A 56,809-nucleotide genomic window follows, 5' to 3' on the forward strand; every position below is an offset into this window, starting at 1 on the left:
ATCGACAAATCCCAAACAAGACAGTCGAGACGTCGGTCAGTCCGTGAGTCAGACCCGTCGGAGAAGCCACGTCACATCCTCACTGTCAGTCCTCGCCGAGGTAGGCCTTGCGGACGGACTCGTCGTGCAGGAGGTCCGCGCCGGTGCCGGAGAGGACGATCCGGCCGACCTCCATGACGTGGCCCTGGTCGGCGAGGGAGAGTGCCGCCTGGGCGTTCTGTTCGACGAGCAGGATGGTGGTGCCCTGGGCCTTGAGTTCGGCGATGGTCTCCATGATCTTCTGCATCATGATCGGGGAGAGGCCCATGGAGGGTTCGTCGAGCATCAGGAGCTTGGGCCGGCACATGAGGGCCCTGCCCATGGCGAGCATCTGCTGTTCGCCGCCCGAGAGGGTTCCGGCGGCCTGTTTGCGGCGTTCCCCGAGGATGGGGAAGAGGTCGTAGGCGCGCTGGATGTCCTTTTCGATGCCCGCCTTGTCGTTGCGGAGGTAGGCGCCGAGCTGGAGGTTCTCGGTGATCGACAGCCGGGGGAAGATGTGGCGTCCCTCGGGGGAGTGGGCGAGGCCCAGGGAGACGATCTTGTGGGCGGGGATGTTGCCGATGGGCTGTCCGTCGAAGACGATGCTGCCGCCGGCCGGTTTGAGCAGCCCGGAGAGGGTGCGCAGGGTGGTGGTCTTGCCGGCGCCGTTGGTGCCGATGAGGGTGACGATCTGGCCGGCTTCGACCGTGAAGGAGATGCCCTTGACGGCTTCGATCTTGCCGTAGGCGACGCGGAGGTCCTGGACCTCCAGCAGTGTGGTCATCGGGCGTCCTCCTCGGTGCCGTCGGCGCCGGTGGTGCTGGTCGTGCTGGTGGTGCCGGTGGTGTCCGCCGTGGTGGTGGTGTCGGCCGTGGCGGTGTCGGTTGTCCTGTGGGCCTCGGCGGCCTCGACCTCGGCGACTTCTTCGGCGCCGGGGGCGCCTTCGAAGGGGGTGCCGAGGTAGGCGGCGACGACGCGTTCGTCGCTCTGGACGACGTCGGCGGTGCCCTCGACGAGTTTCTGGCCCTGGACGAGGACGGCGACGCGGTCGCAGAGGTTGAAGATGAACCGCATGTCGTGCTCGATGACGAGGACGGCGATGCCCTGGTCCCGGATGGCGAAGATGAGTTCTTCGGTGACGCGGGTTTCCTGCGGGTTCATGCCGGCGGTGGGCTCGTCGAGGAGCAGGAGGCCGGGCTCGCTGGCCAGTGCGCGGGCGATCTCCAGTTTGCGCTGGTCTCCGTAGGGGAGGTTGCGCGCGAGGTGGTCGGCCTTGTCCGCCAGGCCGATGAACTCCAGGAGTTCCATGGCGCGTTCGCGGCTGGCGTTCTCGGCCTTGGTGAAGCCGGGGAGGCGCAGGAGGGCGGACCAGAGTCCTTCCTTGGTCCGGGTGTGGCGTCCGACGAGGACGTTTTCCAGGACGGTCATGTTGGCGAAGAGCCGGATGTTCTGGAAGGTGCGGGCGATGCCGGCCTGGGTGACGAGGTGGGGTTTGGGCGGCAGGACGGTGCCTTTGTAGCTGACCTTGCCCTCGGTGGGGACGTAGAGGCCGGTGAGGCAGTTGAAGAAGGTGGTCTTGCCTGCGCCGTTGGGGCCGATGAGGCCGACGATCTCGCCGGTGTTGACGGTGAGGTCGACTTCGCGTACGGCGGTGAGGCCGCCGAAGCGCATGGTGACGCCGCTGGCGTCGAGGACGGTGGTGGCGTTGTTCGTGGTGGGGGTCTTCGTGGTGGTCATGGTGGTCACGCCCCCGCCTTGGCGATGCCGGCGCCGGTTGTGTCGGACTGTCGCGGTTCCGGTACGTCGGGCTGGTCGGTCTCGTGGAATTCGAGCTGCTTCCTGCGGTCGGCTACCAGGCCCTCGGGGCGCAGGCGCATCAGGAGGATGAGTGCGACGCCGAAGAGGAAGAGCTGGTAGTCCTGCATGAATTGCAGCTTGGCCGGGATGAGGTAGAGGAGTGCGGCGCCGACGAGGGGTCCGCTGAGGGTTCCCATGCCGCCGAGGATGACGGCGGCGAGGAGGAAGGCGGAGTTGGGGGGTACGGAGCCGGCGAACTGGTACTGCTCGGGTGTCACGGTGTAGTTGACGTGTGCCTGGACGGTTCCGGCGAGTCCGGCGAGGGTCGCGCCGAGGGCGAAGGCGAGCAGTTTGAGGCGGAAGGAGTTGATGCCCATGGCGGTGGCGGCGGTCTCGTCCTCGCGGATGGCGACCCAGGCGCGGCCGATGCGGGATTCTCCGGAGCGGCGGAAGACGAGGACGACGACGGCGGTGAAGAGGAGCATGAGCAGGTAGTAGTTGGCGGACCTGCCGAGGCTGAAGCCGAGGATGTCGTGCTTGGTTCCGAAGTCGAATCCGAAGAAGTTGAGGTCGGGGATGCTGGGGATGCCCTGGGAGCCGTTGGTGAGGTCGGGTCCGCTGTTGCCGTTGAGGTTGTTCACGGTGAGGCGGAAGATCTCGCCGAAGCCCAGGGTGACGATGGCGAGGTAGTCGCCGCGCAGCCGTAGTGTCGGTGCGCCGATGAGGACGCCGAAGACGAGTGAGGCGGCGGCGCCGGTGAGTACGGCGGCCCAGAAGGGGAATTCGACGCCGATGGCCGACATGGTGGAGCCGGAGACCAGGGCGGCGGCGTAGGCGCCGACGCCGAGGAAGGCGACGTATCCGAGGTCGAGGAGGCCGGCGAGGCCGACGACGACGTTGAGGCCGAGTGCGACGGTGCCGAAGATGAGGATGTTGGCGCCGATGAGCGCGTATTCCTCTTTCTGCTGGGTGAAGGGGAAGCAGACGGCGGCGACGAGGGCGGCGGTGAGGGTGATGTTGCGGTGCTTCGCGGTCAGCGCGGTGAGGCGGGAGACGAGTCCGGCGCGGTGGAGTGCGGTGAAGGCGAAGCCGGTGGTGATGAGGAAGCCGATGAAGAGTTCGGTGTAGTCGGTGTCGATGCCGTAGCTGAAGACGTGGAGGCCGATGCCGAACGCGATGACGATGATGAGGATTTCGGCCCAGTCGGGGAGGGCTTTGGCCCGGGGTGCGGACGGGGCGCGGAGGCTGTGGCGGAAGCGTTCCCAGGCGGTGGTGGTGCCGGCGGGGGTGGGTGTCTGGTCGGTGGGGAGGCCGAGGGCGGCGATGGCGGCGATGAGTGCGCCGATGCCGCTGACCCAGGCGCCGGGTTCCAGGTTGATGATGCCGCCGAGGGCGTAGGAGATGGCGCCGAGGGCGTAGCCGGTGGTGCCGAGGGTGCCGAGGGCGAGGAGGCGGACGGGGCTGTTGGTGCCGGCGGGGGTGAGCCAGCCGAGGCCGCGGATGCCGTATCCGGAGAGTGTGAGGAGGAGGGTGAGTGCGGCGCTGATGAGGGTGAGGATCTGGAGGCCGCCGGGGTAGCCGGTGACGGTGAGGTCGCCGGGGAATTCCTTGGTCCAGGTCCAGGCGAGGAAGGTTCCGGCGAGTGTGAGTGCGGCGCCTGTGAGGGTGGCGATGCGGGCTGCTGCCGGGGGGATGGGGAGGAGGGGTGCGGTGTGGGGTGTGGTGGTGTGGTTGGTGGTCATCCGTATCACGCCCGATCCGCGACGCGTTCGCCGAGCAGGCCCTGGGGGCGGAGCAGCAGGACGATGATGAGCAGGACGAAGGCCCATACGTCCTTCCAGGCGCCGCCGCCGAAGAGTTCCATGCCGGGGACGTTGCTCATGTAGCCGGTGGCGAGGGATTCGGCGATGCCGAGGACGACGCCGCCGAGCATGGCGCCGTAGATGTTGCCGATGCCGCCGAGTACGGCTGCGGTGAAGGCTTTGAGGCCCATGATGAAGCCCATTTTGAAGCCGATCTGGCCGTTCTTGAGCCCGTAGGCGACGGCGGCGACGGCGGCGAACGCGGCACCGATGGCGAAGGCCATGACGATGATGCGGTCGGTGTTGATGCCCATGAGCTTGGCGGTGTCGGGGTCCTGGCTGGTGGCTTGCATGCCGCGGCCGGAGCGGGTCTTGGAGACGAAGAGGCCGAGGGCGATCATGCAGATGGGGGCGGTGATGAGGACGAAGAGGTCACCGCGTTGGATGTGGGCGCCGAGGATGTCGAAGGCTTCGCCCTTGAACTGGGGGAAGGAGCGGTCCTTCTTGGCGTCGGGGTACCACTTCCAGATGGCTTGCTGGAGTGCGAGGGAGAGTCCGATCGCGGTGATGAGCGGGGCGAGTCGGGGGGCGCCTCGCAGGGGTCGGTAGGCGAAGCGTTCGGCGGCTGTGCCGACGGCGACGGAGCATATGACGCCGCCGATGATCATGAGTGGGATGATCGCGAGGAGGGAGACGCCGGCCGGCATCCAGAGGTACACGGTGAGAGCTCCGAAGCCTCCGATCATGAAGATCTCGCCGTGGGCGAAGTTGATGAGCTGGATGATTCCGTAGACCATCGTGTAGCCGATCGCGATGAGTCCGTACATCGCGCCGAGGATGAGTCCATTGGCCAGCTGTTGCGGCAGTTCGTTCACCGCAGGGCCTCCGTGGAGTGGTTCGGATATGGCACCGCGCGGGGCGCTGGTGGCGCTCCCGCGCGGTCTGGGTCACTTCGATTTGCCCGGGAGGGCGGCGGTGGTCAGGGCTTGTAGACCTCGCTGATCTTGGAGACCCACTTGCCGCCGTCGACCTGGTAGGCGGTCATCATGGTGTTGGTGGTGTCGCCGTACTCGTCGAAGGAGACGGGGCCGGTGACGCCGTCGAACTTGACCTTGGCCATGGCTTCGAGGACCTTGGCGCGGAGGTCGTCGGGGGCCTTGCCGTTGTTGTCGGCGACGGCGATCTTGACGGCCTCGATGATGGACCAGGTGGCGTCGTAGGTGCCGCCGCCGTAGGCCTCGTAGGCGTCCTTGTATCCGGCGGTCTTGTAGTCGGCGATGAACTTCTTGGCGGAGTCGAGTTCTTCGACGGGCTTGCCGACGGAGGTGGCGATGTCGCCCTGGGCCTTCTTGTTGAGCTTGATGAAGTCGGCGCTGTACATGCCGTCGCCGCCCATGAGGGGGATCTGGACGCTGTCCTTGAGCTGCTGGCTCAGGGGGGCGCCCGCGGGGTATTCGCCGCCGTAGTAGACGGCCTTGGCGCCGGACTTCTTGACCTTGGTGACGACGGCGTTGAAGTCGCGGTCGTCGGGGTTGACGTGGTCGGTGCCGACGATCTTGCCGCCGAGGGAGGTGAAGGTGTTCTTGAAGGAGGCGGCGAGGCCGGCGCCGTAGGGCTTCTGGTCGTCGATGAGGTAGACCTGGTTGATCTTCGCGTTGTTGTAGAGGTACTTCGCGGCGAAGGCGCCCTGGATCTGGTCCGTGGTGGCGGTGCGGAAGTAGGTCTTGTAGGGGCGCTTCTTGTCGCCGGTCTTCCAGTTCTCGCCCTGGGTGAGTTCGGTGCCGGTGTTGGCGGGGGAGACCTGGGTGAGGCCGGCGTCGTTGAGGGGCTTCTGCATCGACTGGGAGACGCCGGAGTTGAGCGGGCCGACGACGCCGACGACGGTGTCGTCGTCGATGAACTTCTGGGCGTTCTGCTGGCCGACGGAGGGCTGGGCCTGGTCGTCGAGGGGCTTGACCTCGAACTTGATGCCGGGGACGGTCTTTTCCTTGTTGGCCGTCTGGGCGGCGAGGTCGGCGGAGTTCTTGATGCCGAGGCCGAGGGCGGAGAGGTCGCCGGTGATGGGCGCGTCGACGCCGATGACGACGGTCTTGGTGCCGCCGTCGCCGCCGCCGTTGTTGCTGTCGTCGCGCGACCCGCAGGCGGTGAGTGTCAGTGCTCCTGTGGTGAGCACTGCGGTGAGGATGAGCGAAGAACGGTGTCGCACGAAAGGTCCTTTCCCTGGCGCGGCCTCCTCTGCTTGAGGTGCCGTGTCGTTCGCCGGGCCGTACGGGTGGTACAGGGCCGTGCTGGTTGACGCGCCCGGCGGCGCGGTGACTGGCCGTGACTCTAGGCGCAGGTGTGGTGGTGGGGGATGGGTCCGCCGCAGGATGTGACTTTCTTGTTATGCCCTTGAGCAAGGCTTGAGGTGGCTGTGCGGACATGTACGTCTTTTTACTGGTCGGCGAAAGTGACCGCATGGTGAGAACTCGCAGCTCTGCTAAGGGGCTTGAGCAGATCTTGGTGCTGTCGTCCGGTGTGGGCGAGGGGCGCGGGTGCCGGGTGCGGTGAGGTGCGGTGGTGTTCGCGGGGCCGGATACGGGCGTGTTGTCCGTGGCCTGCACGTATCGCCCGATGATTACTCGGAGTGACATCGGGCGTGGTGTGGTTGACGCGGTGTCGCGTGTGCGGTCGGCGCGGTCGGGTGTGGTGGGGGTGCCGATTGGGGCGTTCAACGCGCCGTGAGGTCAGTGGTGTTGACCATGGTGGACGCTCAACTTGGCTTTGTCGTACTGGAGTTGTGCGGGAAATGAGAATGCCCGGCCGGATCTCGGTCCGGCCGGGCGGCGGTGCGGGCGCGTGGCGCGCGGTGGTGGTGCGTGGTGTGCGGTGGGTCGCGTGTTGGGTTGTGTTTCGGTCAGGGGCGCGGGTGGCTTCGGGGCCGGGTGGCAGTGGGGTTTCGGTCAGGCGGCGTCGGGGCGCGGTGCGTCGCGGAGCAGGCACGTGAGGCGGGCGGTGCAGACCCGCTTGTCGTGCTCGTCGGTGATCACGATCTCGTAGGTGGCGGTGGAGCGGCCGCGGTGGACGGGGGTGGCGACGCCCGTGACGAGTCCGCTGCGCACGCCCCGGTGGTGGGTGCAGTTGAGGTCCACGCCGACGGCGATCTTCGTGGCGCCGCCGTGGAGCATGGAGCCGACCGAGCCGAGGGTCTCGGCGAGGACTGCGGAGGCGCCGCCGTGGAGCAGTCCGTACGGCTGGGTGTTGCCCTCGACGGGCATGGTGCCGACGACGCGGTCGGCGGATGCCTCGACGATCGTGACGCCCATGCGTTCGCCGAGGTGGCCGGCGGAGAAGAGGGCGGGGAGGTCGATGCCGAGTTCGGCGTACTCGTCGATGATCTCCTGGGGGAACGTGGGGGTGGTGTGCTCGCCCATGCTGTCCGGCTCCGATCGTCTGCGATGCCTGGTGGCTTCGGTCTGTCTGCGTCGTTCATATCAGACGACTGAGCGGGCGCTTAGGCCGTGTGACGTACGGAACGGCCCGGTGCGGGAGCCGGGCCGTCCCGGCTCGTGCGCGGCCCGTGCCGTCGGGCCGGGCGCCGTCTGTCGGGAGGTCCGGCCCGTCGAGAGGGGCGCTCCCGGTGCGGCCGGCCCGGGAGCGCCGCGACGGGGCCGGGCCTCGTTCCCGGCGGTCCTCGGCCGCCTTCTGTTGTCCCCGGAAGCGGCCGGTCATGCCCAAAGGCGCCCGGTCGCTCTCGGGCGCCCCCTGGTCATCCCCGAGCGTCGCCGGTCATCCCCGGATGTTCTCGAAGCGCACGACGACGGACTTGCTGGCGGGGGTGTTGCTGGTGTCGGCCGTGGAGTCGAGGGGGACCAGCACATTGGTCTCCGGGTAGTAGGCGGCGGCGCAGCCGCGGGCGGTCGGGTAGTGCACGACGCGGAAGCCGGGGGCACGTCGTTCCACGCCGTCCTTCCATTCGCCGACGAGGTCGGTGTACGCGCCGTCGGCCAGGCCGAGGTCGCGGGCGTCGTCGGGGTTGACGAGGACGACGCGGCGGCCTCCCTCGATGCCGCGGTAGCGGTCGTCGAGGCCGTAGATGGTGGTGTTGTACTGGTCGTGCGAGCGCAGGGTCTGCAGCAGCAGCCGGCCGTCGGGGAGTTCGGGGTGTTCGACGGGGGCTGCGGTGAAGTTGGCGCGGCCGGTCGCGGTGGGGAAGCGGCGTTCGTCGCGGGGGGCGTGGGGGAGGGTGAAGCCGCCGGGGTGCTCGATGCGGGCGTTGAAGTCCTCGAAGCCGGGGACCACGCGGGAGATGCGGTCGCGGATGGTCGCGTAGTCCTTCTCGAACTCCTCCCAGGGGGTGGCCGATCCGGTTCCGAGGACGGCGCGGGCGAGGCGGGCGATGATGGCGGGTTCGGAGAGCAGGTGCGGGCTCGCGGGGGTGAGGTTGCCGCGGGAGGCGTGGACCATGCTCATGGAGTCCTCGACCGTGACGAACTGCCTGCCGCTCGCCTGGACGTCCTTGTCGGTGCGGCCGAGGGTGGGCAGGATCAGGGCCCGGGTGCCGGTCACCGCGTGGGAGCGGTTGAGCTTGGTGGAGACGTGGACGGTGAGGCGGGCCCGTCGCATCGCGGCCTCGGTGACCTCGGTGTCGGGGGTGGCGGCGACGAAGTTCCCGCCCATGGCGAAGAAGACCTTGGCGTCGCCGTCGCGCAGGGCCCGGATGGAGCGGACGACGTCGTGGCCGTGGTGGCGCGGCGAGGTGATCGAGAATTCCTTGTCGAGGGCGTCGAGGAACGCGGCCGGGGGCCTTTCGAAGATGCCCATGGTGCGGTCGCCCTGGACGTTGGAGTGTCCGCGCACGGGGCAGACTCCTGCGCCGGGGCGGCCTATGTTGCCGCGCAGGAGGAGGAAGTTGACGATCTCGCGGATGGTCGGCACGGAGTGCTTGTGCTGGGTGAGGCCCATGGCCCAGCACACGATGGTGCGTTTCGAGGCGAGGACCATGGCGAGGGCTTCTTCGATGGCGGCGCGGTCGAGGCCGGTGGCGGCGAGGGTGCGGTCCCAGTCGGCCTCGCGGGCGGCCGCGGCGAATTCCTCGTAGCCGTGGGTGTGTTCCCGGACGAAGGCTTCGTCGACGGCGCCGTCGGCCTGCAGGACGAGCTTGTTGAGAAGGCGGAAGAGGGCCTGGTCGCCGCCGATGCGGATCTGCAGGAAGAGGTCGGTGAGCGGGGTTCCCCTGAGCATGCCGTGCGGCGTCTGCGGGTTCTTGAACCGTTCCAGTCCGGCCTCGGGCAGCGGGTTCACCGAGATGATCCTGGCCCCGGCGGACTTGGCCTTCTCCAGGGCGGAGAGCATCCGGGGGTGGTTGGTGCCGGGATTCTGTCCGGCGATGATGATCAGGTCGGCGCGGTGGAGGTCCTCCAGGGAGACGCTGCCCTTGCCGATGCCGATGGTCTCCGTGAGTGCCGAGCCGGAGGACTCGTGGCACATGTTGGAGCAGTCGGGGAGGTTGTTGGTGCCGAATTCGCGGGCGAACAGCTGGAGGAGGAACGCGGCCTCGTTGCTGGTGCGGCCCGAGGTGTAGAAGACGGCCTCGTCGGGGGAGGCGAGGGCGCGCAGTTCCTCGGCGATGATGCCGAAGGCGCGTTCCCAGGTCACCGGCTCGTAGTGGTCCGCGCCCTCGGGGAGGTACATCGGGTGGGTGATCCGTCCCTGTTGGCCGAGCCAGTAACCGCTGCGGGCGGCGAGGACGGGCAGGGGGTGCGCGGCGAAGAACTCGGGGGTGACGCGGCGCAGCGTCGCTTCCTCGGCGACGGCCTTGGCGCCGTTCTCGCAGAATTCCGCGGTGTGCCGGTGGTCGCCCTCGGGCCAGGCGCAGCCGGGGCAGTCGAAGCCGTTCTTCTGGTTGACCTTGAGGAGGGTCTGTGCGGTGCGCCGGATGCCCATCTGCTGCCGGGCGACGGCGAGGCTGTGGGCGACGGCGGGCAGGCCGGCGGCGGTGTGCCGGGCGGGTCCGACCCGGGGCGCGTCCTGGACCGGGTCACCGGTGGGGGGCTTCGTGGCCATGGTGCGCTTCCTTTCGGGCCGGGTGCGGACCGTGTCGTTCCGTGCGCGTCGCGTGTGTGCCGCGCGGGGGGCCGTGCTCCCCGGCTTCTCCCTTTTGCTCGTCCCTCGATCCTGTCACGCGGGCAGGGCGGGCGGGACGGTCGTGCGTCGTCGAATGCGGCGAGCGATGGCCGGTCGGGCATTGTCGGTGGTCCGTGGCAGGATCGGGGGCGTGGCTGAGACGGCATCGAAGAAGACGGCAGACAACCGACCGCGCCTGCTCCTGATGGACGGGCACTCCCTGGCGTACCGGGCGTTCTTTGCGCTGCCCGCGGAGAATTTCACGACGGGGTCGGGGCAGACGACGAACGCGGTGTACGGCTTCGCGTCGATGCTGGCGAACACGCTGCGTGATGAGGCGCCGACGCATTTCGCGGTGGCGTTCGACGTTTCCCGCAAGACGTGGCGCGCGGAGGAGTTCCCGGAGTACAAGGCGAATCGTTCGAAGACCCCGGACGAGTTCAAGGGGCAGGTCGAGCTGATCGGTGAGCTGCTCGACGCGATGCGTGCGGACCGTTTCGCGGTCGAGGGCTTCGAGGCGGACGACGTCATCGCCACGCTGGCGACGCAGGCCGAGGCGGCCGGTTTCGAGGTGCTGATCGTCACCGGTGACCGGGACTCGTTCCAGCTGATCACGGACAACGTCACGGTGTTGTATCCGACGAAGGGTGTGTCGGAGCTGACGCGGTTCACCCCGGAGAAGGTCGAGGAGAAGTACGGGCTCTCGCCGCGGCAGTATCCGGACTTCGCGGCGCTGCGCGGTGACCCGTCGGACAATCTTCCGGGTATTCCGGGCGTCGGGGAGAAGACCGCCGCGAAGTGGATCAAGCAGTTCGGTTCGTTCGCCGAGCTGGTGGAGCGCGCGGAGGAGGTCAAGGGGAAGGCCGGGCAGAATTTCCGGGACCACCTGGACGCGGTGCGGATGAACCGCCGGCTGACGGAGATGGTCCGTGACGTGGAGCTGGCAAAGACCCCGCGGGACCTGGAGCGCGCGCCGTACGACCGCACGGCGGTGACGGGCGTGCTGGACGTCCTGGAGATCCGCAACCCGAGCCTGCGCGAGCGGCTGCTGGCCGTCGACCCGGGCGCGGCCGAGGCCGGGGCCCCGGTGCCCGCGGCGGGCGTCGAGCTGGACGGTGCGGTGCTGGGCGCGGGCGAGCTGGCGCCGTGGCTGGCGGAGCACGGCGGGGAGCCGCTGGGTGTCGCCACGGTCGACACCTGGGGGCTCGGCGCGGGCACGGTCACCGAGGTCGCGCTGGCGGCGGCGGGCGGCGCGGCGGCCTGGTTCGATCCCGCGGAGCTCGACGAGGGCGACGAGCGGGCGTTCGCCGCCTGGATCGCCGACGCGGCGCGGCCCAAGGTGATGCACAACGCGAAGAGCGCCATGCGGGTCTTCCCGGAGCACGGCTGGCGGGTCGAGGGCGTTACGATGGACACGGCGCTGGCCGCCTACCTGGTCAAGCCGGGCCGCCGTTCGTTCGCGCTCGACGCGCTGGCGGTGGAGTACCTGGGCCGGGAGCTGGCGCCCGCGGCGGCCCCCGACGGGCAGCTGGCCTTCGGCGCGGACGACCGGGCGGAGGCCGACGCCCTGATGGCGCAGGCCCGCGCGGTCCTGGATCTGGGCGAGGCGTTCACCGCCCGGCTGGCCGAGGTCGGCGCGGCGGAGCTGCTGCATGACATGGAGCTGCCGACGTCCGCCCTGCTGGCCCGCCTGGAGCGGCACGGCATCGCGGCGGACCGGGCTCATCTGGAGGGCATGGAGCAGCAGTTCGCCGGTGCGGTGCAGCAGGCGGTGAAGGAGGCGCACGCGGCGGTCGGCCGGGAGTTCAACCTCGGCTCGCCCAAGCAGCTCCAGGAGGTCCTCTTCGGTGAGCTGGGGCTGCCCAGGACGAAGAAGACGAAGACCGGGTACACGACGGACGCCGATGCCCTGGCCTGGCTGGCCGGGCAGACGGAGCACGAGCTGCCGGTGATCATGCTGCGCCACCGCGAGCAGGCGAAGCTGCGGGTCACGGTCGAGGGTCTGATCAAGACGATCGCGACGGACGGCCGTATCCACACGACGTTCAACCAGACAGTGGCGGCGACGGGGCGGCTCTCCTCCACCGACCCCAATCTGCAGAACATCCCGGTGCGTACGGACGAGGGCCGGGCCATCCGCCGGGGCTTCGTCGTCGGCGAGGGCTTCGAGTCGCTGATGACGGCCGACTACAGCCAGATCGAGCTGCGGGTGATGGCGCACCTCTCCGAGGACGCGGGCCTGATCGAGGCGTTCACCTCCGGCGAGGACCTGCACACGACGGTCGCCTCGCAGGTGTTCGGCGTCGACAAGTCGGCCGTCGACCCGGAGATGCGCCGCAAGATCAAGGCCATGAGCTACGGGCTGGCGTACGGGCTGTCCGCGTTCGGTCTCTCCCAGCAGCTGAACATCGAGGCGGGTGAGGCGCGCGGTCTGATGGACACCTACTTCGAGCGGTTCGGCGGGGTGCGCGACTATCTGCACCGTGTGGTGGAGGAGGCCAGGGCCACCGGATACACCGAGACGGTCTTCGGCCGCCGCCGCTATCTCCCGGATCTCAACAGCGACAACCGCCAGCGGCGCGAGATGGCCGAGCGCATGGCGCTCAACGCGCCGATCCAGGGCACGGCGGCGGACATCGTCAAGGTCGCCATGCTCAAGGTGGACCGGGCGCTTACCGAGGCGGAGCTGAAGTCGCGGATGCTGCTCCAGGTCCACGACGAGATCGTCCTGGAGATCGCGGCGGGGGAGCGCGCGCGGGTGGAGGAGATCGTGCGCCACGAGATGTCCACGGCCGTGCAGTTGCGCGCCCCGCTGGACGTGTCGGTGGGTGTGGGTACGGACTGGGAGTCGGCGGCCCACTGACCCGGGCGCGGTCACCGCGCCGACCCGTGGGCGTGGCCCGCGGGGCCGACGGCGTCGGACGGTACGCCTTGGGGCGCTCGGACGCCGGGGTTACGACCTCGTCCACGATTGTCAGCGGCGTCGCGGCGTCTGGGACTTCCGCCTCCGGCGTTGTCGTCAGTCCCCGACGCTCCTTCCCCGAGCTCTCAGCTGCTTTCGAGCAGGGGAGACCCCATCCGACTCCCTCCTCCGCCTTGGATTCGAAGGCTCCAGACGCCGCTCCTTCCTCCACTGCCAATCGTGGACGAGGTCGTTACGGGCCGTCCGAGGCCGCCGGGATGTGGTGCGGAGATGCCCCCGAGGGGAAGTCCGGGCGTCGGGTCAGTGCGGTGACGGGGCCCGTCCGGCCGCGGTGGGGGACGGGGGTGCGGGTGTGCGCGGTCGGCGCAGCCGCATCCATGCCCCGTACAGCACCAGGCCCGCCGCCAGTCCGGCCCCGGCGCCGAAGCAGGCCGTCGGGACGATGTCGAGCGGGTCGTGGACGCCGCCGAAGTACGCGTACCAGCGCGCGCACCGGTGGATGACGCCGAGCAGGACGCAGAGGCCCAGCAGGGTTCCCGCCGCCCGTCGTCCCCGGCGGCCCAGTACCGGTACGTCCGGCGGGACCGGTCGCGCCCCGGTCCGACGCAGGCCCGAGGCCGTGAACCACACGAGCACGGCCAGGGCCACCGCCGAACTGCCGTACTGCACCAGCTGGAACACGGGACGTCCGCCGAGGCTGCCGTCGAGCCCCGGGACCAGTCGCACGCCCCAGCGGTCGTGATGGGTGAAGGCGTCCCAGACGACATGGGTGGTGGCCCCGACGGCCGCCGACACCGCGAACCACGCACCGTCGCGGACCCGGTGCCTCTCCCGTCCGGCCGCGGGCCGGCCCCGCAGGAACGCGTGCACCCGTCCTTGCCAGGCGTCCGGCAGCAGCGCCACCAGCGGCTCGCGCAACAACAGCCACACCGCCACCGCCGCCGCCGTGATCAGCACATCGACCGTGAGCACGCCCCGTACCGAGTGGGTGACCTCCCCGAACTCCATGGCACCGGGAACCGCACTGTCCGCGAAGTACGTCAGATCGGGGGCGAACGAACCCGCGACGAGCGCCGAGGCGACGAGCGGGCCGCGGGCCGTGCCGCTGCGTCGCATGCCCGGCAGTACGGCCGCGGCGTGACTGAGTGTGAACGGCATGGCGGCAAGTATGCGGGAGCCGTCCTCACCGGCCGGACAGCCGCCGTACAACTTGTGGACCGGAACGTGAAAAACAGGTAAGAATCGGTCAGTAGATACTGTGTCAGTCGCATGAGTTGCCGTAGGGTCGCCCGAGAGTCTGTCGAGTGACCCCCGACCGGGCGGCCACGCCCTGGCGCGCACGCTTCCGGTGTTGCCGAAATGGCCTGGTAGCTCCGCTACGAGACCAACTCGGCGCCCTGGAACCGCACGCACCATACCGCGTCCGCTTCCCGGTCGAAGGTGATCCGACAGGCTCCGAGTCCCGGCGCCGGGGAGCGCGGGCAGCCGACGACGGGAGGGGTCACGGGTATGGCAGCGCAGTTCGGTCGCCGACTTCGCAAGGGGGCGACCACCACCGCCGTGGCCGCCGTCGCCGTGGCGGCGCTGTCCGCCTCGGGTGCTCCCGGCACACCACTGGCCGGTGCGAGCGGCGACGCGCGGTCCACGGGAGCGGCGCCGCAGCCCGACGAGGGCGTGGCCACCGGGAATTCGCCGTACTACACGGAACTGCCGCCGCTGAACTCGCCCCACAAGCCGGGAACCACCATCGAGTCGCCCCTCACCGGCGGTTCGGAATCCGGCATACCGGCCTCGGTCCTGGCCGCGTACAAGAAGGCCGAACGGACCGTGGCCGACAGCGATGCCGCATGCCGGCTGCCGTGGCAACTGCTCGCCGCGATCGGCAAGGTGGAGTCCGGTCACGCCCGCGGCGGACGGGTCGACGCGGAGGGCACGACCTTCGCCCCGATCCTCGGCCCGGTGCTCGACGGCCGGGGCTTCGCCCTGATCAAGGACACCGACAACGGGGCGTACGACGGGGACGCGACGCACGACCGTGCCGTCGGCCCGATGCAGTTCATCCCGTCCACCTGGGCGACTTGGGGCCAGGACGGCAACGGCGACGGCCGCAAGGACCCCAACAACGTCTACGATGCCGCGCTCGCCGCAGCGCGCTATCTCTGCGCGGGCTCGCGAAACCTGTCCGTCGCCGCCGATCTCGACCGGGCGGTCCTGAGCTACAACCACTCGGACGTCTACCTCCGCACGGTCCGCTCCTGGTTCGACTACTACAAGCGCGGCACCCACGAGATTCCCGACGGCACCGGCACCCTTCCGCCCGCCCTCGGCAGCGGCACGGGCTCGGACTCCGGAGCCGGTTCGGGCTCCGGCACCACCGGCTCCTCCCCCACGCCGCCGGGGAAGACCAAGCCGAAGCCCGGTTCCGAGCCCAAGCCGAAGCCGCCCAAGCCGAAGCCCGGCGGCTCGACCGGTCCGACCCCGACCCCGACGCCGACTCCCACGCCCACCCCCACGCCGTCCCGGCCCCTCGCGCGGGTGGAGAACGCCGGGACCGGCCCCCTGACCGCCACCGCGGGCAGTGCGTTCACCGAGCGGATCAAGGTGCGGGCCAGGGACACCCTCGGCGGCGCGATGGCCGGGGTGTCCGTCACCTTCACCGTCACCGGCGACACGGACGCCGTCTTCGCCAACGGCAAGCCCGAGGTCACCGTCTCCACCGGGGCCGACGGTACGGCCACCGCCCCGGTGCTGAAGGCCGGCGAGCGCACCGGGGAGTTCAGGGTGCGTGCCGTCGCCACCGGCCGCGCGCTACCCGGCGTGGCTTACACCGCCACCGTCACCGCCCGGCAGGCCGACGAGATCACCAGGATCGGTGACAAGGCCCTGACCGCCGCGCCCGGCACGGCGTTCGCCGACCCCGTCGAGATCGAGGCCACCTACAAGAACGCGATCGCCGCGGGTGTCGCCGTGACCGCCACCCTGATCACCGACGGGGCCGAGCCCGGCGGGAACGAGCCGACCGAGAACGACAAGGGCCCGTACTTCAAGGACGAGGACGACAAGGTGGTCCGTTCGCTCACCGGCCTGAGGACGGGCGCGGACGGCAGGCTGGAGCTCCCCGGGCTCCACGCGGACGCCACCACGGGCACGTACAAGCTGCGCCTGACCGCCGAGGGCGGCGCCACGCTCGTCATCGACCTCGTGATCGAGGCCCCCGCGACCTGACGCCGTCTCCGCCCGGCCGGCACCCCGCGCCCCCGGCAGCCCCTCCGCCACCACCCGGCGGAGGGGCTGTTCCACGTGTTCCCCTCTCGCGTCCGTGTTGCTACGGTGCCCCAATCCTGACGACCTGTCAGTTCCGTTGCCGTCGGATCCGTGTTCACCGGGAGGACCGGCATGCGTGCCCTCGTCGCCGCCGCCATCGGACTTGCCGCGGCCCTCGCGCTCGTCCTCACCGTCTCCGCCATCGGGGCCCCGCCCGGAGAGACCTCGCCCGAACCATTGCTGACCACCGTCCCGGGACCCGAGAAGCAGTGACCTCCGGGGAACCGGGAACACCTGAAGCAGCCACGCGACAGGCAGCCGCGCGGCACGAAACGCACAGCGGAAGCAGCCACGAAAGCTGAGGGAGGGCACCACCATGCGCCGCCGAGCCAGCCTCGTACTCCTGGCCCTCGCCGTCTTCTTCGCCGCCATGGCGCCCCTGCTGCGCTGGTACGCCTTTCCGAGGCTGGCGAAGATCCCGCCCAGTCAGTACCAGGAGATGGTGCTGGAGGCGAAGCCCGCCACCCTCCTCGACTACAACGACGGCATGAAGGTCAAGCAGGTCCCGAAGGTCACCATCGTGCAGACCCTCAAGGGCAACGTGGAGGAGTCCGAGAGGATCGAACGCGACGCCGGACGCGACGTCGTCGTCTGGGACGCCCTCAGCTTCGTCGCCGGACCCGACGGCAAGATGGTCTCCGAGATCCCCGAGCGCTACATCTTCGACGCCCACAGCCAGGCACCCGTCCACGCCACCGGCGAAATGGTCGACGGCGACCCGGTCAGGCGCGAGGGCATCGAGTTCAAGTGGCCCTTCCTCACCGAGAAGCGCGACTACGAGTACTTCGACGCCCAGTCCCGTACCAGCTCGCCCATCCACTACAAGGGCACCCGCACCTTCCGAGGCATGGACGTCCACTACTTCGAGCAGACCGTCCCGTGGACGAAGGTCCCGATGCCGAAGAAGATGCCCATCAAGGGCGTCTCCCCGGAACAGATCGCGAAGACGGGCATGACCCGCTGGTACACCACCAAGCGGATGTTCTGGGTCGACCCGGTCACCGGAGCGCCCGTCAACGGCGAGGAGATCCACAAGGAGGAACTGCGCAACGCCAAGGCGATGGGCCTGCCGCAGGACACCGTCACCGTCTTCGCCGGACATGTGAAGATGCGCGAGGACTACATCGAGTCGACCGTCGCCCTGGTCACCTCGCAGCGCCTGCCGATCCTGCTGCTGACCTCGTTCCTGCCGTGGGGGTTCCTGGTTCTCGGCGCCGCGCTGCTCGCCCTCGCGCTGTGGCTGGAGGCACGCTCCCGGCGCCCGGAGGACGGGGGGCCCGCCGAACGGCGTCGCAAGGGGCCCGCCGAACGGCACGTCGACGCGACGACGCCCGCCCCGGACACGCCCCCTACTCCTGCCTGAGCCGGGCGTTGGTCAGCCGGGTCGCCGTCGCCGTCGCGGGGTCCTCCGGCCACGGGTGCTTCGGGTAACGGCCCCGCAGCTCCGCGCGCACCGCCCGGTAGCCGTCCCGCCAGAACGACTCCAGGTCCGCGGTGACCGCCGCGGGCCGCCCTGCGGGGGAGAGGAGATGGACCAGGACCGGCACCCCGGCCACCCTCGGCGTCCGGTCCAGGCCGAACAACTCCTGGAGCTTCACCGCGAGTACGGGCCGCTCCCCGCCGTACTCCACCCTGACCCGGGATCCGCTCGGCACCTCGATCCGCTCCGGCGCCAGCTCGTCCAGCCGGGCCGCCTCACCCGTCGCCCACGGCAGCAGCCGCCGCAGCGCCTGCCCCGCGTCGATCCGCCCCAGGTCGGAGCGGCGCCGGGCCCGCGACAGCTCGGGCTCCAGCCAGTCCCCGGCACGCGCCGCCAGCGCCTCGTCCGCCACATCGGGCCAGGGCGCCCCCACCGTCCGGTGCAGGAACGCGAGCCGCTCCCGCAACTGCCCGGCCTCCCGCGACCAGCGCAGCAACCCGAGCCCCTCGCGCCGCAGGCCCTCCACCAGCGCCTCTCGCACCACCGCGGGATCGGGCTCCGCCAACGGACGCACCGACAGCTCCACGGCGCCCAGCCGCTCCACCCGGCGGGCCACCACGTCGCCGTCCGCCCAGCGCACCTCCTCGCCCGCGTACCGCAGGTGTCCGGCGGCGGCCCGCGCCGTGGACTCGTCGATCACGGCGGCGAGCCGCACCCGCGCGGACGCCGCGTGCGCGGGCCGGTCGGCGACCGCGACCGCCAGCCACGGCGCACCCCGCAGCCCCGAACCCTCGCGGGTCTCCGCACCCGTGCCCGACACCATCAGGAACGCTCCCTCGCCGCGCGCCCGCGCCACCCGCTCGGGGAACGCCAGCGCGGCCACCAGGCCGACGGCGGCGTCGGTCAGGCCGGCCGGGGAGCCGCCCCCGGTCTCCCCGGCCGGCGCGGCCAGCCGCCGGACCTCCTGCCGCCAGCGCGCCGCGTACCCGTCCCCGCCCCGCCGGGCGGTCCGCAGTGCCGCCGCCAGATCATCCCCGTACTCCCGGGGCGGCTCCTCGCTCAGCAGCGCCACGACCTCGGCCGCCCGTCGCCCGCCGACCTCCGCGGCGCCGTCCAGCAGCGCCCGCGCCAGCCGTGGGTGCAGGCCCAGCCGCGACATCCGTACGCCCCGGTCGGTGACCCGCCCCCGGGCGTCCACGGCGCCGACCGCCGTCAGCACCTCGCGCGCCGCGCCCATCGCACCGGCGGGCGGCGGGTCGAGCAGCGCCAGCCGCGACGCCTCCGGATCGCCCCAGCAGGCCGCCTGCAACGCGAACGCCGTCAGATCGGCCACCGCGATCTCCGGGGACGGGAACCGCGCGAGCCGCCCGTTCTCCGCCTGCTCCCAGCAGCGGTACACCACCCCGGGCGCCTCACGCCCGGCCCGGCCCGCCCGCTGCCGCCCCGTGGCCCGCGAGGCGCGCACGGTCGTCAGGGCGCTCAGCCCCCGCGCGTGATCGGTACGGGGCTCCCTGGCCAGTCCCGAGTCGACCACGACCCGCACCCCGGGCACCGTCAGCGACGACTCCGCGACCGAGGTCGCCAGCACCACCCGCCGGCCGCCGGACGACCCGGCCAGCACCGCGTCCTGCACCGCCGCCGGGGCCCGCCCGTGCACCTGGAGCACCTCGGCGTCCACCCCGGCGAGCTGCCCCGCCACCCGTCCGAGCTCGCCCGCACCGGGCAGGAAGCACAGCACGTCGCCGTCCTGTTCGGCGAGCGCCCGGCGCACCGTCGCGGCGACGTGCGCCTGAAACGCCGGATCGACCCTCATGCCGTGCGGCGGCCGAACCGGCCCGGCGGGCGGCGCCCACACCACCTCCACCGGATGCGAGACGCCCCGCGCCTCCACCACCGGGGCATCGCCCAGCAGTCGTGCCCAGCCCGCCGCGTCCGTGGTCGCGGACGCGGCGACCAGCCGCAGATCGGGGCGGAGGGTCTCCCGCACGTCGAGGAGGAACGCGGCGACGGTGTCCGCGTCCAGGTGCCGCTCGTGGCACTCGTCGATGATCACCACGTCGACCCCGGTCAGCTCCTGGTCGCGCTGGAGCCGCTGGAGGAGCACCCCGGTGGTCACCACCTCCACCACAGTGTCGCGCCCCGCCGCCCGCTCGCCGCGGACCGTGAACCCGACCCGCCCGCCGACCCGCTCCCCGAGGAGCCAGGCCATCCGCCGCGCCGCCGCCCGCGCCGCGATCCGGCGCGGTTCGGCGACCACCACGCGGCGGGCCGGCCCGCCGCCGGTCAGCCCGGCCAGGACCAGCGGCACCAGGGTCGTCTTGCCGGTGCCGGGCGGTGCGCACAGCACCGCGGTGCCGTGGTCGTCGAGCGCCCGCTCGAGGGCAGGCACGGCGGTGCGAACGGGCAACTGTTCCAGGGCGTGGGCGCGGATCACGCCCCCAGTCTGGTACGAGGCCGCGCGGTGCCCGCAATCGGCCTCGTACGCGGCCGGTCGGCGGCCACGAACCGGGACCGGCCCCGGCTTCCGCGCGGGCGGGTCGGAGTCCGGGGCCGGCACGGGCGCCCCGTGGCAGGGCGGCGGCCGCGGTCGGATCCGGGACTCAGTCCCGTTCGCAGACGAAGATCGCCGTGCCCGGGATCAAGTGGCCGCGCAGCGGGGACCAGCCGCCCCACTCCTGCTGGTTCCAGGCGGGCCACTCCGGTTCGACGAGGTCGACCAGCCGGAACCCGCCGGCCACCACGTCCCGCACCCGGTCGCCCAGCGTCCGGTGGTGCTCGACGTACACCGCCTCGCCGCGCTCGTCCTGCTCGACGTAGGGCGTGCGGTCGAAGTAGGAGGCCGCGACCGACAGGCCCTCGGGCCCCGGCTCGTCCGGGAACGCCCAGCGGATCGGGTGCGTCACCGAGAACACCCAGCGTCCGCCGGGTCGCAGTACCCGGCGCACCTCGCGGAACACGCGCACGGGGTCGGCGACGAACGGCACCGCGCCGTACGCCGAGCACGCCAGGTCGAACGCGCCGTCGCGGAACGGCAGCACCCCGGCGTCGGCCTCCACGAGCGGCACCCCGCCGCCGATCCGCAGCGCGTGCTGCAGCTGCCGGTGCGACAGGTCCAGGGCGACCGGGCGGGCCCCCTGCGCGGCCAGCCAGCGCGAGCACTGCGCGGCGCCGGCGCCGATCTCCAGGACGTCGAGGCCCTTCAGCGACTCGGCCGGACCCAGCAGACCGGCCTCGGCCTCGTCGAGCCCCTCGGGACCCCAGACGAAGCGGTCGTCGCCGAGGAACGCGCCGTGGTCGCTCTGGTACTCGTCGGCGTTCCGGTCCCACCAGCCGCGACTGGCCCGGCTGCTCTCGGTCTCCGAGGCCGCGCGGCGGGTCGCCTCCGGCTCGGGCAGGTGCATCTCTTGGCTCATCGTGTCCGTCGTTGTAGTTTGCCTTCACCCCGTCGTACGCGATATGCGCCAGGGGCCGTCCGACCAGCGGGGCTCCGTACCGAAGGGAACGCGCCCCGCGGCCGACGCGGCCTCGTGGAACACGAAATCTGCCGGAATTGGGCTGATGCGTCGCGGGTGTGCGCCTTCGTGCATTGACCGTGCCCGGCTGCCCCCGTATGCTACAAGTTGCGCTGCGAGCCTGCGCGCCTCAGACCTAGCAGGTCGCGCTCGCATCTGTTGTATGTCCCCTCGGTTCACGAGGCGCCTCCCGTACGGCGGGTCCGGTGCTTCCCGGGCTGTCCGGCTTCTGCAGAGGCGATACGGGCTTCCGGCGTAGCAGTACCTACGACTCACTGTCCGTACCGGAGCCCTTTCCCACATGACGAGCAGCACCGAGACCACCGCCACCACCCCGCAGGTAGCGGTCAACGACATCGGTAACGAGGAAGCCTTCCTCGCCGCGATCGACGAGACGATCAAGTACTTCAACGACGGCGACATCGTCGACGGCGTCATCGTGAAGGTCGACCGGGACGAGGTCCTGCTCGACATCGGTTACAAGACCGAAGGCGTCATCCCCTCCCGCGAGCTCTCGATCAAGCACGACGTCGACCCCAACGAGGTCGTCAAGGTCGGCGACGAGATCGAGGCCCTGGTTCTCCAGAAGGAGGACAAGGAAGGTCGCCTCATCCTGTCCAAGAAGCGCGCTCAGTACGAGCGTGCCTGGGGCACGATCGAGAAGATCAAGGAAGAGGACGGGATCGTCACCGGTACCGTCATCGAGGTCGTCAAGGGTGGTCTCATCCTCGACATCGGCCTCCGCGGCTTCCTGCCGGCCTCCCTCGTCGAGATGCGCCGCGTCCGTGACCTCCAGCCCTACGTGGGCAAGGAGCTCGAGGCCAAGATCATCGAGCTGGACAAGAACCGCAACAACGTGGTCCTGTCCCGCCGTGCCTGGCTGGAGCAGACCCAGAGCGAGGTCCGCCAGACGTTCCTCACGACCCTGCAGAAGGGCCAGGTCCGCTCCGGCGTCGTCTCCTCGATCGTCAACTTCGGTGCGTTCGTGGACCTTGGCGGCGTCGACGGTCTCGTGCACGTCTCCGAGCTGTCCTGGAAGCACATCGACCACCCCTCCGAGGTCGTCGAGGTCGGCCAGGAGGTCACGGTCGAGGTCCTCGACGTCGACATGGACCGCGAGCGCGTCTCCCTGTCGCTCAAGGCGACGCAGGAGGACCCGTGGCAGCAGTTCGCCCGTACGCACCAGATCGGGCAGGTCGTTCCCGGTAAGGTCACCAAGCTCGTTCCGTTCGGTGCGTTCGTGCGCGTCGACGAGGGCATCGAGGGCCTGGTCCACATCTCCGAGCTGGCCGAGCGCCACGTGGAGATCCCGGAGCAGGTCGTCCAGGTCAACGACGAGATCTTCGTCAAGGTCATCGACATCGACCTGGAGCGCCGCCGCATCAGCCTCTCGCTGAAGCAGGCCAACGAGTCCTTCGGTGCCGACCCGGCGTCGGTCGAGTTCGACCCGACCCTGTACGGCATGGCCGCGTCCTACGACGACCAGGGCAACTACATCTACCCCGAGGGCTTCGACCCCGAGACCAACGACTGGCTCGAGGGCTACGAGGCTCAGCGCGAGGCGTGGGAGACGCAGTACGCCGAGGCGCAGCAGCGCTTCGAGCAGCACCAGGCCCAGGTCATCAAGTCCCGCGAGGCCGACGAGGCCGCCGCTGCCGAGGGCGCTGCCGCCCCGGCCGGTGGTGCCCCGGCCGCCTCCGGCGGCAGCGGTGGCTCGTACTCCTCGGAGTCGGCGGACAACTCCGGCGCCCTGGCGTCGGACGAGGCCCTGGCCGCTCTGCGCGAGAAGCTGGCGGGCGGCCAGAGCTGACGCTCCGCCCCCGGCCCCTCCGGTCGGTGAATGATCGGAGCAGCTGACGGTGAGGCCCGTTCCCTTCGGGGAACGGGCCTCATGCGTGTGCGTGGGGCGGCTTCGCGCGGGGCGGCTTCGCGCGCCCGCCGAGGGGGTGGTCCGCGTGGGTGGTTCCGTTCCGTGCGGGTGGCCTCGTTCCGCGCGGGGCGCTTCTACGGCGTGACGGTGATGTTGGTGAGCCCCTTGCCTCCGGTCACCGTGTTGCTGCTGTAGACGGTGGTCGGGCAGCTCGCGCCGTAGTTGGTGACGTTGATCGCGATCCGCTTGTCGCCCGTGGAGCCGGACAGGTCCGAGGCGTTGTCGCGGAACACGGTGCCGCAGCCCCAGCCCTTCTGCTGGGTGTGGGTCTCGTAACCGTTGTTCGTGGTACGCGAGCCCCGGTTGCCCTGGACCAGGACGTCGTTGCCCTTCACATCCACCCAGGAGTCGTCGTAGTTGGCGCCGGTCAGGCCGCTGCCGTCGAAGGTGTTGCCGATGACCCTCGCCCCGGTGGTGCCCTCCTTGATGTCGATGTTCTCGCCCCCGACTCCGGGACCGATCGTGTTGTTCAGGATCTGGACCCCGTCGCTCCGGTCGGAGAGATCCCCCGCCGTGCCGACGTACACCCCCTCGCCCATGCCGCTGCCGTCCTGCCCGGTGTCGTGGATCCGCGAGTTCTTGATGACGCCGTTCTTGCTGGACCTGCGGAAGTGGACGCCTTCCATGTCCAGATCGTGCACGGTCACGGAGTCGATCACGACGTCCGTGGCGGCGTCGGCCATGATGCCCTTCTGACCGCCGGTGACGGTGATGCCCCGGACGGTCCAGTAGGAGGCGCCGTTGAGATGCAGCCCGTAGCCGCCGCCGGCCGTGAGGACCGCCCTCGCGGAGCCGGTGAGGGTGATCCGGGCGGAGGCGGTGGCGAGGACCGTCGCCTTGAAGTTCCCCTTGTACGTGCCGTCGGCGAGGCGGATCGTGTCGCCGGGGGTGGCGGCGGCGAGGGCGGACTTGAGCTGGGCGGCGGTGCTCACGTCGACGACCTCGGCCGTGGTGGCCGTGTCCACGTCGGTGGTGGCCGCGGCCGCGGGGGTGAGGGAGGGGGCGCCGGTGGCGAGTGCGGAGGCCAGCAGGGCGGGGAGCAGGACGCGGGTGCGCATGGGGGGCCTTCCCGTCGGAGGAGTCCAGGGCGTGCTCGCCTCACGTCGCTCTCGGACATGAGCGCTTCATGTCGTTCGTACATGAACATGGGGTGGGTCCCTGAACTTTCGCTCAGTGACGGTAGGGATGTGGTGGGGGAGTGTCAAGGTATGGACCAGGGTTCGCGGCGGTGGCCGGTGCCGTGATGTGGTGTGAACTCGTCCGGCACACGGGCGAGTTCAGCGACGTGAACGCCAACGCCCTGGCTGGCGCCCCCTGATCGTGCCGCGGCGTGCGGGAGTCCTGGTGGAATCGCGAGGGGCCCGGCGGGCCGGCGGCGTGTGCCTTTCCGGTGGGGAGAGCGACGGCGCCCGGGACGCTCGCTCTCTCGCACGGGTTCTGGAGTGAACGGTCAGTGAACCGTCGCCCGAGGAGCCGCGGCCCGGGAATGCTCGTGTCCCGTCGGATGTTCTTGTCCAGGAACACGAGGAGGAGCGGTAACCGTGCCTGATCCGCAGAGTTTGTACGAATGGGAGCCGAAGGGGCTGGCCGTCGTCGACATGGCGCTCGCCCAGGAATCGGCCGGTCTGGTCATGCTCTACCACTTCGACGGGTACATCGACGCGGGTGAGACCGGCGAGCAGATCGTCGACGGCCTGCTCGAAACGCTGCCGCACCAGGTCGTCGCCCGCTTCGACCACGACCGGCTCGTCGACTACCGCGCGCGACGGCCGCTGCTGACCTTCCGGCGCGACCGGTGGGCGGGCTACGAGGCCCCGGTGCTGGAGGTCCGCGTCGTGCAGGACGCCACCGGTGCGCCGTTCCTGCTCCTCTCCGGGCCCGAGCCGGACGTGGAGTGGGAGCGCTTCGCCGCCGCCGTCGAGCAGATCGTCGAGCGCCTCGGTGTCCGCCTCGCGGTCACTTTCCACGGCATCCCGATGGGCGTCCCGCACACCCGCCCCGTCGGCATCACCCCGCACGGGAACCGCACGGACCTGATGCCCGGCCACCGCAGCCCGTTCGACGAGGCGCAGGTCCCTGGTTCGGCCGAAGCGCTGGTGGAGTACCGGCTGATGGAGGCCGGGCACGACGTCCTCGGCGTCGCGGCGCATGTGCCGCACTACGTCGCCCGCTCCGCCTACCCGGACGCGGCGCTCACCGCCCTGGAGTCGATCACGGCCGCGACCGGGCTGGTCCTGCCGTCCGTCGCCCATGCGCTGCGCACCGAGGCGCACCGCACCCAGACCGAGATCGAGCGGCAGATCGGCCAGGGGGACGAGGAACTCGTCTCGCTCGTCGAGGGCCTTGAGCACCAGTACGACGCGGTCGCGGGTGCCGAGACCCGGGGCAATCTGGTCGCCGAGCCGGTCGAGCTGCCGTCCGCCGACGAGATCGGCCGCGAATTCGAGCGTTTCCTCGCGGAGCGTGAAGGGGATGCCTGACCGTTCGTCCCGGGCCGCCTCCCTGGGGGCCCCGGTCGCGGCACTAGGCTGCCCGGCATGCTGAAAGTGGGCCTGACCGGTGGTATCGGTGCCGGCAAGAGTGAAGTGTCGCGGCTGCTCGTCGGCTACGGGGCGGTACTGATCGACGCGGACCGGATCGCGCGCGAGGTCGTCGAGCCGGGGACGCCCGGTCTCGCGGCCGTCGTCGACGCGTTCGGCACGGACGTGCTGACCGCCGAGGGTGCCCTGGACCGCCCGAAGCTCGGCTCGATCGTGTTCTCCGACGCCGACCGGCTCGCCACGCTCAACGCGATCGTCCACCCGCTGGTCGGCGCCCGTTCCGCCGAACTGGAACGGGCGGCGGGCCCCGACGCGATCGTCGTCCACGATGTCCCCCTCCTCACCGAGAACGGGCTCGCCCCGCTCTACGACGTGGTGGTCGTCGTGGACGCCGGTCCGCGAACCCAGCTCGACCGGCTCGTACGGCTGCGCGGCATGACCGGGGCCGAGGCCCGCGCCCGGATGTCCGCGCAGGCCACCCGGGAGCAGCGGCGTGCCGTGGCCGACCTGGTCATCGACAACGACGGCCCGCTGGAGGAGCTGGAGCCGCAGGTCCGCGCGGTGTGGGCGGAGCTGACCCGGCGGGCCGCGGCCAAGGGCTGAGGCGACCGCGGCCAACGGCCGGGACGGCCGCGGTCGTTGGGCCGGGACGAGCACCGAGGCGGCGGCCCGTGCCCGGCGTACGCCGTATCGGAACAGCGGGCCCCGGCCGGGAGTTGAGAACGGGGAGACGAAGGGAGGGCCTGATCGTGCCCGAGAGGACCCGGAGGCCGATTTGGTCGACTTCCGCGCCGCTGAGCACCTGCTGGCGGCTCGTGACCCCCGGGGCGCGGTCAAGCTCCTGGACTCGGTGATCGCGTGCCCGCGCGTTCTTCGCCGCAGCCCAACTGCGCGCGGCCGAGCTGGAATTCGAGCTCGTGCTGGAGCGTGAACCGGACAACGCCTTTGCGCACTTCGCGCTCGCCCGCACCTTCGAGCGGTCCGGCCGCTCCGAGCGGTCCGGCCGTCACTTCCGGCTGGCCGCAGCGCTGGATCCGAAGCCGGAGTAACTGGAGGCGGCCCGCTTCCGGACCGGGACCTGACGTTCCGGGAACGGCCGACCTTCCGGGGAGGACCGGCCTCCCGGCGCGGGCCGACGGCCCGGGAAGGGCACACGACGGGCGAGGGCGCCCGCCTGTCGTAGGGCCGCCGGGTCAGTGACCGTACCGTCCGCGTCCGCCGTGGTCGGGTTCGTACGGGGGGATGTCGCGGCCCGGCTGGTAGTGCGGGCCCTGGTGGATGTGGTGGATGATCACCACGATGTCCGCGAGGACCAGCAGGAACAGCAGGCCGCAGGCGGCGGCCCAGCCCGGGTGGCCGGCCAGCGTGAAGGCGGTCAGGCCGAAGACGGCCCAGGCCAGCCCCCATAGACTCAGGCACAGCCGCAGTCGCAGGGGACTACGGGCGGTCGTCGGTTCGTTACCGGTACGCATGGTGATCGCCTCTCCTACCAGGATGGACCCGCGACGGCGTTTTGGGGACATGTCGACACCGATCCGGGTCGGCAGCGAGTCGAGGGGATCATGCGTGAACGGCGCGTCATGGGAGGACCGCACAGGCCGCAGGGCGCGGGTGCGGGGCTGTCTGTTGGGCGGGGCGATAGGGGACGCCCTGGGGAATCCGGTGGAGTTCCTTTCGCTCGCCGGTATCCGGCGTGCGCATGGTGAGCACGGCGTGCGGGGGCTCCTCGCGGACGAGGAAGGCGTCGTCGGCCGGGTCACGGACGACACCCAGATGACCCTGTTCACGGCCGAGGGGCTGATCAGGGCCCACTCCCGGGCGGCGGCGAAGGGCATCGGCGGCGCCGAGACCGCGATCCTGCGGAACGCCTATCTGCGCTGGCTGGACACTCAGAATCACCCCGCCCCGCCGACTCGCGGCGGCGACGACCCGGTGCGGACCGGGCGGCTCAGGCTGGAGCCCTGGCTGTACGCGCGCCGGGCACCCGGCAACGCCTGCCTGACCGGTCTCGCCACCGGTCATGTGCCGGAGCCGGTGGCCCGGCTCGGCGGGCCGGGCCCCGTGAACACCGGGTCCAAGGGGTGCGGCACCGTGATGCGGTCGGCGCCGTTCGGCCTGGTGGGGGCGGATGCGGAGGAGGGTTTCCGGCTCGCCTACTGGTGCGCGCAGATCACCCACGGCCATCCGACCGGCGGGTACGCGGCCGGGGCGCTCGCGGCGATCGTCGCCCATCTCCTGGAGGGCGACTCGATGGCGGGCGCGGTGCTGCGGGCCATGGAACTGCTGGGCCGCCATCCGGGGCACGAGGAGACCACGGCGGCGTTGCGCGCTGCCGTGGACCTGGCCGCCGGGGGGCAGCCGACGGCCGAGAAGGTGGAGACCCTGGGTGCGGGCTGGATCGCGGAGGAGGCCCTGGCCATCGCCGTGTACTGCGCTCTGGTGCTGCCGGGCGCCGATCAGGTGGCGCAGGCGCTGCTGCTCTCGGTCAACCACTCCGGCGACAGCGACTCCACCGGGGCGGTCTGCGGCAATCTGCTCGGCGCCCGCCACGGCGACGTCCACCTTCCGCCGTCCTGGCTGGTGGCGACCGAGGGGCGCACGGTGATCGGCGGGCTGGCCGACGATCTGTGCCTGGAGTTCGAGCAATCGGTCGTGTGGCCCGCCGACCGCTATCCGATGTGCTGACGGAACCCGTCCGCCGTCCGCCGCACACACCGGCCGGGGAGCGGGGGTGTGCGGCGTTCGGCAACGGCCCTCCGCATGAGGGCCGGTGACGTCGGGTCGGCGGCCGGGGACCGGTGACCGCGGGGCGGTCGGTCGTGTCAGTCGGTCAGCAGCTTGGCGCGCAGCGCGGCCACCGTCGCGTCGTCGATCTTCAGCCCTTCCCGTACGTAGGTGTCGAAGTCGCCGTACAGGTGGTCCACCTCGGCGAAGGCCGCGCGCAGCCAACCGAGCTCGACGGCCTTCGGGTTGCCGGTGTACTGGTTGCTGGCGAGGAAGTCCGCCTCGACGGTGTCACGCGGGACACCGAGCACGGTGAGCAGGACGGCCGTGCCCCAGCCGGTGCGGTCCTTGCCCGCGCTGCAGTGGAAGACGGTCGCGCCGGAGCCGTTCGTGGCGACGGCGGTGAGCAGATCGCGGAACGCGTAGTCGGCGCCCACGAAGTCGACCATGAACGGGTAGCCGATGGACTGGCCGAGGTCGGACGAGCCGGAGAGCAGCCCGGCCGCGATGGCCTTGGCCAGGGTCGTCAGGGCCGAGTCGTGGAAGCGGAGGCCGTGGCTGAGCGACGCGACGTCCGCGACCTGGTACTTCACGCCCGCGGGCAGTCGGTCGGGGTCCTCGTGCCGTTCGATCGCGTTGCGCAGGTCCACGTCGAGGGTGACGCGCTGGGAGACCAGCCGCTGCTGCTCGGCGTCGGTGAGGCCACTGAGCTTGTTGGAGCGGTAGACCAGGCCGGAGCGCACCCAGTGGCCGTCGGTGGTGCGGTAGCCGCCGATGTCACGGAAGTTGCGGGCGGACTCGATGCCCAGCGAACGGTCGGCGACGACGAGGGGCGAGCCGCCGTCCGGCGTCAGCCGGAAGTACCAGCGTCCGGCCTCGGGGAGCGTCCCGGCGGGGACGGTCAGCGAGCCGGTGCCGGGCGCAGTGCCCACCGGGATGCCGGTGGTGGCGTCGGGGGAGGTGACGGCGGTGACGGTCACCGATCCGGCGGGGGACGACCAGGAGAGCGTGTGCCCGCCGTCCGCGGTGCGCTGGGCGGTCGCCGCGGTGAACGGCACGGCGGCCCGTACCGTGGCGGCGGCCCCCGCCTTCGGCGAGGCGTCCGGCGCGGCGGCGACGGCGGGCGGGACCAGGACGGTGCCGGCGAGCAGGGCGGCCAGGACGGCGGCGTGGGTGATGCGGTGCGTGCGCATGGTGCTCCTTGTCTGCGTTCCCGGGGGGAGGTCTGTGTCCCTGGGCGGGAGGTCGGCTTTTCCTGGAGGCTGGCGGTGTTTCCCTGTGCTGGAGCGGGGTGTCAGGATGCGGGGGCGGCGGTGCACGGTGTGTCGCCGCAGACATTGATGACACGGCCGGTGGTCAGGAAGGTGGCCTTCTGCTGACGGGCGGCCGACGAGTTGCGGGGATCGGAGTGCGGGTCGCGGCCGTACTGCGGCCCCGTGGGCGGGGTGTTGGTGACCGGCGGGCTGGGCGTACCGCTGTCCCACACCGTCATCGCGGAGCCCCGGTAGGGGAGTTGACCACGGCCGATGGTCCGGATGCCCCAGTACGGAACGGTGTCCGGGCTGCGGCCGGCCGTGAGCGCCGGGGTGAGGAGACGGGCGCCGATGGTGCGCGCCTCCACGTCGGCCGCCGTGTTCGCGACCTGGTGGTCCCCGTAGGCGATGTGCAGCAGGACCTGGTGGCGGTCGGTGAGATGGTTCGCGTACCCGTTGGTCTCGCCGCGGTCCCACACCATCTGGAACAACTGGAGGACGATCTGCTGCCGCAGCCTGTCCGGGTAGGAGAGGTTCAGGACCTGCTGGAACGGCGCGAAGTCCACGCTGCGATTCAGGAGCAGGCCGTAGTTCATGCCGGTCACACCGAGGACCGCGCGGCGGATGTCGGGCGAGGCGGCGACGAGGGCACCGCCGAGGATTCCGCCCTGGCTGTTCCCGTCGTACGCGATGCCGTGCCGGATGTCGACGAGCGGGCGTCCCTCGCTGTCGCGGAAGGCGGCGTCGGCGGTCAGCCCGTCGGGGTGGATCAGGGCGCGGGCCAGGAACAGGGCGTTGAGCATGCCCTGTTCGCTGCGTTCCGGAATGGCGGGGAAGAGGTTCGGGTCCGCGAGCGCGCCGAGCACCACGGGGACGTCCTCCTCGGCCATCCCGATCCAGTCGGTCGCGCAGAACGTGAAGCCGCCCTCCGCCGCCATCGCCTTGACGTTGCCCGCGCCGACCTCGGAGCGGCGGCCGAGAAGGCCGTGCCCGTACAGGGCGGGGCGGGAGGGGGTGCGGAACGCGGAGCGCGGTATTTCGCAGCGGAACTCGGCGACCTGGGTGTTCGAGGGGAGCCGCCGCGGGGTTCCGTCGCTGCCCCGGTCGAGGACGGAGCCGGGGGGTCCTCCCGGCGGGTTCAGGTACCCGGGCACACTGATCCGGCCCGTCACCTCCCGGGCGATCCTCGGGTCCTGTTCGGCCGTGAGGTCGGTGACACCGGTGACGGTGAAGGCGGGAGCGCGGCGGCCGAGCCGGCGGAACGCGTCGTCGCGGATGGTGAACAGGTCGCCGGTGAGAGAGCGCGTGCTCGCGACGGTGAAGTCCCAGGCGAGGTGGAGATCCTTGGACCCCACCCCGGCGCGGCGCAACGCCCTGAGAGCGGGGCGGAGTTGGTGCTGACGTGCGTGCAGCGGATCAGTGGTGGGGAGCGGCTTGCCGGCGACGGCGGCGAACGGCGCGGCGGCGGGGATCGTGTGCCCGGCGCCGTCCTTGAGCCGCCGCAGGGCGACGACGTAGTGATGGCCGTCGCGGAAGTTGCGGGCCGGGTGGATCAGCAGCGCGCGGCGTGCCGGGTCCGTCGCGTTCGCGTCCGACTCGACCCAGTACGGCCAGCGTTCGCCGGTCCGGGTGTCCAGCAGTACGACGGGTGCGTCCGGGGCGAGGGAGCGGCCGATGTCGGTGAGCGGGGCCGCGCCGGTCGCCGCCAGGTCGAGGCCGGGCACGTGGGCGATGAGCGCGGAGCCGGGGGAGAAGCCGTCGGACCGGTTCCAGGCCGTCGGGTCGATGGGAGGACCGTCCGCGGCCTTCGGCAGCCCCGCGGAGGTGAAGGCCACCCGGCGGCCGGTGTCGGTGCTCGGATCGGACCGCGTGTACCAGTCGTTGGGGAACGGCAGCAGGCACTCGGTGGGCGCCAGCGGATCGCAGCCCGGTCCGTGCGGCGCGCCGGCCTGTGCCTGCGGTGTGGCGTGCTGTGGCCGTAGTGGTGCGGTGAGGGCCTGTGACGATGGCGATTGTGGTGCGGTGGCGGTCTGTGCCGGTGGCGTGGTCGCGTGCGGTGAGGTGGCCCGTGCCGTCGGCGCGGTCGGCACGAGCGCGGCGGCGACGCAGAGCGCCACCGCCGCCGGCCCGCGCAGCAGTCGGTGCCGCAACGGGGTCAACTCCCCTGTATGCGGGCGCCGATGATGGCGGCGTAGTTCGCCTCGCCGTTCCGGTTGGGGTGCAGCGGGGCGGCTGCCGCGGTCGGGACGTACCCCTCGACCCACTTGTCCGACGGGGCCTGGCAGGCGTCGTGTCCCACGCTCGGCGTGGTCAGGTCGATGTACTCGGCGCCGTGCGCGGCGCTCTGCTCGGCGATCGCCGTGTTCATCCGGTCGACGCTGCCCTGCAGGAAGTCGGCGTCCACCGGGAGGACCGGCTGCAGCGGCCAGCAGCCGCCGGGCTTGATGTAGAGGCCGTACCCCGTGACGACCACCCGGGCATGCGGCGAACGCTGGTGGATCGTGTCCAGCACGACACCCAGCTTCGGCGCGAACTCCGCGATGCGCTGCGCCACTTGGTCCACGCCGCCCTCGGTGTACTTCTCCTTGCACGGGGTGGCGTTGGGGTCGAGGGTGGTGCACTTCTGCGCGATGCCGACGAGCCCGGCGTCGTTGCCGCCGATGGTCAGGGTCACCAGGTCGGTGTCCGGACGCAACGCGTCGAACTGGGGCGGGGCCGATCCCATCGGGATGTCGAGGAGCGAGAGCGACTGCTTCTCGGTCATGTGTTTCGACGCGGCGCCGCTGCATGTGACGTCCCGGAGCGAGGCGCCGAGCCGCGCCGCGAGTTCGTGCGGGTAGTTGTGTGTCGAACGTCCGCAGGCCACCGGGCCCGTGATGTCCGGGATGAGCGGACCGGAAGCCATCGAGTCGCCGAGCGCGACGTAGGACATGGGGCCGTCGGCGGCGGCTGCGGACGCCGGTGCCGCTCCGGTCCCCACAGCCAGACCGGCCAGGGCGACCGCACTCAGGAATGTTCTGATGGAACGACAGAAGCCCTTGTTCTGCGGTGAGTTCACAGATTTCCTCCGGCGGTGGGGGGTGAGGTGGGGCATGGCGTGTGACGCCGGTCATCATGCAGACTCGAGTGCCGTCGTTTAACTGGTGGGTAGCGCAGACTTCCACGGGAGAACTTGTGACGCGTGACAATCAGCGGCTCGTCGCGTGCGGTGAACGGCACGGCTCCGGGCGGCCGGATTCCGCCCCGCTGACCATCGCGGGCCGTCCGGTGGCCGCACGCCTGCGGGCCCGTGCCCCCGCCCTGACCGGGCGGGTCGTCGCCCGGCTCCTCTCCGACCTACCGGTCTACGCGGACCTTCCCCGCGAGGAGATCTCCGGCGACATCGCGGACATCGTCCAGCACAACCTGCGCCTCTTCGCCGACATCGTCGAGTACCGGCGTCATGCGACCGAGGCCGAACTGGCCCAGCAGCGCGACTCCGCGGCGCAGCGGGCGGAGGAGGGCGTCCCGTTGGACGCGATCCTCACGGCGTACCAGGTCGGCACGGCCATGTGCTGGCAGGAGACGGCGAAGGAGGCGCTGCCCGGCGATCTTCCCGTCGTCCTGGAGATCACGGACCGCATCATGGTGCTCCAACGGCAGTTGACGTCCGCCGTCAGCGGCGCCTATCTGGAGGCGCGGCGGATTCTCGACAGTCAGGAGCACGGCGGACGGCACGCCCTGATGGCCGCACTGCTGGCCGGTGAGCCGCTGGACCGCTTCACACACCCCACCGGGCCCCGCCCGGCCGCGCGGTACCTCGCGCTGACCCTGGCACTGGCACCGCACCCCGACGAACTGGCCCAGTCGTCGGGAGCGGGGCCGGGGTCTGGCTCTGGCTCTGGGGCTGGACCTGAGGCTGGGGCGGGAGTGGGCTCTGGGGCTGGGGGTTGGGCTGAGGCGGGAGTGGAGCCGGGGTCAGGGGCGGGAGCGGAGTCCGGGACGACCTCGGGGGCGGGGTCCGTCCTGACATCGGGGGCGGGAACCGGGCGAGGGCCGGGTGCCGGTGTCGCGGCCCGGCGCAAGATCCGCCGGATCCGTACGGTCCTGGACCACTACGCGGGTACGCCGGTGCTCACTGCCCTCGACACGTCCGGCGGCACGGTGCTGCTGCCTGTCGAGGAGCCGCCGGAATGGCATGGTCCGGGCGGGCTGTGCGCGCTGATCGACGAGGCGGCCCGTGCCGCCGGGGTCCCCGTCACGGCAGCGGCGGAGACCGTGGAACCGGAAGCCGTTCCGGCCGCCGTGGCCCGTAACTCCGAGATCGTCGACCTGGTCGCCCGAACGGGCCGCCCGCCCGGCCTGTACCGGCTCGCCGATGTCCTGCTGGAGTACCAGCTCAGCCGGCCCAGCGAGGCGCTGCCGGGGCTGGCGCGCCTGCTGCGGCCGCTGGAGACCAGGCCCGAACTGCTGCACACCCTGGAGACGTACCTCGAACTCGGTCTGGACCGGAGGACCACTGCGGCCGCCCTGCACATCCACCCCAACACCGTCGACTACCGCATCCGCCGCATCGACCGCCTGACGGGCCTCTCCCCGTCCCGTCCGGCCGACCTCCAGCACATCAGCGCGGCGCTGGTGGCCCGCCGCTCGGTGTGACGGAGCACCGCAAGAAGACGGAACACCGTAAGAGGGAGGAGGAAGAGGGGAAGGCGGTTGGTGGGAGGCGGGAGAACCGGCGGCGGCGAAGCGTACGGCGCGGGTCAGTGAACCGTACGGAAACTGTGCCACGGAGGCGCACTGGCGGCGTTGACGTCCGTGAGCTTGGTCGCGACGTACGTCGAGCCCGGCCCGGTGCAGTCGGGTGTGGGGTACAGGATGATGTCGACGAGGGTGCTGTTGCTCACCGCCTTGGCGCCCGCGGGGTCGAGCTTGTGGCAGCCCCGCACCAGCGGGCTGTGCAGCGTGACCGTGGCATCCCGCCCGGTCGTGTACGTGACCGGGCCGACCGCGGTCCGGCCGAGACCGGAGCAGCCCGCGACGGTGAGGGCCAGGAGCGTGGTCACGGCGGCGATGCCGAGACGGCGGCGTCGGTGATCGATCACGGGCATGGGCGGATCCTCGTCTGTCTCGTCCGGTCGTTCGTCGGCGCCATCGGATGCGTCGGCACCGCCGGAACCGGCGCGTGCCGACGCTGGCCACCCTGCCCGTCCGCCGGCGCCCCGGCATCCGGTGTGCGGCCGGGCGGGCGAAGGGGCCTCTCGTAGTTGATCCGGTTGTGGGCGTGTGGGCGTGGGGGCGCGTGTGGGCAGATGTGCTGCCACACGGATGCCTTCATATCGTCGGATACTGGGCATACCGTGGTATTAGGTGTTCCGGCTTTCAGGGGGCCCGTCATGGTCCAGGATCTCGTGATCGCGGTAGTGACGGCGGCCTCGGCGGGTCTGTTGTACCTGGCCGCGGCGGCCAAGATCGTCAAACAGTACGAGCGCGGAGTCGTGCTGAGGCTCGGCAGGCTGCGCGACGATGTGCGCGGGCCAGGATTCACCATGGTGGTCCCCGGTATCGACCGGCTGCGCAAGGTCAACATGCAGATCGTGACGATGCCGGTGCCGGCGCAGGACGGCATCACCCGGGACAACGTGACGGTACGGGTGGATGCCGTCATCTACTTCAAGGTGGTCGACGCCGCGAGTGCGTTGATCCAGGTGGAGGACTACCGGTTCGCGGTGTCGCAGATGGCGCAGACCTCGCTGCGGTCGATCATCGGCAAGAGCGATCTGGACGATCTCCTGTCCAACCGCGAGAAGCTGAACCAGGGCCTGGAACTGATGATCGACAGCCCGGCGGTCGGGTGGGGCGTGCAGATCGACCGGGTGGAGATCAAGGACGTCTCGCTTCCGGAGACGATGAAGCGTTCCATGGCCCGTCAGGCCGAGGCCGACCGTGAGCGTCGCGCCCGGGTGATCAACGCGGACGCCGAGCTCCAGGCGTCGAAGAAGCTCGCCGAGGCGGCGAGCGCGATGTCCTCCCAGCCCGCCGCGTTGCAGCTGCGGCTGCTGCAGACGGTGGTGGCCGTCGCCGCCGAGAAGAACTCCACACTGGTGCTCCCGTTCCCGGTGGAGCTGCTCCGCTTCCTGGAGCGGGCCCAACCGTCCGCACCTCAGGACGCGGCGCCCGGCTCGCAGCAGGCTCTCCGCCCCTCCCAGCCCTCCCCGCCCCCGACGCAGGCGCCACGCCCCTCGCCGATGCAGCGTCCCGCGCAGGCCCAGACCCAGCGTCCCGCACAGGCGCAGCGCTCCGCGCAGACACCACAGGCGCACCCGAGGCCGCGCCCGCCGCAGCGTCCGCCCGCTCCGCCTCCCGCGCCCCCCGCGTCCGTGTCCTCCGCGCCCGCGTCCACGCCTTCGCCGCCCACCGGGGCCTCGTCGGCGTCCCCGTCCTCCTCGTCCTCCGCGTCGTCGGATCCCACGCGACCTCCTCGTTCGAAGCCGTCGAAGCCGTCGAAGCCGCTCGCCCCGCACTGATCCGTCGATCCGGTCCCTTCGCACTCGTCGCCCCCGTTCCGGGACCGGCGCGGCGAACTGGCTGCATATGGCTTCCCACCTGCGGGAACGTCACCGCGAAGCCGATTGTCGGACCCCCCGCCTAGACTCGCAGGAGTCATGAGGATCAGGTGATCGAGACGACCGAAGCGGTAGGGGAGGGGGCCGATGACCACGGCACAACGCCAGCCGGACACCGACGCCTCCGTCGTCCGCCTCCTCGGGTGTGCCGCCGTGTTCCTGCCCGCGCCGTTGCCGAGGGACGGACGCGTCGCCTTCTGGGACCCTGACGGCGGCGCGCTCCCGCTCATGGATCGCTTGGATCCCGGGAGCGGGAGCGGAAGCGAGGCCGCCGCGGAGATCACCGTCGTCCGCAGGCACGGACAGCGGGGCGGAGCCCGTCGGAGCGCCGTGCCGGCGATCCTGCTGCCCGTGCCCGACGCGCTGCCCCTGCTCGTGCGTGCGCGGCACCACGGGCTCGCCCATCCCGCTACTCGCTGCTGGGGTGCCGCCGCGCTCCAGGCGCTCAATCTGGTGGCGCGCGGCAGGCTGCTCCCCGGCCTGACGGGTGACGACTTCGACGCCTGGCGGGCCGGTCCGCGTGACGCCGAGGACATCGCCCATCTGCGGGCCATCGCCGCCGCCATGCCGTCGGAGGGGTACGCGGTCCCGGTCCCGGACCGTACGCCGCTCCGGCTCCCCGACCCGGAATGGCTGCTCGGGGCGTTCCTCGACGCCGTGGCCGACACCCTGCCCCGCACGCCGGCCGCCGCCTACGCGATGGGCGCGCCCTTCGCGGCCCGAGACGCCCAGCACCTGCCCGGGGCCCGTGCCTGGGCCGTCGACGTGGCCGCCGGACTCGACGCGGGCGTACGGGTCTCGCTGCGCCTCGACCTGTCGGCCTGCGAACTCTTCGACACGGCCGATACGGCCGCCGTATCAGACACGACTGACACGGCCGTCGCGACCGACTCGGTCGTCCCGTACGGGACGACCGGCGCGGCCGAGGCGATCAACGCGGCTGGGAGGGGCAGCGCGACCGAGGCGGTCGACCCGCATGGGAAGGCCGGTGCGACCGAGGCGATCAGCTCCGCGCGCCACGCCGCCGCGGCGATCACCCAGGTGCACAGCCTGGCCGACCCGACCCATGTCGTCGACGCGGCCACACTGTGGCACGGCGGGGCGGGGGAGCCGTTCGGCCCGCGGGCCAGGATCGACGCCGTGCTCGCGCTGCGCCGGGCCGCTCGCGTCTGGTCGCCGTTGGAGCGGCTGCTGGATCAGCCGGTGCCCGATGTGCTGGCACTCGACGAGGACGAGTTGTACGAGCTGCTGGGCGAGGCCGGGACGCGGCTGGCCGCGGCCGGGGTGGGCGTCCACTGGCCAAGGGAGCTCGCCCGTTCCCTGACCGCCACCGCCGTCGTGCGGCCCGCGCCGGGCTCGGCCACCGACGGCACATCGTTCTTCGAGGCCGAGCAACTCTTCTCCTTCAACTGGCAGTTGGCCCTGGGCGACGAGCAGCTCACCGAGCAGGAGATGGACGTCCTCGCGGAGGCGCACCGACCCGTGGTCCGCCTGCGCGACCAGTGGGTCGTGGTCGACCCCGCGCTCGTCCGCAAGGCGCGCAAGCGGGAGCTCGGCCTGCTCGATCCGGTCGACGCACTCTCCGTGGCGCTCACCGGCAGCGCCGAGGTCGACGGCGAGCGGGTCGAGGCGGTGCCCGTCGGCGCCCTGGCCGCACTCCGCGCCCGCATCACCGCCGACACCACCGTCGTCGCCCCGCCCCCCGGCCTCGCCGCCAGACTCCGCGACTACCAACTCCACGGCCTCGCCTGGCTGGACCGGATGACCTCGCTCGGTCTCGGCGGCTGTCTCGCCGACGACATGGGGCTGGGCAAGACGATCACCCTCATCGCGCTCCACCTGCGCCGTGCCCATCCCGCGCCCACCCTGGTCGTCTGCCCCGCCTCCCTGCTGGGCAACTGGCACCGGGAGATCAACCGATTCGCCCCCGAAGTGCCCGTCCGCCGCTTCCACGGCACTGACCGCACACTCGCCGAGCCCGACGGCGGTTTCGTCCTCACCACCTACGGCACGATGCGTTCCAGCGCGGCGCAACTGGCCGGTCACAGCTGGGGGATGATCGTTGCCGACGAGGCCCAGCACGTGAAGAACCCGCACTCCTCCACGGCGAAGGCGCTGCGCACCATCCCGGCCCCGGCCAGGGTGGCCCTCACCGGTACCCCCGTCGAGAACAACCTCTCCGAGCTGTGGGCCCTCCTCGACTGGACCACGCCCGGCCTGCTGGGCCCCCTCAAGGCGTTCCGGGCCCGCCATGCCCGTATCGTCGAGAGCACCGGGACGGCAGCCGGGCTCGCCAACGACGAAGCGGTCGAACGGCTCTCCCGCCTGGTCCGTCCCTTCCTCCTGCGCCGGAGGAAGTCCGACCCCGGTATCGCGCCCGAGCTGCCGTCCAAGACGGAGACCGACCACCCCGTCTTCCTCACCCGGGAGCAGGCGACGCTCTACGAGGCCGCGGTCCGCGAGACGATGGGAGCCATCGAGGCATCGGAAGGCATCGCCCGACGCGGCCTGATCATGAAGCTGCTGACCTCGCTCAAGCAGATCTGCAACCACCCCGCGCAGTATCTGCAGGAGGAGCCGACCCGCCTCGTCGGCCGGTCGGGAAAGCTCGCACTGCTCGACGAACTCCTCGACACGATCCTCGCCGAGGACGGCTCCGTCCTCGTCTTCACCCAGTACGTGACGATGGCCCGGCTGCTCTCCGCCCACCTCGCGGCGCGGGCCATCCCCTCCCAGCTCCTGCACGGTGGAACGCCGGTGGCCGAGCGGGAACGGCTGGTGGACCGCTTCCAGTCGGGTGAGGTCCCGGTCTTCCTGCTCTCCCTCAAGGCGGCGGGCACCGGACTGAACCTCACTCGGGCCGCCCATGTCATCCACTACGACCGCTGGTGGAATCCCGCCGTCGAGGAACAGGCCACGGACCGGGCGTACCGCATCGGCCAGACACAACCCGTCCAGGTGCACCGGCTGATCGCGGAAGGCACGGTCGAGGACCGGATCGGTGAGCTGCTGAAGGCCAAGCGGGATCTGGCCGACGCCGTCCTCGGCAGCGGCGAGACCGCGTTGACCGAGCTCAACGACCGTGATCTGGCCGACCTCGTCTCGCTCAGGAGGCCGGAATGACACCTCCCCCGGAGGCATGTCGGCCCTCCACCGCCGATTCCCGCACCGTCGACTCCCGCGCCGAGCCCCGTCGGGTCACCGCTGCCGACCCGCGTGCCGAGGTTCGCCGCCTCGCCGCCGAAGCCCGTCGGCTGGCCGTCCCCGATTCCCGCCCCGGAGTCCGTCGCCCCACCGGTCCCGATCCTCGTTCCGAGGGCCGCAGGCCGACCGGCCCCGATGCCCGTACCGAGCCCCGTCGGAGCGTCGTCGGCGACAGCCGTTCCGCCGTTCGCCTGCGTCCCGGTCCGGACGATCTGCGCCGTACCTTCGAGGCCGTGCCGCCCCGCACATCCCAGGGCGACGACCCCTTCGCGGACAGCTGGTGGGGACGCGCCTGGGTGGACGCCCTGGAATCCCTGTCGATGGACGAGGCACGGCTCGCCCGCGGCCGTACGTACGCCGACAGCGGCAAGGTCGCCGCGATCACGGTCACCCCCGGTCGCGTCGTCGCCTACGTCCATGGCAGCCGTCCGCGCCCCTACCGCACCGAACTGCGCCTGCGGGTGCTGACCGACCCGGACTGGGACACCTTTCTCGACGCGGTCGCCGCCCGCCCCGGTCACCTGGCCGCACTGCTCGACAAGGAGATGCCGCACTCACTGGTCGACGCGGCGGCCGAGGCCGGTGTCGTGCTGCTGCCCGCCCCCGACGACCTCGACCCCGGCTGCACCTGCCCCGACCGCGGCCGGCCCTGCAAGCACGTGTCCGCGCTCTGCTACCAGATGGCCCGGCTCCTGGACGCCGACCCGTTCGTCCTCCTGCTGCTGCGCGGCCGCGGCGAACGCGAACTCCTGGAAGAACTGGGTCACCGCAACGCCGCGCACGAAGCCCGGGAACGCCCCTGCGCCGCCACGACACCGTCGGTGCCCGCCCGCGACGCCCTCGCCGGCCGTCCCCTCCCGCCGCTTCCCGCCCCGCTCCCGGTCCCGCAGCACCCGGGACAGCCGCCCGCGTACCCGGGCCTGCCCGGTGCCCGGGACCCGCTCGCCCTCGACCACCTCGCCACGGACGCGGCGGCGCGCGCACACACGCTCCTCATCACCGGCGTCGACCCGCTCGCCCGCCTCACCCCGTGGCAGGACGCGGTACGACTGGCCGCGGCCCGCCCCACCGCCGGGCTCACGGCGACCACCCGCGCCCTCTACCGTGAACTCGCGTACGCCACCGGCCGTACCCCCACCGATCTGGCCCGAGCCGTCGCCGCCTGGCGCCAGGGCGGTGCCGAAGGGCTGGCCGTCCTCGAAACGCCCTGGGACCCTCCGGCCGGCCCCTTCGACCGGGCCCGCCCCGCGCTCGCCGCGGCCGACTTCCCCCGCTTCCACCCTTGGCGCAACCGCCTCACGCACCCCGACGGAACACTTCAGCTCCGCTTCGGCCACGACGGCCGCTGGTACGGCTACGAGTCCGAGCCGGGTGAGGACGACTGGTGGCCCCGCGCCACTCCGGACATCGATCCTGTCGGCACGCTCATGGCACTCGGCGGAGGCTGACACCGCTTTTCCCGCCTCCGACTCGTGAGGCCGGGCCGCGCTCCGGTGCGGGCTCGTGCCCCGGGCCGCCCCGGCACGGCCCGTTGCGAAGCCGTGCCCCGGAGCCGGCCTTCAGCTCGTGGCGATATCGGCCTTCAGCTCGTGGCGATGACGGCGTTCGGTTCGTGGCGATGACGGCGTTCAGTTTGTGGCGATGACGAGGAGGACGATCAGCAGGACGGCGACGAGCGGCAGTACGATCAGACGCGCTTTGCGGAACGACTCGTCCTCCTGCTGGGACGCGGAGCGGTTCGCGCCGTGCGCCGAAGCCAGGTGCTCCCAGGCCATGTCATCGATCCTCTTCAGGGTCAGGAGCGACGGCGACCAATCGCAGTGCGTGCAGACCAGGAAGTCACGGTACGGGTCGTACCGGAAGTCGCGCTCCAGATCGACCGTGAACACCTGGCCGTCGGACGTCGTGGCTGTGTAGTGGCGTACCGGCGCACCCATGCGTATCGCTCCCCGTTCCGTGCCCGAGTTCCGTGACTGAGATCCGCGCCCGATTTCCGCGCCCGAGATCCGTGACTGAGATCCGCGCCCGGGAATCGTCCTGGACGCGGTCGCGGCACGCTACCCGACCGCTGCCCGGTCCGCCTTCAGCGCGGCGCCCTTCCGTCGCTCCGGCGAGCCCGCCCGCCCTCGCCCCCGGCTCGGGGCAGTACCGCGTCGACGATGTCCTGTGCGAAGCCGGGCGGTGGCGGTTCGCGGCGCAGCAGCACCCGCATCCACACCGCGCCTGCGACCAGATCGAGCAGCAGCATCGGGTCGGCGTGCTCCGGAAGTTCGCCGCGCGCGGTGGCGCGGACGAACACCGGCTGCTCGCGGGAGAAGCGGTCGGCGAAGAAGTCGCGGGTGAGGGCGGCGAGTTCGTCGTCCGGCAGGCCGGTGCCGGAGGTCAGGGCGCGGGCGACCGATTCGGTGCGCCCGTCGGTGAGTAGGGCGATGATCTGCTCGGTCAGGGCAACGAGGTCACCGCGCAGGCTGCCCGTGTCGGGGATGTCGACGTCCAGGGCCCGGGCGTGGACCAGGGCCGCCCGCAGCAGTGCGGGTTTCGACGGCCACCAGCGGTAGATCGTCGTCTTGTTGACCCCGGCGTCCTGGGCGACGGCCTCGATGGTGAGACCGGCGTAGCCGCGCTCCGCGAGATGGTGCAACGTGGTGTCGAAGATCGCCTCGGCGGCGCGCGGGCCCTTGCCGCGGCGACGGACCACGGTCGGGTCGGCCATGAGTACTCCTCAATATGCAACGCAACGTTGCGTTGCGCTATAAGGTGATGTCGTCATCGTACTGCGAAGCAGGGGGTTCGATATGGCGGAGACAAGGGTTTCGAAGACGGTGACCTGGGGGCTGCTCGCCGCCTGGGTGGCCAATGATCTGGAGGAGTTGGTCACCATGGCGGGATGGGCGCGCTCCGCCCGCCCCCGACTCCGGGAACGGTTTCCGAGGGTGCCCGAACGGGTCTGGGCGCGGATGGACCTCTCGCAGCGTGAAGTCGGCGTCGCCATCGGCCTCGTGGGCGCGGTCGTGGCCGCGGCCTCGGCGGACGGTGCGCGCACCGGCGGGCGGAGCCCGTTCTTCCGTACCGTGCTCGCCGGGTTCGGGCTGCACGGAGTCGCGCACATGGCCCAGTCGCTGGCGTACCGCGGCTACACACCGGGCGTCGCCACGGCGCCGACCGTGGTCGTCCCGTACTCGCTCTGGGCGGCGCGACGGCTGAGGGCGGCCGGCATCGGGATCGGCGCCGGCCGCGTGTCGGCGGTGGCACCGGTGCTGCTCCCGGCGGTCGTCGCGGGCGCCCACGTGATGGCACGCAGGATCACGCGCCCGCGCGGGTGAGGGGCCCGCACGGGTGGGAGTCCGCTCGTGCCCGCGCCAGTGTCCGCTCGACCGATCCGGCGTTCTGGTGGGTCCGGGTGATCTCGAAGCCCAGATCGACCAGGTGGTGGCCAACGCCCTTGTGGCACTTGCGGCCGTGGGTGCCGAGCCGTCCCAGGTCGTGCGGTCGGTGGTGTACGTGGTCGGCGACGACGGCGCGGTCCTGGGGGACGCCTGGCGCAGGCTCACCACCTCGGCCATCGGGGCCGCCTTCACCACCGCGAGCAGACTTCTGGGTGTCGCGTGCCTGGGCTTCCCCGGCCAGTTGGTCGAGCTCGACCTCACTGCCGCCCTGGCCGCACGGGCCGAAGGCATCGCAGGCACACCCTGACCATCGCCGACGGTGGACCGACGGGCGGCCCCGACAGCGGACCGACGGGCGGCCCCGGCGCGCAAGCCGACGGCGGTCCGATGCCGGGCCTGAGCCGGTCCGGGGGAGGTAGGTCCTTCGAACGAAGGTGCGGGAAACCGGTGGCAGTCGCGGACTTGACGCTGCTAGCTTTCTCGACGTGGCGAAACTCAATCAGATCATCGCAGTGGAGAAGGGCGTCAAGTCCAAGGCACACCAGGACCTGACGGCGGCGCATCACGGCCTTCAGAAGACCGGTCTGCTGGCCGGTATCTCCCGGACCTACCAGCCGAAGGACGAGGAGGGCGAGCAGTTGCCGCCCGAGTCGACCCTGGTGCAGGTCAGGGCCGAGGACGTGCTGAGGCAGACCGCGACGACGCTGACCCGCCTCTTCGATGTGACCGCCACGAAGGACTGGGCGAACTGCGCCGCCCGTGCGGATGTGAAGGTCGACGGGCAGGTGCTCGTGAGCGACGTGCCGGTGTCGTATCTGCTCTTCCTGGAGAAGCAGTTGACGGACATCAACACGTTCGTCCGCAAGCTTCCGGTGCTCGATGCCGCCGAGGCGTGGATCCAGGACCCGTCGACGGACTCCTGGAAGACCGAGCCGGTGCGGACGCTCCGTACGAAGAAGGTTCCCCGCAACCACGTGAAGGCGGAGGCGACCGACAAGCACCCGGCGCAGGTCGAGGTGTACTACGAGGACGTTCCGATCGGTTACTGGACGACCGTGAAGTTCTCCGGTGCCCTCCCCGCGCGGCGGGTCAACGAACTGCTGGACCGGGTGGAGAAGCTCCAGCAGGCCGTGAAGTTCGCCCGTGAGGAGGCCAACGGCGTGGAGGTCACCGACCAGCGGGTGGGTGATGCGATATTCGGTTACCTCTTCGGGTGACCGACCATGGACTCCCCGGCCGTCCACTACGGCCGGGGTGCGCGAGGAGCGCAAGCTGAAACTGAGGCTTGTCGTGACGACGCGGTTCCAGTGGAGGTTCGAGTCCTCCCCCCGGCACTCGGTGCGTCCGTCGCACCAACGGGCCGGGGTGGCCCAACTGGCAGAGGCAGACCGCGATCAATCTCAGACTCTTGCTCCAGGCTCAGCATTCGCCACCCATCGCCGAATCGCTCGGGCCCGTGCCCATGGGCGTCGAAATGCCGGTTCGACTCCGGCTCGGAGAGCTTCGGTCTCCGATGGTCTAAAGGCAGGACGCGACGACATAAACCTGACGCGGGTTCTTAAAAGTGTCGGCGTGCCGCATGGGTGGCACTCTCAGGGCCCGGGGGCCGGCTACGCCTCCGGGCCCGCTCCCGTTCCTGATCACGTGTGCGGCGCGTCCCGCCGCACACGCACCGCCTCCGGCGCACCGCACCCCGCCGACGGGGTGTCGCGTGCCGCCAGCGACACACCGCGCCCCGCGAAGAAGCGCTCGAAGTCGGGCAGCGAAAGGTCCGCGGCGCGCGTTCCGGCCGTCGTGCCGGACGGGTTGTGGAAGTGGACGCCGGTGCCGTCGGCCGTACGGGACGTCAGCAGCACCAGGTGCCCGCCCCGCCCCGGAGGAGACAGTTCCGGCCTCCGGATGCCGTAGTGCACCGACGCCAGGACCGTACGGCCGCCGTCCAGCAGGCCGAGGATCTCCCGCGACGACAAATGGCGGTGGACCGTGGCGTCGAGGTCGTGCACCTCCCGGACGTACTCCGCGAACGGGGCGTAGATCAGCCCCCGGATCACACCCTCCGCGTCCTGCGTGTACGCGCCGTACCGGACCGCCCCGTCGCGCAGTGCGAACAGGGAGGGGGCCCCGGTGCCGAGCGCCATGCGCAGGCAGGTCATACCGCACAGATGACCGGACCAGCGCGCGTACTCGTCCCGTGACGCGGCACCCGACTCCGCCCAGGCCGGGTCCGTCGCCGGATCGACCCCGCCTTCGACGATCGGTCCGACGAGGCCGGGCGAGGCGAACTGGGTGAGGACGGGAACACGGCATGCGGAGCAGGTCACCAGGGGCATCCGATCACTGGCGGTATCCGGTCAGGAAGCGGCCGATGCGGCTGATGGCCGCGTCGAGGTCGTCAGCGTACGGGAGTGTCAGGATCCGGAAGTGGTCGGGCCGCGGCCAGTTGAAGCCCGTACCTTGTACGACCTGGATCTTCTCCCGCAGCAGCAGGTCCAGAACGAATTTCTCGTCGTCGACGATCGGATGCACCTTCGGGTCGATGCGCGGGAACGCGTACAGCGCGCCCTTCGGCTTCACGCACGACACACCGGGGATCTCGTTCAGTTTCTCCCAGGCCCGGTTCCGCTGCTCGTGCAGTCTGCCGCCGGGCGCGACCAGCTCCCGGATCGACTGCCGGCCACCGAGCGCCGCCTGAATGGCGTACTGCGCCGGCGCGTTGGGGCACAGGCGCATGGAAGCGAGGGTGGTGAGCCCCTCCAGATAGCTGCGGGCGTGCTGCTGGGGGCCGGAGATCACCAGCCAGCCGGAGCGGAAGCCCGCGACGCGGTACGTCTTCGACAGGCCGCTGAACGTGAGGCAGAGCAGGTCGGGGGCGAGGGACGCCACGGTGTGGTGCTCGGCGTCGTCGTAGAGGATCCGGTCGTAGATCTCGTCGGCGAACACCATCAGGCCGTGCCTGCGCGCCAGATCGAGGATGCCTTCGAGGATCTCGCGCGGATAGACGGCGCCGGTCGGGTTGTTCGGATTGATGATCACGACCGCCTTGGTGCGGTCGCTGATCTTCGAGGCCATGTCCTCCAGATCGGGATTCCAGTCCGAGGCCTCGTCGCAGGCGTAGTGCACCGCCTTGCCGCCCGCGAGGGTCACCACCGCCGTCCACAACGGGTAGTCGGGAGATGGCACAAGGACCTCGTCACCGTCCTCCAGCAGCGCCTGGACGGCCATGGAGATCAGCTCGGAGACGCCGTTGCCGAGGAAGACGTCGTCGACGCCGACATCCGTCAGTCCCATCGCCTGGTAGCGCTGCACCACCGCTCGGCGCGCGGAGAGGATGCCGCGCGAGTCGGTGTAGCCGTGCGCCTGCGGAAGCATCCGGATCATGTCCTGGACGACTTCCTCGGGCGCCTCGAAACCGAACAGCGCGGGGTTGCCGGTGTTGAGGCGGAGCACGCTGTGGCCCGCCTCCTCCAGGGCGTTGGCGTGCTCGATGACCGGGCCCCGGATCTCGTAACAGACCTCGTCGAGCTTGCTGGACTGCCGGAATTCCATGCGGTGGCCTCCCCGACCTGATTGCGATACTTGGTTTTACCAAGCTCGGGCTTGGAAAGTCCAACAACATGTCTAGACTGCGTCGCATGCCACGTCAGCAGCAAGCCGCAACGCGTCCGCCCCGCCGCCGGAGTTACGACCAGTTCTGTGCCGCCGCACGCTCCCTCGATTCCGTGGGTGACCGGTGGACCCTGCTGATCGTCCGTGAACTGCTGGCGGGACCGCGCCGCTACACGGACCTCCACGCGGACCTGCCGGGCGTCAGTACGGACGTCCTCGCCTCCCGGCTCAAGGACATGGAGCAGAACGGTCTGGCCACCCGCCGCCGGCTTCCGCCGCCCGCCGCGGCCTCGGTGTACGAACTGACGGAACGCGGCCGTGGGTTGCTGCCCGTGCTCTCCGCGCTCGCCGAATGGGGGGTGCCCGCGCTCGACGAACGGCGGCCCACCGATGCCGTACGGGCGCACTGGTTCGCGCTGCCGTTGTTGCGCGTCCTGGACGGAATGACGCATGCGGGGGTCGTCGAAGTCCGCCTGGACGAGGGGGAGTTCCATGTGCGCGCCGGTGGCGGGGTGCCCGGCGCGGGAGGCGACACCGCGGACGTGGACGGCGGTGCGGGGGAGCCGTCGGTCGATGCGGCGGTGTACGGGGACGGCCCGGCCGCCCATGCGGATGCCCGCATCGCGCTCGACGTCGAAGCGTGTCTCGCGCTCGGACGGGGCGAGCTGACCCTCGCCGAGGCGGTCGGGAACGGGCGCGCCGAGGTGACCGGCGACGGACCGCTCGCCGCCGAACTCCGCGGGGAGTGAACGGCGGGCCGGACGCGGTGCGGTCCCGGCGCGGACGCGTTCGAGGGTGCGCGGGCGGCGACGCGAGGGCCGCGGCCGGTGGGGCTCGGCGGACGAGGGGTTCGGCGGGACAACAGGTGGGTAGCGTGGGGGCGTTCGAAGGACCAGGATGCCTCCGGATGGCCGAAGCGCCCGGAGCGGCCGGTACGTCCGGAGCGGCCGGCGCGCCCCGGTGTGCTGATGTGCTCGGTGTACTCACGTGCTGATGCGCTCGAAGCGTTGCGGCTTCCGGATGCCGAGGCGAGGAGTCGTACGTGAGGATCTGCGGACAGCGCATCACCGGCGGATGGCGGGCAAGCGACGCGCAGCGCGCAACCGGCGGACAGCGCGCAATCGACGGACGGCCGGGAAGCGATGGACGGCGCGGTCGTACGGGAGCGTGGATGCGACGGGGACGAGGAGCGCGCCTTGCCCGGGTCCTGGTCACGGGCGGCTGCGTGGCCGTGCTCGGGTTCGCGTCGTCGTCGGCCGTGGCCACCCCCGGCAGCGGTGTGAGCGGCACGGTGGTCGCGAAGGGCACGTCGGCGGGGAAGCTGAAGGTGAAGACCCCCGACGGCCGTACCGATGTGACCTTCCGGACCATCACGGTCGAGCCCGGCGGTTCCACCGGCTGGCACACCCACCGCGGTCAGCTGATCGCCGTCGTCAAGTCCGGGACGCTGACGCGCACGCTGCACGACTGCTCGGTCGAGGCGACGTCCGCCGGTTCGTCGTTCATCGAGCCCTCCGGAGCCCGTCACCGCCATATCGGGCGCAACCTGGGGTCGGAGCCCGTGGTGCTGTGGGTGACCTACCTGCTGCCCGAGGGCAGCGAGCTCTCCGACGACGCTGAGGCGCCGGACTGCGGCACGACGTAGTGGCGTGTCCGAGGGGGTCCGGATCCGGTGCGGAGCGTTCGCGTGTCCCTCGCCCGACCGGATCCGGCGCACCGAGCAGGAGCGATGACGGTGGCGCGCGGTTCGAAGTGATGCGATGCGATGCGATCCGACGGGACGTACTCGACGCGATCGGACCCGACGCGATCGGACTAGAGGTGACCGGACTACACGCGACCGGAAGCGACGCGGTCGGACTTGATGTGACCGGAAGCGACGGGACCGGAAGGGACGGGGCTCGACGTGACGGCCTCCGGCGTGATGCGATTCCGCGTGATGCGATTCGAAGCGATCACCTGGGAGCGGCTGGCCGAGTCGTTGGCCGCGCGTGCCGACGGCCTGGAGTCGTCAGGTGCCGGCCCCTGGACGAGGATCGCCGTCGACGGGCCTCCGGCGGCCCGCACGGGTGAGCTGGCGCAGAAGGTCGCAGAGGCACTGCGGGTCCGGGGACGTGCGGTGCTCGTCGTGTCGACCGAGGGATTCCTGCGGCCGGCGAGCCTCCGGTACGAGTACGGCAAGGAGGACCCCGACTCGTATTTCAGCGGCTGGTTCGACACGGGCGCGCTGTGGCGCGAGGTGCTCGGCCCGCTGGAGGCGGACGGCAGCGGGCGGGTGCTGCCCGACCTGTGGGATCCCGTGACGGACCGGGCCACGCGCAGTCCGTACCGGCTCCTGCCCGAGGGAGGCGTGTTGGTGGTGCACGGTCCGTTGTTGCTGGGGCACTGGTTCCCGTTCGACCTGAGCGTCCATCTTCGGTTGTCGCCGGGCGCGCTGCGGCGGCGCACAGAGGAGAGTGAGCGCTGGACCCTGCCCGCGTTCGCGCGGTACGAGGAAGAGGTGGCGCCCGGCGATCGTGCGGACGCGGTGGTACGGGCCGACGACCCGCTGCGCCCCGCGTGGACCGGATGGCGGCGGAACGAGTGAAGAGTGGCGGGCGGGAGCCACCCGGCGACGGCGGGGCATGCCACGTCCCGGTCCGCAGGCAGCCTTCGCGGGTCCGGCCGTTCGACACCCCGCCCGACCGGTCGTCGGGCAGCCTTCACGGGCCCGGGCGGCCGCCCACCCTGGTGACCGCCTCGGCCCCCGAACGACAGCCCGCCGCCACGGCCGAGGCGTCGTCAGACCCCGACAGCAGGGCAGCGAGGAGGCCGCCGGTGAACGCGTCGCCCGCGCCCGTCGAGTCCACCGCCCCCTGTACCGGAACGGCCGGAATGCGCCTCGTCACCGTGCCCGACACGGCCAGCAGCGCGCCGCCCTCGCCGAGCGTGACGACCACCCGGGGCACCCGGAGGCTCAACTCGGCCGCGGCGTCCGCCGGTTCCTTGAGCCCGGTGAGCAGGTGGGCCTCGTCCGTGTTGGGCAGCAACAGGTCCACACCCTCCACCGCGGTCAGGAAACGGTCCACGCCCAGTTCGGCGAGAAATCCGGCCGAGGCCGGGTCGACGCTCACCGTGATCCGCCGCCGTCGTGCCTCCCGCAGCGCGAGCAGAACGGTCGCCCTGCTCGTCGCGGCGAAGAGGAGATACCCGGAGAGGTGGAGATGACCGATTCCGTCGAGCATCGACGGCGACCAGTCGCCGGGGGAGAGGCGCAGCACGGCGCCGCTGTCGGTGAGGAAGGTGCGCTCGGCGGTGGAGTCGACGAGGGCGACGACGGTGGCGGTCGGTGCCTCGTCGTCGACGGCCAGCAGGCACCGCACGCCCGCCCGGCGCAGCGCGTCCCGGTGCCAGGCCGCGCTTTCGGCGCCGACCCGTGCCAGCAGCCGTACGTCGCAACAGCCCGAACGCGCCGCCCAGCAGGCGACGTTGGCGCCCGCGCCGCCCGGCAGGGTGCGGATCAGGGCGGCGGTGTCCGTACCGCGGGCCAGCTCCTTCGTATGCCGTGCCACCACGTCGGTGACCACGTCTCCGATGACGAGAAGCCCGCCGCGGGCCGTCGACCGGCCGTCGGGCGCCGGTACGGCACGGGAACCCATGGGCGCCGACGCGGTACCGGGAGTTGTGGGCGTCGGCACGGCGGAGATTCCCGCACGTCCCGGTCCGGCGCCGGACCTCGCGCGTTCCGGACCGGTCCTGGTGCTCGCGCCGTCCGACGCGCAGGCCCTTGCCATACCTCCGGGTTCCGTCGCGTCACCTTCCGGTCCGGCCGCTTTTCTGGTGCCTCCTGGTCCGGCGACGCTCCCCGTACCTCTCGGTCCGGCTCCGTTCACCGCGTACCGTCGCGGCGCGTCGTGTTCCGGTCGTCGGAGTGCTCCGCCGTGTCGTGTGCGCGGGCCGTCCACGCGGTGGCGATCCGGGCGGCGAGCGACACGTTTCCGCGTACGGCCGCCAGATTCGCCTCCAACGAGGCCCCCTCGGTCCGTCGCATCAGCCTGTCCAGCAGGAAGGGGGTAACGGCCTGGCCCACGATGCCGCGCTCCCGGCAGGCGTCGAGGGCCTCCGCCAACACGCGGTCGTGAAGCCCGGGATCCAGTTGGTCCCGTACGGGCACGGGGTTGGCGACGATCAGTGCGGAGGCGGGGCCGTCCAGCGCGTCCTGGGCCCGCATCACCTCCGCGACCTCCTCGGGTGTCCGCACCGTCCAGTCGACCGGTTCGCCCGAGCTGTGCAGGTAGAAGCCGGGGAAGTGCTCGGTGTCGTAGCCGAGGACCCCGACACCCAGCGTCTCCAGCCGCTGAAGGGTGGCGGGGACATCCAGGATCGACTTCACCCCCGCGCACACCACCGTGATGCCGGTCCGTGCGAGGAGCCGCAGGTCCGCCGACTCGTCCTGGGTCCGTGTCCATTCCCGGTGGACGCCCCCGAGCCCGCCGGTCGCGAAGACGCGCAGTCCGGCGCGGGCGGCGAGGAACGCCGTCGCGGACACGGTCGTCGCTCCGCTCGCGCCCGTAGCCAGGGCCGGGGCGAGATCGCGGTGGCCCAGTTTGCGCATCGCCGGATCGGTGGCGACCCGTTCCAGCGCGTCCTCGTCCAGGCCGATGTGGGTCCTTCCGTCGAGCACGGCGATCGTGGCGGGCACCGCGCCCGCGGCCCGTACCAGTCCTTCGAGCTCTTCGGCGACCCGCAGGTTGCGGGGACGCGGCAGGCCGTGGGCGATGACCGTCGATTCCAGGGCGACGACGGGCTGGTGCGTGGCGAGAGCCGCCCTTACCTCGGTGGAGAGGACGGGGGTGTAGGGGTGCGCGGCGTCCGACGCAGTCAATGACATGTCCACATCCCTGTCGCGGGTGTGCCGTCCTCAAACGTACGGACGCTCCGGCCTCCCCATGCGCGTGCTCTTCGGGCGCTCTTCCGGCCCTGGTGGCAAGAAGCTTTCGATCCTGGTGGTGAAACGTCGGGAAGGGGCCGCTATGGTGACCGGCCATGACTACACATGATCAGTCTCCGGCCTCGTTCGTCGTGCACATTCCGGACGTGGAACTCGAACCCGAACCGCTCGACCCTGCTCAGATCGTCTCGGGCGAACCTGTCGTGACGGGCAAGGTCCTGTGGGAATCGCCCGACGGCAAGCAGGTGCGCGGCATCTGGCAGATCACGCCCGGCGTCGTCACCGACACGGAGGCCGACGAACTGTTCGTGGTCGTCAGCGGCCGGGCCACCGTGGCGGTCGACGGCGGGGCGACGCTGGAGATCGGGCCGGGGGACGCCTGCGTACTGCGTGAGGGCGACCGCACGACGTGGACCGTGCACGAGACGCTGCGCAAGGCGTACCACATCTGCCTCTGAAGCCCTGAAGCCCTGAAGCCCTGAAGCCCTGAAGCCCCTGAAGCCCCTGAAGCCCCTGAGGTCCCTGAGGCCTCTGAAGCCTCTGCAACTTCTGAAGTTGCTGGTGGATCGGCGATCATTCCCGACACTTCGGTCGAAGCCGCGCCGATGGTGACCTCGCACCGCCCGTGGCACCCCCGCACCGACCGCGAGGGCGCCCGGAACGTGAGGTCGCTCCGCTCGCGAGGCTTCACGGGCGACTCCGAGGCGTCGGCGATCGTTTCGGTGAGACGTCAGTGCTCGGTGGCGGGCGGCACGGGTGCCGTGGGCGCCGACGCGCCGGGCGCCGGGGTCGCGCCGGGCGCCGGAGTACCGGGCGCGTCGGGGGGCGGCGTCCCTGGTGTTTCGTGCGCGGTGGGCCGGGCGAGGGACCGGCGCAGCGCCATCGCCGCGAGCGGGAGCAGCAGGCACGCCGCCACCGCGTTCAGCCAGCCGTAGCCGGCCCGGGCGACGATCAGTCCGGCGATGGCGCCGCCGACGCCCGCCGCCGTGTTCATGGTCAGGTCCGAAAGCCCCTGCACGGCGGCGCGGGCGGGCTGCGGTACGGAATCGGTGAGCAGTGCCGAACCGGAGACCAGCCCGGCCGACCAGCCCAGGCCCAGCAGGAACAGGCCCGCAGCGGTCCGGCCGTGGCTGGCACCTGCGGTGCCGGCCAGAAGCGCGGCGCAGGAGAGCAGCCCGATCGCCAGGCCGATCACGGCCAGTCGGCCGAAACGGTCGGACAGCCAGCCCATCACCGGGGAGAACGCGTACATCCCCGCGATGTGGCCACTGATGACGAGCCCGATCAGTTGGAGTCCGGCGCCGTGGTGGCCCAGGTGGACGGGCGTCATCACCATGATCGACACCATCGCGGTGTGCGACACGGCCACCGTCACCAGAGCCAGGCGCGCCCTCGCCGATCCCCGGACCGCCGTGAATCCGGCCCGCAGCGACCGGCCCGCGGGAGACGTCTCGTCCTGCGGAGCCAGGGCCCGAGCGGTCAGCAGCGGGTCCGGTCGCAACAGCACCGCGACGAGCAGGGCGGCGGACAGGAAGATCGCGGCCGCGAAGAAGAACGGGCCCGCATGCTCGGATATCGCCGTGCCGCGGAAGAGCCGTCCCACCGGGGCCGCGATGTTCGGGCCGAGAACCGAGCCGATGGTCGTGGCCCAGATGACGGTGGAGATCGCCCGCCCCCGGCGGTCCGGCTCGACCAGATCAGCGGCGGCGAACCGGGCCTGCAGATTGGCCGAGGATCCGGCACCGAACGCGGCCATCCCGAACAGCAGCAGCGGAAAGTTCTCCACGACGGTCGCCACGACCACGAGTCCCGCGCCGAGGGCACCGATCAGATACGCGAGTACGAGACCCGGGCGCCGGCCGCGCGAGGTCATCAGTGCCGCCAACGGCAGCGAGAGCAGCGCCGTGCCCGCCACCGACGCCGTCGGGGCCAGACCCGACAGGGCCTCGGAACCGCTCACCTCGGAGGCCAGGACCGGTGCCAGCGCGATACCGATGGGCACGCCGAGGCCACCGAGTATCTGGCTGGCTATCAGCACGGCGGACGTTCTGCGTCGCAGCGCGGGAAGATCGTCGGCGGAGACCCGCTCCGCGGGCCGGGCGGGCCGGGTGGATGTGTCAGGAGCATCGAGGGGGTTGGTCACTGACGCAGTGTGCCAGCCCGCACACGGGTACGAAATACGACCGTGCGACGCGGGCGTGGAACGGGGACGTGCGCGATCGGGCTCCGTACGGCGTACGGCAGGGCGCGCGGCTTCACGCACCCGGAGCGAAGCACGGGAACCAGCCGTTCAGGAGTGCCGGAGCAGGGGCGCGCCGGAGCACGTGAGCGGAAGGTGGCGGCCCGCACCAGGACGTCAGAACAGCGGCTGCGGCAGCACGCCTTCGAGGGCCAGCAGCTCCCGCTTGGTGTCGAGCCCGCCGCCGAACCCGCCCAGCCCGCCGTCGCTCTCCACCACCCGGTGGCACGGCACCACCACCGGCAGCGGATTGGAACCCATGGCTGCCCCCACCGCCTGTGCCGCCCCCGGCTGCCCCACGCGCGCGGCCAGGTCGCCGTAGCCGACGACGGTCCCGTACGGCACGCCCACCGCCAGTTCGCGCAGCACCTGGCGGTTGAAGCCGGAGGTCAGCGACCAGTCCAGTTCGAGCGAGAACTCCCGCGACGAACCCGCGAAATACGCCGCGAGCTCGCGTATCGGCCCGGCGAGCCGTGCGGAACCGGGATTTTCCACCGGTTCCGCACCGAGCCGCGCCCGCAACTGTGCGAGTGCCCTCTCCCGCACCTCGGGGCGGGCGTGGAACACCACGTTCACCAGCCCTGTACCGGTCGCGGCGAGCAGCAGCGGGCCGATGTCGCTCTCGACGACGGCCCACTCGACAACCCCGTTGCTGTTCATGGGAACCACCGTACGACCGACCACTGACACCGGCGTCCGGCCCCGGCTGGCACCGGCCCCCGGCCCCGGCCCGGCGGACCGCGGCCCGCCGGTGCGCGCCGCGGACAACCGTGCGACCGCCATCGAGCAGTGCGCGCCGCCGTCCGCCGCTGCGCGCCGCCGTCAGCCCGTTGCCTGGCGCACGACGTCCGGCCTGTTCGTGATGATCCCGTCGACACCGAAGCTCGCCGCCCTCACCGCGTTCGTCGCGTCGTCGACCGTCCAGGTGTTGACCCGGAGCACCTTGCCGTGGGCGCCCTTCAGGGCGTGCACCGCCTCCACGTAGTCCGCCGAGACCGACGTGAACGAGGGGTTGATCTGATCGGTGAACGCCGCGTACGAGGGCAGATCGGCCACCGGAGGCGTCCCGAGGAAGCCGGTCGTGACGTCCGGTCGCTGCTGGTGCACCCGCTTCACGCTGTCTGCGCCGAAGCTCTGGACGACGAGCCTGTTCCTGACGTGCGCGCGGTCGAGCCACCCCTTCTGGCGCAGCACCAGAAGAGTCTCCCTCTCGATCCCCGGGTAGATCTCCGGGCTCTTGATCTCCAGCAGCAGCTTCTGGTCGTTGCGCTCGACGCGCTCCAGGTACTGCGTGAGGGTCGGTACCCGGGTGCCGGTGAACTGCGGACCGAACCAGCTGCCCGCGTCCAGTCGGGCGATCTCGGCCGCCGTGAAGTCCCTGACCGCCCAGGGGGAACGGTCCGGGAACACCTCCTCGGCATCGGTGGTCCGTCTCAGATCGGTGTCGTGCATGACCACCAGCACGCCGTCGCGGGTCAGCTGGACGTCGTTCTCCACCCAGTCGAAGCCGAGCGCGTCGGCCTTGTCGACGGCGGCCAGGGTGTTCTCCGGAGCGTAGGCCGAAGCACCCCGGTGGGCGAAGACGACCGGAGCGACCGCGTCGGCCGGGGTGACCGCGTCGGTCGAAGTGACCAGGATGGTGAAAACGGTCGACGCAGCCGGGGCGGCCGAGACGATCGGGACGGACGAGAGGGCCGAGGCGGCCGGGTTGAGCGGTTCGGTGACGGGGGTCCGGGCGCCCCCGGCCCGTAAATCCGTGACCGGGCTCGTTCCCGTGGGGTCGGTTGTGACCGTGGGCCCACCCGTGGTCCGCGCGTCGGCCGTGGTCCGCGCGTCGGCCGTGGTTCGTGCGTCGGCCGTGGTCCTTGCGTCGGCCGTCGATATCGGCAGCGCGCCGACGCCCAGCAGGACGGCGGCGACGAAGGCGGTTGCGGTACGTGCGTGCACGTGTACTCCTCGCGTCGGAGTTACGGACGGGCCGAGAGTGCCAGTGGTGACCCGGCGGGCGACAGACGAAGGACGGCCACAACCCGAGGCCACCGTCGGGACCGGGTCACGGGCCGATCTCCATGTCGATAAAATGCAGCTCTTCTGTTTGTTTGCCGGGCCTCGCGGCTTAGGGTCACCCCCGGACCCGGGCTTCCGCGAAGGGCGTACGAGCATGCAGGGCACGATCGATGGTTTCAGCTACGGCGCGGTGACGCCCGTCGCGGCCTTTCTGATGGCCTGCCTCGGCGCGGCCCTCGGGCTGCGCTGCACGACCCGTTCGCTGCGCACCGAGCGTTCCTTCAAGGCCGGCTGGCTGGCCCTCGGCGCGACCTCCATCGGCTCCGGCATCTGGACGATGCACTTCGTCGCGATGATGGGCTTCACCATCGACGGGGTGACCATCGGCTACGACAAGCCGATCACCTTCGCCAGCCTCGCGGTCGTCATCGGCATGGTCGCAGTCGGCATCTTCGTCGTCGGATACCGGCGGGCCACCCGCATGGCGCTGGTGACCGGCGGCACCATCACCGGGCTCGGCATGGCCACCATGCATTACCTGGGCATGGCCGGAATCCGACTGGAGGGACGGCTCGAGTACGACACGCTCACCGTGGTGCTCTCCGTCGTGATCGCCGTGGTGGCCGCCACGACCGCGCTCTGGGCGGCCGTCTCCGTGCAGGGCTTCCTGGCCGGTCTCGGTGCCAGCGTCGTCATGGGCGTCGCCGTGAGCGGCATGCACTACACGGGCATGGCCGCGCTCAGCGTCCATCTGCACCCGGCCGCCCTGACCGGCGACGCCGCCACCGACAGCTCGACCGTGCCCCTCCTGCCGCTGCTGGTCGGCCCCGGCTGCTTCCTGCTGCTCGCCGCCGTCGTCGTGATGTTCGACCCCCTGATGGTGATGGGCACCCCGGACTGGAACGACACCAGGACCGGGAGCGGGGCCGACGGACCGGCCGGAGGCCCGGCGCGGCGGCAGGTCCCCAGCTTCGGCACGTACGCCGACCCGGCCTCGTTCCACTCCCGCCCGCGCGACCCCGCACCGCCCGGAGACTGGTGACCCCGGCCCGGTGCCGGCCGCGGGTTCCGGGACCGGCGTGACGGTCGAGCCGACCCGGTTGTCAGCGGGGGGTCGTACCGTGGTGTCATGCGGCCCGTTTCGAAGATCGAACGTTCGGTGGCGCCTTTCGAGGTCGTCAGTCCCTACCAGCCCAGCGGCGACCAGCCCGCGGCCATCGCCGAGCTGGACCGGCGCATCCGCGCGGGCGAGAAGGACGTCGTCCTGCTCGGCGCGACCGGCACCGGCAAATCGGCGACCACCGCCTGGATGATCGAGAAGCTGCAGCGCCCCACCCTCGTGATGGCGCCGAACAAGACGCTCGCGGCCCAGCTGGCGAACGAGTTCCGCGAGCTCCTGCCCAACAACGCCGTCGAGTACTTCGTCTCGTACTACGACTACTACCAGCCCGAGGCGTACGTCCCCCAGTCGGACACCTACATCG

At 71.4% G+C, this 56,809-nt stretch carries 45 protein-coding genes, 1 tRNA gene and 2 pseudogenes (1 of these 48 cut by a window edge); 23 read left to right on the top strand and 25 right to left on the bottom strand.

What is annotated here, in order from left to right; all coding sequences use genetic code 11:
- Positions 1-85 precede the first annotated feature (85 nt).
- From ACFYY6_RS21550 to ACFYY6_RS21580, 7 genes are all read right to left on the bottom strand, one after another.
- A complete protein-coding gene (locus tag ACFYY6_RS21550) occupies positions 86-802 on the bottom strand; it encodes an ABC transporter ATP-binding protein (protein WP_351525135.1) in 717 nt (238 codons plus the stop codon).
- Positions 799-1,755, bottom strand: a complete 957-nt coding sequence (locus ACFYY6_RS21555) for an ABC transporter ATP-binding protein (protein ID WP_351525136.1) — start codon at positions 1,753-1,755, stop codon at positions 799-801. The genes ACFYY6_RS21550 and ACFYY6_RS21555 overlap by 4 nt, the downstream gene beginning before the upstream one ends.
- A gap of 5 nt (positions 1,756-1,760) precedes the next feature.
- Positions 1,761-3,557, bottom strand: a complete 1,797-nt coding sequence (locus tag ACFYY6_RS21560) for a branched-chain amino acid ABC transporter permease (RefSeq protein WP_351525134.1) — start codon at positions 3,555-3,557, stop codon at positions 1,761-1,763.
- 5 nt (positions 3,558-3,562) lie between these two features.
- On the bottom strand, positions 3,563-4,492 hold the full coding sequence (locus ACFYY6_RS21565) for a branched-chain amino acid ABC transporter permease (RefSeq protein WP_351525133.1): 930 nt from the start codon (positions 4,490-4,492) through the stop codon (positions 3,563-3,565).
- Between the two features lie 104 nt (positions 4,493-4,596).
- Positions 4,597-5,823, bottom strand: a complete 1,227-nt coding sequence (locus ACFYY6_RS21570) for a branched-chain amino acid ABC transporter substrate-binding protein (protein WP_351525132.1) — start codon at positions 5,821-5,823, stop codon at positions 4,597-4,599.
- A 736-nt stretch (positions 5,824-6,559) separates the two neighbouring features.
- Complete coding sequence (locus ACFYY6_RS21575) at positions 6,560-7,030, bottom strand: hotdog fold thioesterase (RefSeq protein WP_351525131.1); 471 nt, start codon at positions 7,028-7,030, stop codon at positions 6,560-6,562.
- A 355-nt stretch (positions 7,031-7,385) separates the two neighbouring features.
- Positions 7,386-9,662: an FdhF/YdeP family oxidoreductase gene (locus ACFYY6_RS21580; RefSeq protein ID WP_351525130.1), complete on the bottom strand. Its 2,277-nt coding sequence runs from the start codon at positions 9,660-9,662 to the stop codon at positions 7,386-7,388.
- Between the two features lie 211 nt (positions 9,663-9,873).
- Here ACFYY6_RS21580 and polA point away from each other — a divergent pair, with 211 nt between their 5' ends.
- Positions 9,874-12,585: a DNA polymerase I gene (gene polA / locus ACFYY6_RS21585; protein WP_351525129.1), complete on the top strand. Its 2,712-nt coding sequence runs from the start codon at positions 9,874-9,876 to the stop codon at positions 12,583-12,585.
- 360 nt (positions 12,586-12,945) lie between these two features.
- Here polA and ACFYY6_RS21590 read toward each other — a convergent pair whose 3' ends face one another.
- Complete coding sequence (locus ACFYY6_RS21590; RefSeq protein ID WP_351520609.1) at positions 12,946-13,803, bottom strand: DUF4184 family protein; 858 nt, start codon at positions 13,801-13,803, stop codon at positions 12,946-12,948.
- A 351-nt stretch (positions 13,804-14,154) separates the two neighbouring features.
- On the opposite strand from ACFYY6_RS21590, the gene ACFYY6_RS21595 reads away from it, so the two are divergent.
- The 3 genes from ACFYY6_RS21595 (at position 14,155) to ACFYY6_RS21605 (ending at position 17,332) form a co-directional block, all read left to right on the top strand.
- The gene (locus ACFYY6_RS21595; RefSeq protein WP_388649396.1) at positions 14,155-15,870 is read left to right on the top strand and encodes a lytic murein transglycosylase; all 1,716 of its coding nucleotides are present in this window, start codon (positions 14,155-14,157) and stop codon (positions 15,868-15,870) included.
- 171 nt (positions 15,871-16,041) lie between these two features.
- Positions 16,042-16,182, top strand: a complete 141-nt coding sequence (locus ACFYY6_RS21600) for an SPW_0924 family protein (protein WP_351520606.1) — start codon at positions 16,042-16,044, stop codon at positions 16,180-16,182.
- Between the two features lie 103 nt (positions 16,183-16,285).
- A complete protein-coding gene (locus ACFYY6_RS21605; protein WP_389194661.1) occupies positions 16,286-17,332 on the top strand; it encodes a DUF3068 domain-containing protein in 1,047 nt (348 codons plus the stop codon).
- Here ACFYY6_RS21605 and hrpB read toward each other — a convergent pair.
- Positions 17,319-19,823: an ATP-dependent helicase HrpB gene (gene hrpB / locus ACFYY6_RS21610; protein WP_389194664.1), complete on the bottom strand. Its 2,505-nt coding sequence runs from the start codon at positions 19,821-19,823 to the stop codon at positions 17,319-17,321. The two genes, ACFYY6_RS21605 and hrpB, sit on opposite strands and share 14 nt — an antisense overlap.
- Before the next feature lie 166 nt (positions 19,824-19,989).
- Positions 19,990-20,790: a methyltransferase domain-containing protein gene (locus tag ACFYY6_RS21615; protein WP_351520617.1), complete on the bottom strand. Its 801-nt coding sequence runs from the start codon at positions 20,788-20,790 to the stop codon at positions 19,990-19,992.
- 412 nt (positions 20,791-21,202) lie between these two features.
- Here ACFYY6_RS21615 and rpsA point away from each other — a divergent pair, with 412 nt between their 5' ends.
- Positions 21,203-22,711: a 30S ribosomal protein S1 gene (rpsA, locus tag ACFYY6_RS21620; RefSeq protein WP_073788681.1), complete on the top strand. Its 1,509-nt coding sequence runs from the start codon at positions 21,203-21,205 to the stop codon at positions 22,709-22,711.
- A 194-nt stretch (positions 22,712-22,905) separates the two neighbouring features.
- Here the strand turns inward: rpsA and ACFYY6_RS21625 are convergent, their stop codons facing one another.
- Entirely contained in the window at positions 22,906-23,889 is a 984-nt protein-coding gene (locus tag ACFYY6_RS21625) for a right-handed parallel beta-helix repeat-containing protein (protein WP_351520601.1), read from the bottom strand.
- A 483-nt stretch (positions 23,890-24,372) separates the two neighbouring features.
- Between ACFYY6_RS21625 and ACFYY6_RS21630 the strand changes: the two genes are divergently transcribed.
- The 3 genes and pseudogenes from ACFYY6_RS21630 (at position 24,373) to ACFYY6_RS21640 (ending at position 26,420) form a co-directional block, all read left to right on the top strand.
- The gene (locus ACFYY6_RS21630; protein WP_351520599.1) at positions 24,373-25,311 is read left to right on the top strand and encodes a PAC2 family protein; all 939 of its coding nucleotides are present in this window, start codon (positions 24,373-24,375) and stop codon (positions 25,309-25,311) included.
- Positions 25,312-25,368: 57 nt separating this feature from the next.
- Positions 25,369-25,974 (top strand): dephospho-CoA kinase, encoded by a 606-nt coding sequence (coaE, locus tag ACFYY6_RS21635; RefSeq protein WP_351520597.1) that lies wholly within the window; start codon positions 25,369-25,371, stop codon positions 25,972-25,974.
- A gap of 172 nt (positions 25,975-26,146) precedes the next feature.
- Positions 26,147-26,420, top strand: a pseudogene (locus tag ACFYY6_RS21640) (hypothetical protein).
- Positions 26,421-26,564: 144 nt separating this feature from the next.
- On the opposite strand, the gene ACFYY6_RS21645 reads toward ACFYY6_RS21640, so the two are convergent.
- Positions 26,565-26,843, bottom strand: coding sequence for a DUF6343 family protein (locus ACFYY6_RS21645; protein WP_351623526.1), 279 nt, complete (start codon positions 26,841-26,843; stop codon positions 26,565-26,567).
- A 94-nt stretch (positions 26,844-26,937) separates the two neighbouring features.
- On the opposite strand from ACFYY6_RS21645, the gene ACFYY6_RS21650 reads away from it, so the two are divergent.
- Positions 26,938-28,056: an ADP-ribosylglycohydrolase family protein gene (locus ACFYY6_RS21650; protein ID WP_389194667.1), complete on the top strand. Its 1,119-nt coding sequence runs from the start codon at positions 26,938-26,940 to the stop codon at positions 28,054-28,056.
- Between the two features lie 137 nt (positions 28,057-28,193).
- On the opposite strand, the gene ACFYY6_RS21655 is transcribed toward ACFYY6_RS21650, so the two are convergent.
- The 3 genes from ACFYY6_RS21655 to ACFYY6_RS21665 all read right to left on the bottom strand — a co-directional run bounded on the left by ACFYY6_RS21655 (position 28,194) and on the right by ACFYY6_RS21665 (position 32,406).
- Positions 28,194-29,288, bottom strand: coding sequence for a tyrosine-protein phosphatase (locus ACFYY6_RS21655; protein ID WP_389194670.1), 1,095 nt, complete (start codon positions 29,286-29,288; stop codon positions 28,194-28,196).
- 101 nt (positions 29,289-29,389) lie between these two features.
- Positions 29,390-31,507 carry a hypothetical protein gene (locus ACFYY6_RS21660; protein ID WP_389194673.1) on the bottom strand — a complete coding sequence of 706 codons (2,118 nt, stop codon included), beginning with the start codon at positions 31,505-31,507 and terminating at the stop codon, positions 29,390-29,392.
- Positions 31,504-32,406, bottom strand: a complete 903-nt coding sequence (locus ACFYY6_RS21665; protein ID WP_351520590.1) for an SGNH/GDSL hydrolase family protein — start codon at positions 32,404-32,406, stop codon at positions 31,504-31,506. Before ACFYY6_RS21665 ends, ACFYY6_RS21660 begins: the two co-directional genes overlap by 4 nt.
- A gap of 188 nt (positions 32,407-32,594) precedes the next feature.
- Between ACFYY6_RS21665 and ACFYY6_RS21670 the strand changes: the two genes are divergently transcribed.
- Positions 32,595-33,986, top strand: a complete 1,392-nt coding sequence (locus ACFYY6_RS21670; protein ID WP_389194785.1) for a PucR family transcriptional regulator — start codon at positions 32,595-32,597, stop codon at positions 33,984-33,986.
- Between the two features lie 104 nt (positions 33,987-34,090).
- On the opposite strand, the gene ACFYY6_RS21675 is transcribed toward ACFYY6_RS21670, so the two are convergent.
- The gene (locus ACFYY6_RS21675; RefSeq protein ID WP_351520589.1) at positions 34,091-34,438 is read right to left on the bottom strand and encodes a hypothetical protein; all 348 of its coding nucleotides are present in this window, start codon (positions 34,436-34,438) and stop codon (positions 34,091-34,093) included.
- A gap of 285 nt (positions 34,439-34,723) precedes the next feature.
- Between ACFYY6_RS21675 and ACFYY6_RS21680 the strand changes: the two genes are divergently transcribed.
- The 3 genes from ACFYY6_RS21680 to ACFYY6_RS21690 all read left to right on the top strand — a co-directional run bounded on the left by ACFYY6_RS21680 (position 34,724) and on the right by ACFYY6_RS21690 (position 40,605).
- A complete protein-coding gene (locus tag ACFYY6_RS21680) occupies positions 34,724-35,854 on the top strand; it encodes an SPFH domain-containing protein (RefSeq protein ID WP_389194676.1) in 1,131 nt (376 codons plus the stop codon).
- A 186-nt stretch (positions 35,855-36,040) separates the two neighbouring features.
- On the top strand, positions 36,041-39,076 hold the full coding sequence (locus ACFYY6_RS21685) for an SNF2-related protein (RefSeq protein WP_389194679.1): 3,036 nt from the start codon (positions 36,041-36,043) through the stop codon (positions 39,074-39,076).
- Positions 39,073-40,605 carry an SWIM zinc finger family protein gene (locus tag ACFYY6_RS21690; protein ID WP_389194682.1) on the top strand — a complete coding sequence of 511 codons (1,533 nt, stop codon included), beginning with the start codon at positions 39,073-39,075 and terminating at the stop codon, positions 40,603-40,605. Before ACFYY6_RS21685 ends, ACFYY6_RS21690 begins: the two co-directional genes overlap by 4 nt.
- 180 nt (positions 40,606-40,785) lie before the next feature.
- Here the strand turns inward: ACFYY6_RS21690 and ACFYY6_RS21695 are convergent, their stop codons facing one another.
- Both ACFYY6_RS21695 and ACFYY6_RS21700 read right to left on the bottom strand, forming a co-directional pair.
- Complete coding sequence (locus ACFYY6_RS21695; protein WP_351520583.1) at positions 40,786-41,094, bottom strand: hypothetical protein; 309 nt, start codon at positions 41,092-41,094, stop codon at positions 40,786-40,788.
- 146 nt (positions 41,095-41,240) lie between these two features.
- On the bottom strand, positions 41,241-41,870 hold the full coding sequence (locus ACFYY6_RS21700; protein WP_351520582.1) for a TetR/AcrR family transcriptional regulator: 630 nt from the start codon (positions 41,868-41,870) through the stop codon (positions 41,241-41,243).
- An 82-nt stretch (positions 41,871-41,952) separates the two neighbouring features.
- Here ACFYY6_RS21700 and ACFYY6_RS21705 point away from each other — a divergent pair, with 82 nt between their 5' ends.
- The 4 genes and pseudogenes from ACFYY6_RS21705 to ACFYY6_RS21720 all read left to right on the top strand — a co-directional run bounded on the left by ACFYY6_RS21705 (position 41,953) and on the right by ACFYY6_RS21720 (position 43,877).
- Positions 41,953-42,480 (top strand): HXXEE domain-containing protein, encoded by a 528-nt coding sequence (locus tag ACFYY6_RS21705; RefSeq protein WP_351520580.1) that lies wholly within the window; start codon positions 41,953-41,955, stop codon positions 42,478-42,480.
- 37 nt (positions 42,481-42,517) lie between these two features.
- A pseudogene (locus ACFYY6_RS21710) lies at positions 42,518-42,850 on the top strand (Rid family hydrolase); the annotation flags it as partial.
- 178 nt (positions 42,851-43,028) lie between these two features.
- Complete coding sequence (locus ACFYY6_RS21715) at positions 43,029-43,760, top strand: hypothetical protein (protein ID WP_388649369.1); 732 nt, start codon at positions 43,029-43,031, stop codon at positions 43,758-43,760.
- A 31-nt stretch (positions 43,761-43,791) separates the two neighbouring features.
- A tRNA-OTHER gene (locus tag ACFYY6_RS21720) sits at positions 43,792-43,877 on the top strand.
- 306 nt (positions 43,878-44,183) lie between these two features.
- On the opposite strand, the gene ACFYY6_RS21725 is transcribed toward ACFYY6_RS21720, so the two are convergent.
- The gene (locus ACFYY6_RS21725; RefSeq protein WP_351520578.1) at positions 44,184-44,864 is read right to left on the bottom strand and encodes a peptidase; all 681 of its coding nucleotides are present in this window, start codon (positions 44,862-44,864) and stop codon (positions 44,184-44,186) included.
- Positions 44,865-44,877: 13 nt separating this feature from the next.
- Complete coding sequence (locus ACFYY6_RS21730) at positions 44,878-46,089, bottom strand: pyridoxal phosphate-dependent aminotransferase (protein WP_351520577.1); 1,212 nt, start codon at positions 46,087-46,089, stop codon at positions 44,878-44,880.
- Between the two features lie 86 nt (positions 46,090-46,175).
- Here ACFYY6_RS21730 and ACFYY6_RS21735 point away from each other — a divergent pair, with 86 nt between their 5' ends.
- The 3 genes from ACFYY6_RS21735 to ACFYY6_RS21745 all read left to right on the top strand — a co-directional run bounded on the left by ACFYY6_RS21735 (position 46,176) and on the right by ACFYY6_RS21745 (position 48,736).
- Positions 46,176-46,898 carry a helix-turn-helix domain-containing protein gene (locus ACFYY6_RS21735; RefSeq protein WP_351520575.1) on the top strand — a complete coding sequence of 241 codons (723 nt, stop codon included), beginning with the start codon at positions 46,176-46,178 and terminating at the stop codon, positions 46,896-46,898.
- A gap of 422 nt (positions 46,899-47,320) precedes the next feature.
- Entirely contained in the window at positions 47,321-47,794 is a 474-nt protein-coding gene (locus ACFYY6_RS21740) for a cupin domain-containing protein (protein WP_351520573.1), read from the top strand.
- A gap of 294 nt (positions 47,795-48,088) precedes the next feature.
- A complete protein-coding gene (locus ACFYY6_RS21745) occupies positions 48,089-48,736 on the top strand; it encodes a uridine kinase (RefSeq protein WP_389194687.1) in 648 nt (215 codons plus the stop codon).
- 115 nt (positions 48,737-48,851) lie between these two features.
- Here the strand turns inward: ACFYY6_RS21745 and ACFYY6_RS21750 are convergent, their stop codons facing one another.
- Both ACFYY6_RS21750 and ACFYY6_RS21755 read right to left on the bottom strand, forming a co-directional pair.
- Positions 48,852-49,787, bottom strand: a complete 936-nt coding sequence (locus ACFYY6_RS21750; RefSeq protein ID WP_389194690.1) for a carbohydrate kinase family protein — start codon at positions 49,785-49,787, stop codon at positions 48,852-48,854.
- 230 nt (positions 49,788-50,017) lie between these two features.
- Positions 50,018-51,019, bottom strand: coding sequence for a pseudouridine-5'-phosphate glycosidase (locus ACFYY6_RS21755; RefSeq protein WP_389194693.1), 1,002 nt, complete (start codon positions 51,017-51,019; stop codon positions 50,018-50,020).
- A 155-nt stretch (positions 51,020-51,174) separates the two neighbouring features.
- Here ACFYY6_RS21755 and ACFYY6_RS21760 point away from each other — a divergent pair, with 155 nt between their 5' ends.
- The gene (locus ACFYY6_RS21760) at positions 51,175-51,537 is read left to right on the top strand and encodes a cupin domain-containing protein (RefSeq protein ID WP_351520568.1); all 363 of its coding nucleotides are present in this window, start codon (positions 51,175-51,177) and stop codon (positions 51,535-51,537) included.
- Positions 51,538-51,809: 272 nt separating this feature from the next.
- Here the strand turns inward: ACFYY6_RS21760 and ACFYY6_RS21765 are convergent, their stop codons facing one another.
- The 3 genes from ACFYY6_RS21765 to ACFYY6_RS21775 all read right to left on the bottom strand — a co-directional run bounded on the left by ACFYY6_RS21765 (position 51,810) and on the right by ACFYY6_RS21775 (position 54,956).
- Positions 51,810-53,222, bottom strand: coding sequence for an MFS transporter (locus tag ACFYY6_RS21765; RefSeq protein ID WP_389194696.1), 1,413 nt, complete (start codon positions 53,220-53,222; stop codon positions 51,810-51,812).
- Between the two features lie 213 nt (positions 53,223-53,435).
- Positions 53,436-53,978 carry a methylated-DNA--[protein]-cysteine S-methyltransferase gene (locus ACFYY6_RS21770; protein ID WP_351623515.1) on the bottom strand — a complete coding sequence of 181 codons (543 nt, stop codon included), beginning with the start codon at positions 53,976-53,978 and terminating at the stop codon, positions 53,436-53,438.
- Between the two features lie 162 nt (positions 53,979-54,140).
- Complete coding sequence (locus tag ACFYY6_RS21775; protein WP_351520611.1) at positions 54,141-54,956, bottom strand: glycerophosphodiester phosphodiesterase family protein; 816 nt, start codon at positions 54,954-54,956, stop codon at positions 54,141-54,143.
- 523 nt (positions 54,957-55,479) lie between these two features.
- On the opposite strand from ACFYY6_RS21775, the gene ACFYY6_RS21780 reads away from it, so the two are divergent.
- Together ACFYY6_RS21780 and uvrB are read left to right on the top strand one after the other, a co-directional pair.
- Complete coding sequence (locus tag ACFYY6_RS21780; RefSeq protein ID WP_351520565.1) at positions 55,480-56,367, top strand: MHYT domain-containing protein; 888 nt, start codon at positions 55,480-55,482, stop codon at positions 56,365-56,367.
- Positions 56,368-56,454: 87 nt separating this feature from the next.
- Positions 56,455-56,809 carry the 5' portion of an excinuclease ABC subunit UvrB gene (uvrB, locus tag ACFYY6_RS21785; protein ID WP_351520563.1) on the top strand. 1,760 nt of this gene lie beyond the right edge of the window, so 355 of the gene's 2,115 nt are visible here — the first part of the coding sequence; its start codon is at positions 56,455-56,457; its stop codon lies beyond the right edge, outside the window.

This window comes from Streptomyces sp. NPDC001750 (assembly GCF_042892615.1).
Taxonomy (GTDB): domain Bacteria; phylum Actinomycetota; class Actinomycetes; order Streptomycetales; family Streptomycetaceae; genus Streptomyces.

What these genes read in the sequence shown, in the direction of transcription:
- ACFYY6_RS21560 (WP_351525134.1), bottom strand. Translation starts at nt 3,557, where the DNA reads ATGACCACCAACCACACCACCACACCCCACACCGCACCCCTCCTCCCC.
- ACFYY6_RS21555 (WP_351525136.1), bottom strand. Translation starts at nt 1,755, where the DNA reads ATGACCACCACGAAGACCCCCACCACGAACAACGCCACCACCGTCCTC.
- ACFYY6_RS21700 (WP_351520582.1), bottom strand. Translation starts at nt 41,870, where the DNA reads ATGGCCGACCCGACCGTGGTCCGTCGCCGCGGCAAGGGCCCGCGCGCC.
- ACFYY6_RS21600 (WP_351520606.1), top strand. Translation starts at nt 16,042, where the DNA reads ATGCGTGCCCTCGTCGCCGCCGCCATCGGACTTGCCGCGGCCCTCGCG.
- ACFYY6_RS21760 (WP_351520568.1), top strand. Translation starts at nt 51,175, where the DNA reads ATGACTACACATGATCAGTCTCCGGCCTCGTTCGTCGTGCACATTCCG.
- ACFYY6_RS21705 (WP_351520580.1), top strand. Translation starts at nt 41,953, where the DNA reads ATGGCGGAGACAAGGGTTTCGAAGACGGTGACCTGGGGGCTGCTCGCC.
- ACFYY6_RS21605 (WP_389194661.1), top strand. Translation starts at nt 16,286, where the DNA reads ATGCGCCGCCGAGCCAGCCTCGTACTCCTGGCCCTCGCCGTCTTCTTC.
- ACFYY6_RS21735 (WP_351520575.1), top strand. Translation starts at nt 46,176, where the DNA reads ATGCCACGTCAGCAGCAAGCCGCAACGCGTCCGCCCCGCCGCCGGAGT.
- rpsA (WP_073788681.1), top strand. Translation starts at nt 21,203, where the DNA reads ATGACGAGCAGCACCGAGACCACCGCCACCACCCCGCAGGTAGCGGTC.
- ACFYY6_RS21690 (WP_389194682.1), top strand. Translation starts at nt 39,073, where the DNA reads ATGACACCTCCCCCGGAGGCATGTCGGCCCTCCACCGCCGATTCCCGC.
- ACFYY6_RS21770 (WP_351623515.1), bottom strand. Translation starts at nt 53,978, where the DNA reads ATGAACAGCAACGGGGTTGTCGAGTGGGCCGTCGTCGAGAGCGACATC.
- ACFYY6_RS21745 (WP_389194687.1), top strand. Translation starts at nt 48,089, where the DNA reads ATGCGATTCGAAGCGATCACCTGGGAGCGGCTGGCCGAGTCGTTGGCC.
- ACFYY6_RS21675 (WP_351520589.1), bottom strand. Translation starts at nt 34,438, where the DNA reads ATGCCCGTGATCGATCACCGACGCCGCCGTCTCGGCATCGCCGCCGTG.
- ACFYY6_RS21595 (WP_388649396.1), top strand. Translation starts at nt 14,155, where the DNA reads ATGGCAGCGCAGTTCGGTCGCCGACTTCGCAAGGGGGCGACCACCACC.
- ACFYY6_RS21655 (WP_389194670.1), bottom strand. Translation starts at nt 29,288, where the DNA reads ATGCGCACGCACCGCATCACCCACGCCGCCGTCCTGGCCGCCCTGCTC.
- ACFYY6_RS21645 (WP_351623526.1), bottom strand. Translation starts at nt 26,843, where the DNA reads ATGCGTACCGGTAACGAACCGACGACCGCCCGTAGTCCCCTGCGACTG.
- ACFYY6_RS21590 (WP_351520609.1), bottom strand. Translation starts at nt 13,803, where the DNA reads ATGCCGTTCACACTCAGTCACGCCGCGGCCGTACTGCCGGGCATGCGA.
- coaE (WP_351520597.1), top strand. Translation starts at nt 25,369, where the DNA reads ATGCTGAAAGTGGGCCTGACCGGTGGTATCGGTGCCGGCAAGAGTGAA.
- ACFYY6_RS21780 (WP_351520565.1), top strand. Translation starts at nt 55,480, where the DNA reads ATGCAGGGCACGATCGATGGTTTCAGCTACGGCGCGGTGACGCCCGTC.
- ACFYY6_RS21755 (WP_389194693.1), bottom strand. Translation starts at nt 51,019, where the DNA reads ATGTCATTGACTGCGTCGGACGCCGCGCACCCCTACACCCCCGTCCTC.
- ACFYY6_RS21730 (WP_351520577.1), bottom strand. Translation starts at nt 46,089, where the DNA reads ATGGAATTCCGGCAGTCCAGCAAGCTCGACGAGGTCTGTTACGAGATC.
- ACFYY6_RS21625 (WP_351520601.1), bottom strand. Translation starts at nt 23,889, where the DNA reads ATGCGCACCCGCGTCCTGCTCCCCGCCCTGCTGGCCTCCGCACTCGCC.
- ACFYY6_RS21680 (WP_389194676.1), top strand. Translation starts at nt 34,724, where the DNA reads ATGGTCCAGGATCTCGTGATCGCGGTAGTGACGGCGGCCTCGGCGGGT.
- ACFYY6_RS21740 (WP_351520573.1), top strand. Translation starts at nt 47,321, where the DNA reads ATGCGACGGGGACGAGGAGCGCGCCTTGCCCGGGTCCTGGTCACGGGC.
- ACFYY6_RS21580 (WP_351525130.1), bottom strand. Translation starts at nt 9,662, where the DNA reads ATGGCCACGAAGCCCCCCACCGGTGACCCGGTCCAGGACGCGCCCCGG.
- ACFYY6_RS21695 (WP_351520583.1), bottom strand. Translation starts at nt 41,094, where the DNA reads ATGGGTGCGCCGGTACGCCACTACACAGCCACGACGTCCGACGGCCAG.
- ACFYY6_RS21685 (WP_389194679.1), top strand. Translation starts at nt 36,041, where the DNA reads ATGACCACGGCACAACGCCAGCCGGACACCGACGCCTCCGTCGTCCGC.
- ACFYY6_RS21575 (WP_351525131.1), bottom strand. Translation starts at nt 7,030, where the DNA reads ATGGGCGAGCACACCACCCCCACGTTCCCCCAGGAGATCATCGACGAG.
- ACFYY6_RS21750 (WP_389194690.1), bottom strand. Translation starts at nt 49,787, where the DNA reads ATGGGTTCCCGTGCCGTACCGGCGCCCGACGGCCGGTCGACGGCCCGC.
- ACFYY6_RS21550 (WP_351525135.1), bottom strand. Translation starts at nt 802, where the DNA reads ATGACCACACTGCTGGAGGTCCAGGACCTCCGCGTCGCCTACGGCAAG.
- ACFYY6_RS21615 (WP_351520617.1), bottom strand. Translation starts at nt 20,790, where the DNA reads ATGCACCTGCCCGAGCCGGAGGCGACCCGCCGCGCGGCCTCGGAGACC.